At 36.8% G+C, this 57,671-nt stretch carries 47 protein-coding genes, 2 tRNA genes, 3 rRNA genes and 1 pseudogene (2 of these 53 only partly in view); 20 read left to right on the top strand and 33 right to left on the bottom strand.

What is annotated here, in order from left to right; translation table 11 throughout:
• The 4 genes from GFO_RS02955 to GFO_RS02940 all read left to right on the top strand — a co-directional run.
• On the top strand, nucleotides 1–489 hold the 3' portion of the coding sequence (locus tag GFO_RS02955) for a hypothetical protein (protein ID WP_148264585.1). The gene continues 111 nt to the left of window position 1, outside the view; 489 of the gene's 600 nt are visible here — the last part of the coding sequence; the start codon falls outside the window, past its left edge; its stop codon occupies nucleotides 487–489.
• Nucleotides 490–534: 45 nt separating this feature from the next.
• Nucleotides 535–1,215, top strand: a complete 681-nt coding sequence (gene trmD, locus GFO_RS02950; protein WP_011708535.1) for a tRNA (guanosine(37)-N1)-methyltransferase TrmD — start codon at nucleotides 535–537, stop codon at nucleotides 1,213–1,215.
• Between the two features lie 118 nt (nucleotides 1,216–1,333).
• Entirely contained in the window at nucleotides 1,334–1,687 is a 354-nt protein-coding gene (rplS, locus tag GFO_RS02945) for a 50S ribosomal protein L19 (protein ID WP_011708534.1), read from the top strand.
• Nucleotides 1,688–2,248: 561 nt separating this feature from the next.
• Nucleotides 2,249–4,477, top strand: a complete 2,229-nt coding sequence (locus tag GFO_RS02940; RefSeq protein WP_011708533.1) for an NADP-dependent isocitrate dehydrogenase — start codon at nucleotides 2,249–2,251, stop codon at nucleotides 4,475–4,477.
• Between the two features lie 51 nt (nucleotides 4,478–4,528).
• On the opposite strand, the gene GFO_RS02935 is transcribed toward GFO_RS02940, so the two are convergent.
• Nucleotides 4,529–5,146, bottom strand: coding sequence for a DEAD/DEAH box helicase (locus tag GFO_RS02935; protein WP_011708532.1), 618 nt, complete (start codon nucleotides 5,144–5,146; stop codon nucleotides 4,529–4,531).
• A gap of 151 nt (nucleotides 5,147–5,297) precedes the next feature.
• Between GFO_RS02935 and GFO_RS02930 the strand changes: the two genes are divergently transcribed.
• Genes GFO_RS02930 through GFO_RS02915 form a run of 4 tightly spaced genes read left to right on the top strand, consistent with a single transcriptional unit; the run spans nucleotide 5,298 to nucleotide 9,975 of the window.
• Entirely contained in the window at nucleotides 5,298–6,524 is a 1,227-nt protein-coding gene (locus GFO_RS02930; RefSeq protein ID WP_011708531.1) for a multidrug effflux MFS transporter, read from the top strand.
• Between the two features lie 42 nt (nucleotides 6,525–6,566).
• Nucleotides 6,567–8,942 (top strand): TonB-dependent receptor, encoded by a 2,376-nt coding sequence (locus GFO_RS02925; RefSeq protein ID WP_049792121.1) that lies wholly within the window; start codon nucleotides 6,567–6,569, stop codon nucleotides 8,940–8,942.
• The gene (locus GFO_RS02920) at nucleotides 8,943–9,752 is read left to right on the top strand and encodes a DUF4249 domain-containing protein (RefSeq protein ID WP_011708529.1); all 810 of its coding nucleotides are present in this window, start codon (nucleotides 8,943–8,945) and stop codon (nucleotides 9,750–9,752) included.
• Nucleotide 9,753: 1 nt separating this feature from the next.
• Nucleotides 9,754–9,975 carry a DUF6095 family protein gene (locus GFO_RS02915; RefSeq protein ID WP_011708528.1) on the top strand — a complete coding sequence of 74 codons (222 nt, stop codon included), beginning with the start codon at nucleotides 9,754–9,756 and terminating at the stop codon, nucleotides 9,973–9,975.
• A gap of 13 nt (nucleotides 9,976–9,988) precedes the next feature.
• On the opposite strand, the gene GFO_RS02910 is transcribed toward GFO_RS02915, so the two are convergent.
• The 6 genes from GFO_RS02910 to GFO_RS02885 all read right to left on the bottom strand — a co-directional run bounded on the left by GFO_RS02910 (nucleotide 9,989) and on the right by GFO_RS02885 (nucleotide 15,891).
• Entirely contained in the window at nucleotides 9,989–10,438 is a 450-nt protein-coding gene (locus GFO_RS02910) for a hypothetical protein (RefSeq protein ID WP_011708527.1), read from the bottom strand.
• Nucleotides 10,439–10,556: 118 nt separating this feature from the next.
• Nucleotides 10,557–10,666, bottom strand: a 5S ribosomal RNA gene (gene rrf, locus GFO_RS02905).
• Between the two features lie 155 nt (nucleotides 10,667–10,821).
• Nucleotides 10,822–13,657, bottom strand: a 23S ribosomal RNA gene (locus GFO_RS02900).
• Nucleotides 13,658–13,887: 230 nt separating this feature from the next.
• Nucleotides 13,888–13,961 (bottom strand) — tRNA-Ala (locus tag GFO_RS02895).
• 154 nt (nucleotides 13,962–14,115) lie between these two features.
• Nucleotides 14,116–14,189: transfer RNA gene (locus tag GFO_RS02890), tRNA-Ile, on the bottom strand.
• A gap of 174 nt (nucleotides 14,190–14,363) precedes the next feature.
• Nucleotides 14,364–15,891: ribosomal RNA gene (locus GFO_RS02885) — 16S ribosomal RNA — on the bottom strand.
• Together the 16S, 23S and 5S rRNA genes with 2 tRNA genes alongside form the textbook arrangement of a ribosomal RNA operon.
• Nucleotides 15,892–16,753: 862 nt before the next feature.
• Between GFO_RS02885 and thrS the strand changes: the two genes are divergently transcribed.
• The 4 genes from thrS (at nucleotide 16,754) to rplT (ending at nucleotide 19,994) form a co-directional block, all read left to right on the top strand.
• Nucleotides 16,754–18,706 carry a threonine--tRNA ligase gene (gene thrS / locus GFO_RS02880; RefSeq protein ID WP_041250223.1) on the top strand — a complete coding sequence of 651 codons (1,953 nt, stop codon included), beginning with the start codon at nucleotides 16,754–16,756 and terminating at the stop codon, nucleotides 18,704–18,706.
• 21 nt (nucleotides 18,707–18,727) lie between these two features.
• Complete coding sequence (gene infC / locus GFO_RS02875; protein ID WP_083830790.1) at nucleotides 18,728–19,279, top strand: translation initiation factor IF-3; 552 nt, start codon at nucleotides 18,728–18,730, stop codon at nucleotides 19,277–19,279.
• Between the two features lie 37 nt (nucleotides 19,280–19,316).
• Entirely contained in the window at nucleotides 19,317–19,514 is a 198-nt protein-coding gene (rpmI, locus tag GFO_RS02870; protein ID WP_011708523.1) for a 50S ribosomal protein L35, read from the top strand.
• A 135-nt stretch (nucleotides 19,515–19,649) separates the two neighbouring features.
• Complete coding sequence (gene rplT, locus GFO_RS02865; protein ID WP_011708522.1) at nucleotides 19,650–19,994, top strand: 50S ribosomal protein L20; 345 nt, start codon at nucleotides 19,650–19,652, stop codon at nucleotides 19,992–19,994.
• Between the two features lie 53 nt (nucleotides 19,995–20,047).
• Here the strand turns inward: rplT and GFO_RS02860 are convergent, their stop codons facing one another.
• The 6 genes from GFO_RS02860 to tgt all read right to left on the bottom strand — a co-directional run bounded on the left by GFO_RS02860 (nucleotide 20,048) and on the right by tgt (nucleotide 26,950).
• Nucleotides 20,048–20,470 (bottom strand): secondary thiamine-phosphate synthase enzyme YjbQ, encoded by a 423-nt coding sequence (locus GFO_RS02860; RefSeq protein WP_041250222.1) that lies wholly within the window; start codon nucleotides 20,468–20,470, stop codon nucleotides 20,048–20,050.
• Between the two features lie 166 nt (nucleotides 20,471–20,636).
• Entirely contained in the window at nucleotides 20,637–21,866 is a 1,230-nt protein-coding gene (locus GFO_RS02855) for a hypothetical protein (protein ID WP_041250221.1), read from the bottom strand.
• A gap of 94 nt (nucleotides 21,867–21,960) precedes the next feature.
• Nucleotides 21,961–23,514: a replicative DNA helicase gene (dnaB, locus tag GFO_RS02850; RefSeq protein WP_011708519.1), complete on the bottom strand. Its 1,554-nt coding sequence runs from the start codon at nucleotides 23,512–23,514 to the stop codon at nucleotides 21,961–21,963.
• A 168-nt stretch (nucleotides 23,515–23,682) separates the two neighbouring features.
• Complete coding sequence (locus GFO_RS02845) at nucleotides 23,683–24,636, bottom strand: acetyl-CoA carboxylase carboxyltransferase subunit alpha (RefSeq protein WP_011708518.1); 954 nt, start codon at nucleotides 24,634–24,636, stop codon at nucleotides 23,683–23,685.
• Nucleotides 24,637–24,733: 97 nt separating this feature from the next.
• Nucleotides 24,734–25,810, bottom strand: coding sequence for an LptF/LptG family permease (locus GFO_RS02840; RefSeq protein ID WP_041249983.1), 1,077 nt, complete (start codon nucleotides 25,808–25,810; stop codon nucleotides 24,734–24,736).
• A gap of 9 nt (nucleotides 25,811–25,819) precedes the next feature.
• Nucleotides 25,820–26,950 (bottom strand): tRNA guanosine(34) transglycosylase Tgt, encoded by a 1,131-nt coding sequence (gene tgt / locus GFO_RS02835; RefSeq protein WP_011708516.1) that lies wholly within the window; start codon nucleotides 26,948–26,950, stop codon nucleotides 25,820–25,822.
• A 162-nt stretch (nucleotides 26,951–27,112) separates the two neighbouring features.
• Here tgt and GFO_RS02830 point away from each other — a divergent pair.
• The 3 genes and pseudogenes from GFO_RS02830 to GFO_RS02820 all read left to right on the top strand — a co-directional run.
• Nucleotides 27,113–27,964: pseudogene (locus GFO_RS02830) on the top strand (transketolase); the annotation flags it as partial.
• 39 nt (nucleotides 27,965–28,003) lie between these two features.
• The gene (locus GFO_RS02825) at nucleotides 28,004–28,957 is read left to right on the top strand and encodes a transketolase family protein (RefSeq protein WP_011708514.1); all 954 of its coding nucleotides are present in this window, start codon (nucleotides 28,004–28,006) and stop codon (nucleotides 28,955–28,957) included.
• Between the two features lie 121 nt (nucleotides 28,958–29,078).
• On the top strand, nucleotides 29,079–29,681 hold the full coding sequence (locus GFO_RS02820; RefSeq protein WP_011708513.1) for an outer membrane beta-barrel protein: 603 nt from the start codon (nucleotides 29,079–29,081) through the stop codon (nucleotides 29,679–29,681).
• A 55-nt stretch (nucleotides 29,682–29,736) separates the two neighbouring features.
• On the opposite strand, the gene GFO_RS02815 is transcribed toward GFO_RS02820, so the two are convergent.
• Nucleotides 29,737–31,935 (bottom strand): ATP-dependent DNA helicase RecQ, encoded by a 2,199-nt coding sequence (locus tag GFO_RS02815; RefSeq protein WP_011708512.1) that lies wholly within the window; start codon nucleotides 31,933–31,935, stop codon nucleotides 29,737–29,739.
• An 84-nt stretch (nucleotides 31,936–32,019) separates the two neighbouring features.
• On the opposite strand from GFO_RS02815, the gene GFO_RS02810 reads away from it, so the two are divergent.
• The 4 genes from GFO_RS02810 to lptB are packed head-to-tail and all read left to right on the top strand — an operon-like array spanning nucleotide 32,020 to nucleotide 34,953.
• On the top strand, nucleotides 32,020–32,985 hold the full coding sequence (locus GFO_RS02810) for a KpsF/GutQ family sugar-phosphate isomerase (RefSeq protein ID WP_011708511.1): 966 nt from the start codon (nucleotides 32,020–32,022) through the stop codon (nucleotides 32,983–32,985).
• Nucleotides 32,985–33,818: a twin-arginine translocase subunit TatC gene (tatC, locus tag GFO_RS02805; RefSeq protein WP_011708510.1), complete on the top strand. Its 834-nt coding sequence runs from the start codon at nucleotides 32,985–32,987 to the stop codon at nucleotides 33,816–33,818. The genes GFO_RS02810 and tatC overlap by 1 nt, the downstream gene beginning before the upstream one ends.
• 3 nt (nucleotides 33,819–33,821) lie before the next feature.
• Complete coding sequence (locus GFO_RS02800; RefSeq protein WP_011708509.1) at nucleotides 33,822–34,169, top strand: carboxymuconolactone decarboxylase family protein; 348 nt, start codon at nucleotides 33,822–33,824, stop codon at nucleotides 34,167–34,169.
• A 43-nt stretch (nucleotides 34,170–34,212) separates the two neighbouring features.
• A complete protein-coding gene (gene lptB / locus GFO_RS02795; RefSeq protein ID WP_011708508.1) occupies nucleotides 34,213–34,953 on the top strand; it encodes an LPS export ABC transporter ATP-binding protein in 741 nt (246 codons plus the stop codon).
• On the opposite strand, the gene GFO_RS02790 is transcribed toward lptB, so the two are convergent.
• Nucleotides 34,950–35,699 carry a CDP-alcohol phosphatidyltransferase family protein gene (locus tag GFO_RS02790; RefSeq protein ID WP_011708507.1) on the bottom strand — a complete coding sequence of 250 codons (750 nt, stop codon included), beginning with the start codon at nucleotides 35,697–35,699 and terminating at the stop codon, nucleotides 34,950–34,952. The genes lptB and GFO_RS02790 overlap by 4 nt on opposite strands.
• Nucleotides 35,700–36,026: 327 nt before the next feature.
• Between GFO_RS02790 and lnt the strand changes: the two genes are divergently transcribed.
• Entirely contained in the window at nucleotides 36,027–37,622 is a 1,596-nt protein-coding gene (lnt, locus tag GFO_RS02785) for an apolipoprotein N-acyltransferase (protein WP_011708506.1), read from the top strand.
• A gap of 205 nt (nucleotides 37,623–37,827) precedes the next feature.
• Here lnt and GFO_RS02780 read toward each other — a convergent pair whose 3' ends face one another.
• The 18 genes in view from GFO_RS02780 to GFO_RS02695 are tightly spaced (at most 39 nt apart) and all read right to left on the bottom strand, a layout consistent with a single transcriptional unit that may run on beyond the window.
• Nucleotides 37,828–39,222 carry a sugar transferase gene (locus GFO_RS02780; RefSeq protein WP_011708505.1) on the bottom strand — a complete coding sequence of 465 codons (1,395 nt, stop codon included), beginning with the start codon at nucleotides 39,220–39,222 and terminating at the stop codon, nucleotides 37,828–37,830.
• Nucleotides 39,223–39,260: 38 nt separating this feature from the next.
• Complete coding sequence (locus GFO_RS02775) at nucleotides 39,261–40,268, bottom strand: glycosyltransferase family 4 protein (protein ID WP_011708504.1); 1,008 nt, start codon at nucleotides 40,266–40,268, stop codon at nucleotides 39,261–39,263.
• On the bottom strand, nucleotides 40,268–41,281 hold the full coding sequence (locus tag GFO_RS02770; protein WP_011708503.1) for a glycosyltransferase family 4 protein: 1,014 nt from the start codon (nucleotides 41,279–41,281) through the stop codon (nucleotides 40,268–40,270). Before GFO_RS02770 ends, GFO_RS02775 begins: the two co-directional genes overlap by 1 nt.
• Entirely contained in the window at nucleotides 41,235–42,602 is a 1,368-nt protein-coding gene (locus GFO_RS02765) for an O-antigen ligase family protein (RefSeq protein ID WP_011708502.1), read from the bottom strand. The genes GFO_RS02770 and GFO_RS02765 overlap by 47 nt, the downstream gene beginning before the upstream one ends.
• The gene (locus GFO_RS02760; protein WP_011708501.1) at nucleotides 42,596–43,657 is read right to left on the bottom strand and encodes a glycosyltransferase; all 1,062 of its coding nucleotides are present in this window, start codon (nucleotides 43,655–43,657) and stop codon (nucleotides 42,596–42,598) included. The genes GFO_RS02765 and GFO_RS02760 overlap by 7 nt, the downstream gene beginning before the upstream one ends.
• A complete protein-coding gene (locus tag GFO_RS02755; protein ID WP_011708500.1) occupies nucleotides 43,654–44,760 on the bottom strand; it encodes a glycosyltransferase in 1,107 nt (368 codons plus the stop codon). Before GFO_RS02755 ends, GFO_RS02760 begins: the two co-directional genes overlap by 4 nt.
• Complete coding sequence (locus GFO_RS02750) at nucleotides 44,760–45,563, bottom strand: class I SAM-dependent methyltransferase (RefSeq protein WP_011708499.1); 804 nt, start codon at nucleotides 45,561–45,563, stop codon at nucleotides 44,760–44,762. The genes GFO_RS02755 and GFO_RS02750 overlap by 1 nt, the downstream gene beginning before the upstream one ends.
• A 20-nt stretch (nucleotides 45,564–45,583) precedes the next feature.
• Entirely contained in the window at nucleotides 45,584–46,570 is a 987-nt protein-coding gene (locus GFO_RS02745) for a glucosamine inositolphosphorylceramide transferase family protein (RefSeq protein ID WP_011708498.1), read from the bottom strand.
• Between the two features lie 2 nt (nucleotides 46,571–46,572).
• Entirely contained in the window at nucleotides 46,573–47,592 is a 1,020-nt protein-coding gene (locus tag GFO_RS02740; RefSeq protein WP_011708497.1) for a glycosyltransferase family 2 protein, read from the bottom strand.
• Between the two features lie 22 nt (nucleotides 47,593–47,614).
• On the bottom strand, nucleotides 47,615–49,147 hold the full coding sequence (locus tag GFO_RS02735) for a glycosyltransferase family 2 protein (protein ID WP_011708496.1): 1,533 nt from the start codon (nucleotides 49,145–49,147) through the stop codon (nucleotides 47,615–47,617).
• Nucleotides 49,144–50,295, bottom strand: coding sequence for a glycosyltransferase family 4 protein (locus GFO_RS02730; RefSeq protein WP_011708495.1), 1,152 nt, complete (start codon nucleotides 50,293–50,295; stop codon nucleotides 49,144–49,146). Before GFO_RS02730 ends, GFO_RS02735 begins: the two co-directional genes overlap by 4 nt.
• A 1-nt stretch (nucleotide 50,296) precedes the next feature.
• Nucleotides 50,297–51,685, bottom strand: coding sequence for a glycosyltransferase family protein (locus tag GFO_RS02725; protein ID WP_041250220.1), 1,389 nt, complete (start codon nucleotides 51,683–51,685; stop codon nucleotides 50,297–50,299).
• 39 nt (nucleotides 51,686–51,724) lie between these two features.
• Nucleotides 51,725–53,446, bottom strand: a complete 1,722-nt coding sequence (gene asnB, locus GFO_RS02720; RefSeq protein ID WP_011708493.1) for an asparagine synthase (glutamine-hydrolyzing) — start codon at nucleotides 53,444–53,446, stop codon at nucleotides 51,725–51,727.
• The gene (locus GFO_RS02715) at nucleotides 53,446–54,138 is read right to left on the bottom strand and encodes an acylneuraminate cytidylyltransferase family protein (protein ID WP_011708492.1); all 693 of its coding nucleotides are present in this window, start codon (nucleotides 54,136–54,138) and stop codon (nucleotides 53,446–53,448) included. The genes asnB and GFO_RS02715 overlap by 1 nt, the downstream gene beginning before the upstream one ends.
• Nucleotides 54,138–55,298: a UDP-N-acetylglucosamine 2-epimerase gene (gene neuC / locus GFO_RS02710; protein ID WP_011708491.1), complete on the bottom strand. Its 1,161-nt coding sequence runs from the start codon at nucleotides 55,296–55,298 to the stop codon at nucleotides 54,138–54,140. The genes GFO_RS02715 and neuC overlap by 1 nt, the downstream gene beginning before the upstream one ends.
• Entirely contained in the window at nucleotides 55,298–55,936 is a 639-nt protein-coding gene (locus tag GFO_RS02705) for a class I SAM-dependent methyltransferase (protein ID WP_011708490.1), read from the bottom strand. Before GFO_RS02705 ends, neuC begins: the two co-directional genes overlap by 1 nt.
• Nucleotides 55,937–55,942: 6 nt before the next feature.
• Nucleotides 55,943–56,941, bottom strand: coding sequence for an N-acetylneuraminate synthase family protein (locus GFO_RS02700; protein ID WP_011708489.1), 999 nt, complete (start codon nucleotides 56,939–56,941; stop codon nucleotides 55,943–55,945).
• Nucleotides 56,942–56,944: 3 nt separating this feature from the next.
• Nucleotides 56,945–57,671: the 3' portion of a hypothetical protein gene (locus GFO_RS02695; protein WP_011708488.1), read on the bottom strand. The gene runs 149 nt beyond the window's last position; only the last 727 of its 876 coding nucleotides appear in the window; its start codon lies off the right edge, out of view; the stop codon is at nucleotides 56,945–56,947.

The raw sequence follows: 57,671 nt of genomic DNA, 5'->3' as shown, positions 1-57,671 counted from the left end.
GCATTAATTCAGGAATCAAATAATTATCAGGGCTACAAGGTAGTAGACTATGACAAGCTGATAGAATTGAGAAATACTACCAGAAGTTATATTACTGAATTAAAAGAAGAGATCGTTGTTCAGAAAAATACCGTAGATCAGCAAAACGATGAGATACAGAAATTAAAATCTGATCTTGCTGCTACACAGGAAGATTTCAATAGAGTTTCAGAAGAGAAAGATGCTTTGATGTTTCTTGGAATGCCTTTTTCTAAAGGCGGCTATAAAGCTATGATGTGGGGAATTGTTGGAGTTTTGATTGCACTTCTACTCATTATATTCTTCAGGTATAAGAGCTCCCATTCAGCAACCCGTGATGCTCAGCAAAAATTAGATGAAACCGAAAAAGAATTTGACGCTTATCGCACCAAAGCTCTTGAAAAAGAACAACGCCTTGGGAGAATGCTTCAGGATGAAAAAAACAAAGCTAGCGGTAGTGGTACACCATAATTAATCTTAGCTAATTCATTAGGTTTAATTTTTCAATTCTTAAAAATGCGTATTGATATAATCACGGTTGTTCCAGATATTCTAAAAAGTCCATTTGAAGCTTCAATTCTTCAAAGAGCCATAGAAAAAGGACTTGTAGAAATCCATCTTCATAATTTACGTGATTATACTACCGATAATTATAAGCAAATTGACGATTATCAATTTGGTGGTGGCGCCGGTATGGTCATGATGATCGAGCCAATTGATAAATGTATTTCAGAGCTAAAGTCTGAAAGGGAGTATAATGAAGTAATCTACATGACTCCAGACGGTGCGACTTTAAATCAAAAGACAGCCAATAGCCTAAGTCTTTCTGAAAATATCATTATTCTATGCGGGCATTATAAAGGAGTAGATCAAAGAGTACGAGATCAATTTATCACGAAAGAAATTTCTATAGGTGATTACGTACTTTCCGGAGGAGAACTGGGAGCCGCCGTTTTATGTGATTCAATTATAAGGTTAATCCCGGGAGTATTAGGAAATGAAACTTCTGCATTAACAGATTCATTTCAGGACAATTTACTTGCTCCACCTGTCTATACCAGACCTTCCGAATATAAAGGCTGGGAAGTACCATCCATACTAACTTCGGGGAATCTCCCTAAAATTGAAGAATGGCGTGAAAACCAGGCTTACGAAAGAACAAAGAAATTAAGACCGGACCTTTTAGACGACGAGTAATTTTTTCTCTAACAGGCTTGTACAATAATATAAATTGATTAATTTTGCACTCATTCTAAAATAACCTCTGGCGATCATCGTGAATGTTGTTTTGGATTTTTACTTTAAACTATCAAAAATGGAATCGTTAGTAAAATACGTTCAGGACGAATTTGTAGACAGAAAAGACCTACCTGAATTTTCTGCAGGAGACACAATTACTGTTTATTACGAAATTAAAGAGGGTCAGAAGACCAGAACTCAGTTCTTTAGAGGAGTTGTAATCCAAAAAAGAGGAACAGGTTCTTCGCAAACTTTTACAATTAGAAAGATGAGTGGTACTGTTGGAGTGGAAAGAATTTTCCCTATCAATCTTCCTGCGATCCAGAAAATTGAGATCAACAAAAAAGGTAGTGTAAGAAGAGCTAGAATTTTCTACTTTAGAGGTCTTACCGGTAAGAAAGCTCGTATTAAAGAAGCGATTAGAAAATAATTATTCTTTATCATACAATCTAAAAGCTCCAATTTATTGGGGCTTTTTTTATGGAATAAATCAAAGCTAACCAGGTTTTAAAACGTTAAAAGGTTTCTATAAAAAAAGTATTCTCACTATATTTAATATGAAATATCGTAGTAATTAAAATGACACAAGAATTTTAAGTTAAGTCGATATTCATGTAAAGCAAGTTCTTTACATTTTGGCTTTCATCTTCTATATAACACCTATGTTTTGAATTATCAAAATGAGTTTGAAAGATAAAAGCCAGTTGGATTCCGTTTTAAATCCTTTAGAATGGAATTATTTGAGGCAGTAAACACCAAAAAGCTTAAAATGCTTTTATCATCAGAGTGATAATTTACTGTTTTCTGAAGCCATTTCATTTTAGTAATTAAGATGAAATGGCTTTTTTATGTCAATTTTTATGATTTCTTAACAGGGGAGAAACCCTTTAAACTTAGGATAAAAGACGCAAATACTGTATATTGCGCATGAGATAACGCCCTGGTAAATCCGGGGTTTTCTTTGAATATATTGCAACCAAAAATTTAAAAAATGTCACAGAAAGAAAAAATAATTTATACAAAAACAGATGAAGCTCCAATGCTGGCAACTTATTCGTTCCTGCCAATTATTGAAGCTTTTACAAAAGCTGCAGGCGTAAGTCTTGAAACCCGTGATATTTCATTAGCCGGTAGAATCCTATCTCAATTCCCAGATTACCTAAATGAAGATCAAAAAGTTAAAGATGATCTAGCTGAATTAGGGGAGCTGGCAAAAAAACCAGAAGCTAATATTATAAAACTTCCAAATATCAGTGCTTCCGTTCCCCAGTTGAAAAATGCAATTTCTGAATTACAATCTAAAGGATTTCAGATTCCAGATTATCCGGATGAACCTTCTAATGATAAAGAAAAAGAAGTTCAGTCGCGCTATGATAAAATAAAGGGTAGTGCCGTAAACCCGGTGCTTAGAGAAGGGAATTCAGACAGGCGTGCCCCTAAAGCGGTTAAGAATTTTGCAAAGAAAAATCCGCATAGAATGGGTGAATGGAGTTCAGACTCTAAAACCCATGTCGCTACTATGAGTGAAGGTGATTTTAGAACTAACGAAAAATCTTTAACTCTTAGCAGCGATGATACTTTAAAAATCGAATTTACTTCAGAGAGTGGAGATAAAAAGGTTCTTAAAGACAATTTGAAAGTATTAAACAAAGAAGTTGTGGATGCTACGGTAATGAGCAAAAAGGCGCTTCTTAATTTTCTTCGTAAAGAAGTTAAAGATGCAAAAGAAAAGGATGTTCTTTTCTCTTTGCATATGAAAGCAACCATGATGAAGGTTTCAGATCCTATTATCTTTGGTCATGCGGTAGAAGTATTCTTTGAAGATGTTTTTCAAAAATATGGCGAAGAGCTTGAAAAAGCAGGAGCCGATCAGAACAGCGGACTAGGAGATGTGCTAAAAGCGATTGAAAGTTTACCGTCAGATAAAAAAGAAGAAATTAAAGCTGCGATTTCAAAAGATCTTAAAGATGGTCCAGATATCGCCATGGTAAATTCAGATGAAGGGACTACCAATCTTCATGTGCCTAGTGATGTTATTATTGATGCTTCCATGCCTGCAATGATTAGAACTTCAGGCCAAATGTGGAATGCTGAAGGTAAAACACAGGATACCAAAGCAGTAATTCCAGACAGTTCTTACGCCGGTCTTTACCAAGCTACTATAGATTTTTGTAAAGAACACGGTGCTTTTGATCCTACAACGATGGGAACTGTTCCTAACGTTGGATTAATGGCTCAAAAAGCTGAAGAATACGGTTCTCATGATAAAACCTTTGAAATTTCAGGAAACGGAACAGTAAAAGTGATCAATTCAAAAGGAGATACTATTCTTGAACATAATGTTGAAAAAGGTGATATCTGGAGAATGTGCCAGGTAAAAGATGCACCTGTTCAGGATTGGATCAAATTAGCAGTTTCTAGGGCTAGAGCTACGAAGATGCCAACAATTTTCTGGTTAGATAAAGAAAGAGCTCATGATGCTGAACTAATTAAAAAACTGGATCAATATCTTCCGGAACATGATACCGAAGGTTTAGAGATCAAGATCATGGCTCCTACTGAAGCAACAAAATATACTTTGGAAAGAGTAAAAGATGGTAAAGACACCATTTCTGTTACAGGAAATGTATTAAGGGATTATCTTACTGACCTCTTCCCTATTCTGGAATTAGGAACCAGTGCGAAAATGCTTTCTATCGTTCCATTGATGAATGGTGGTGGACTGTTTGAAACTGGTGCAGGTGGATCTGCCCCAAAACACGTTCAGCAATTTGTGAAAGAAGGCCACTTAAGATGGGATTCACTTGGTGAGTTTCTTGCTTTGGCAGTTTCACTGGAACATCTTGGAAATAAGTATGATAACGCTAAGGCAATCACGCTTTCAGAAGCTCTTGATGAAGCAACTGAAAGATTTCTGAATGAAGGTAGATCTCCATCCAGAAAAGTGAACGAGCTGGATAACAGAGGTAGTCATTTTTATCTTGCATTGTATTGGGCTGAAGCGCTTTCAACACAAACCAGTAGTAAAGACCTAAATATCTATTTTGGGAAAATTGCTAAAATGATGGAAGATAATCAGGAAAAAATCCTTCAGGACTTGTTAGATGCTCAGGGATCTCCTGTAGATATAGGAGGATACTACGAGCCGGAAGAGGAGCTTACGAAAAAAGCAATGCGTCCAAGCACAAAATTAAATGAGATTTTGGCTACAAACCCATAATCGAATTTAAAATATACAGTAGTAAAAAGCCCTGTTTTAACGGGGCTTTTTTTATTTAGCCATTTTTACAATTTGAGCTCTTTCCATAAACATATCCTGTAGCCTTTTCATTTTCGGTTCCATCTTTTCAGCAAACACGAGATACTGACATTTATTGATGCTCATCGGAATTCTAACAACATCATCAATAAGTCCTGGTTTAGAAAGAAATTCAGCATCTTCAAGTATAAAAAGTTGTAACTGCCCTAAATGAATCCCTGTCATGGAGAATAATTTACTTAACCTTTTTGGAGTAGCAATTACAATATCTACCCCATAATAGATATCATCTTTTTGATCGTCTATATTCTGCTCTTCATAAGCACAATAAATTCGCAAATCCATCTCTCTGGTAAACTCCTTAAATTTTTGCTCCAATTCTAAAGCGGCCTCCTTGTCTTTTACATAGATAAGTGCTCTAGGGGAATCTTCGAAGGCTTCAGAATTTAATTTCTGAATTACACTTATGATCATAGCAGTAGTTTTACCACTATCTTCTGGAGCCAGTAAATACAGGTCTGCACCACTTTTTATCTTAGGAAGAATTTTTTTCTGAAAAGCTGTAGGGCTTTCATAGCCTAAACGCTCAATAGCTTCTTTGAGAAGAGGGTTTAATTTTTTAAAGGACATAAGAGATCATTAGGATTTACGAAACAAAGGTCGCATTTTAAAATTTGACAAGCCTCAAACTTTTCGATAAAGCTAAATCGAAATAGTTTAATCTTTCGTTAAACAGCTCCGGAAATTAGACCAGAAACCCCTGTTTACTGAAATTTGCCAAATGCTGCCAAATACTTCAGAAAGAAACAAGAAACAGGAATATATTATCCTGTTAGTTTTAGGTACCATGATCGCTTTGGGACCGTTTTCTATAGACGCATATCTACCTGGTTTTGAAAATATCGCGAAAGATTTTAATACCAGCATAAGCCAGATTGGAATAACCTTAACCAGTTATTTTATTGGAATATCCATAGGTCAATTAGCTTATGGCCCAATCATGGATAAATATGGTCGAAAAAAGCCATTATTAATTGGTCTCTTATTGTATCTACTTTCAGCATTAAGCTGTATGTATTCACCAAATTTGGAATGGCTTATAATTTCAAGATTTTTTCTAGCCGTAGGTGCAGCCGCCGGAATGGTAGCTGCAAAAGCAATCGTACGCGATATTTTTCCCGTTAATGAGGTTGCAGGAGCTATTTCTGTTTTAATGCTAATTATGGGCGGAGCGCCTATCATTGCGCCAACAGTAGGAAGTTTTATTATCGATTCTTTTGGGTGGAAAACAATCTTTTTATTTCTGGCCGTTTTCTCGGCATTAATGATCATTAGTGTTTCCAGGTTCTTACCAGAAAGTATAATCCCTGATAGAAAAGTAGATCTAAAGCCAAAACAGGTAGCAATAAAGTATTTTGGAATACTTACACATCCAAAATTCATGAATTTTGCCTTCGCTGGTAGCTTTGCCATAGGAGCTATGTTTGCTTATATATCAGACGCACCTAAACTTTTTATGGGAAACTTTGGCCTGACTCAAAAGGAATTTGGAATTTTATTCGGGTTAAATGCCGCAGGCCTTATTCTGGGAAGCCAGATAAACCGACTGTTTCTAAGAAAATATTCTACATTCCAGATTACGCTTTTTAATAGTGTAATTCTGGTAGTACTATCATTGCTTTTCCTTGTAAATTCATTTTTTGAATTTGGTTTTATTACCACGGTAGTTCTCTTATTTCTCATGTTATTTTTACTGGGATTTCAAAATCCGAATACTACAGCCTTATCATTAGAACCATTTGAAAAAAAAGCGGGTCGTGCATCTGCCTTAATAGGCAGTCTAAAAATGATCTTAGGTGCACTAACATCATTTATAATTAGCTTATTTCATTCATCAAGTGCAATTCCGCTGGCAATCATTCTTTCAACCTGTCTATTTATAAGTTCCTTACTCCTATTTAGTTTTGCCCGGAAAGAGAAGCAAAGTCTGCATCTAAGTGAAGCTTAAACTTTTTTATTAGCCTACTTAATTCTATTTTTGAATAAAAAATTGAAAACCCGCTATTTAGCATTTCTGCTAATATCTATACTTTTCCACCTCCAGACGATTGGCCAGGAATTATACACTCTTAACGGCACCATTACCGATGTTTCCAGTAATGAGACTTTGATCGGTGTTAATTTAATCATTCCTGAAGCTGAGACCGGTGTGGTTACTAACGATTATGGTTATTATTCTATTAAATTGCCAAAAGGGGAATATCAAATTCAAATTTCATACATCGGCTATCAGAGCGTACAACAAACAATCCTTTTGGATGAAAATAAGAAATTGAATTTCCAGCTTTCGGAAGCTTCAGAAAGTTTGGACGAAGTACTCATTACAAGTGATTTTGAAGGTTTGAATATTAGAAAACCTGAAATGAGTGTAAATAAGCTTTCGATAAACACTATTCAGAATTTACCCGTGGTTTTTGGAGAAGTAGACGTGGTAAGATCACTCCTACTATTACCAGGAGTTTCCAATGCCGGCGAAGGTTCTTCTGGTTTTAATGTTCGTGGTGGCGCGGTAGATCAAAATCTCATTCTTCTGGATGAAGCTACAATTTTCAATTCTTCCCATTTATTCGGATTATTTTCAGTCTTCAATCCTGATGCCATAAAAGATCTAAAATTATATAAAGGAGGCATTCCTGCAGAATACGGCGGAAGGGTTTCTTCTGTGCTGGACATTTATCAAAGGGACGGAAATAGTAAAGAGTTTAAAATGCAAGGTGGAATTGGAGCAATTTCTAGCCGACTTCTGGCCGAAGGCCCTATTGTAAAAGATAAAGGTTCGTTCCTTGTAGGCGCAAGAAGCTCTTATGCCCATTTATTTTTGAAATTAACCGATAATGACAATTCTGCTTATTTCTATGATCTTAATACAAAATTAAGTTACAAACTGGATGACAGTAATAAGTTGTTGCTTTCAGGATATTTTGGAAGGGATGTTTTCAATATTAGTCAGAATTTTGAAAATACTTATGGAAATACGGTTGTCAATCTGCGTTGGAATCATATATTTTCAGATAATATTTTCAGTAATCTTTCAGCCATTTATAGTGATTATTATTATGGTTTGAATCTGAATTTTGTAGGTTTTAATTGGGATAGCGGTATTAAAAATTTCAATTTAAAATATGATTTTAACCATTACATCAATGAAAAATTTCAGTTGAAGTATGGAATTCAAAATACGTATTATGAGTTCAATCCCGGAGAAATTGAGCCTATTGATGAAAATTCCGGGATTAACTATTTCAAACTATCCAATAAATATGCTTTTGAAAATGCAGTATATATTTCTGCGGAACATCAACTGAGCGATAAATTTTCTGCGGAATATGGTTTGCGATTAAGTAATTTTTTTCGACTAGGTCAGGATGAAGTCAATTCCTATGAAAATAATGATCCTGTAGCTTATAATCCTGAAAGAGGTATCTATAGTGAAGCAGAAATAATCGAAACCAATACTGTTTCTAAAAGCGAAGTTTTAAAAGCCTATAATAATTTTGAACCTCGTATTGCAGTTGCTTATGCGCTGAATGATGACCAATCTATTAAAGCTAGCTATAATAGGATGTCACAATATCTCCACCTTATTTCAAATACCAGTTCTCCCACTCCATTAGATGTTTGGGCTCCAAGCGGCCAGTATATAAAACCGCAAATATTGGATCAATATGCAATTGGATATTTCAGGAATTTTAAAGAAAAAATTTATTCCCTTGAAGTAGAAAGCTTCTATAAACATATAGATAATAGAATAGACTATATAGATGGCGCTAATTTAATCGCCAACACTGCTATTGAGAGAGTAGTTCTTAATGGGGAATCAAGAGCTTATGGAATAGAATTCCTACTTCGAAAAAATACAGGGAAATTAACCGGCTGGCTGGGTTATACATTATCCAGATCTGAGCAACGTACCCCTGGAAGAACACCTTTGGAATCTGGAATAAATAATGGAGAATGGTATCTTACCAATTATGATAAAACCCATGACCTAAGTATTACCGGGAGTTATAAATTAAATAAGAAATGGCAATTTAATGCCAACTTCATATTTCAAACCGGTCTAGCTACCACCTATCCTACTGCCCAATATGAACACCAGGGGGTCACGGTCCCTGTTTATGGTGCGAGAAATGCCAACCGGTTACCTGAATATCATCGTTTAGATCTATCGGCAACCTTAACCCCTAAATCTAATAAAAACACTAAGCTTAGCTCTTCCTGGAATTTTGGAATCTACAATGTATATAACAGGCAAAATGCCTATTCCATTAGTTTTAGAGAAAATTCAGACACCAATCAAAACGAAGCCGTGAGGTTATCGCTTTTTGGAATAATACCCTCTATAACCTATAATTTCAAATTTTAGATGAAAACATATCTTAAATTTATAGTTCTTCTTTCTTCTTTGATTTTAATATCCTGCGAAGAAGTTGTGAGCATTCCTTTAGAAGAAAGCGAGCCACGCCTGGTAATTGATGCCTCTATAGAATGGTTTAAAGGAACAGAGGGAAATAATCAAATAATTAAAATTTCGAGAACCTCTTCTTTCTATGAGGAAAACACCGAGAGTATTGAAGATGCACAGGTACGTATTTTTTCTGAAAACGGGACGGAGTTTAAATTCCTGCATCAACAGGATGGCATCTATATCAATAATAATTTTCAACCCGTACTGAACGGGACCTATGAATTAGAGGTGAATCTGGATGGTGAACTCTATACTGCGACAGAAACTCTAATTCCGGTAACCAGCTTGGATTATATTGAACAATTAGAAAATGGTGGTTTCGCAGGTGATGAAATCGAAATAAAGGCTTTTTATACAGATCCTGTGAGTACAGAGGACTATTATTTATTTGAATTTATTGATGAAGATATAAGCCTTGAAATCTATGAAGATGAATTTACGAATGGAAATCAAATTTTTGGTTATTATTCTACGGAAGACATTGAACCAGATGATGAAATTGAAATTCAGATACAGGGGATATCAAAAAGCTACTATGAATTTCTATTTATATTACGCTCTCAACTGGGCACCGAAGGAGGTGGTCCTTTTGAAACGATGCCGGCAACAGTAAAAGGAAATATTATAAATAAAACAAATCCAGATAACTATCCGTTTGGATACTTCAGGCTATCTGAAGTAGATTCCACCTTATATATTGTAGAATAAGATGAAACATACAAACAAGAAAGTATTATCAAAAGGTATCAAATATCTGGCGGCAGCACTTCCGCTAGTTATGATTGGTCCTTCTGTTCTTTATAGCGCTTTTAATAATCAGGATAAAGATTTATATATCCTCATATTAATTTTGGGTATTATCGCCACGTTTGCAGCAATCTTTCTAATGTTTAAAGGAATAATTACCATTGTAAAATCAATGTTTGACTAAGCTCAGTAGATTTTCATTTGATATTTTCCTGGCTGTAAAATAATCCCGGACCGTCACAAGCCCACCAACTACTCAGAAGTATTTTCCCGTCATCAGAAATATAAAGGTTTTCCTCTAAGTTACCGGTGCAGTTTCCAATGATACTGCTCTCAGTATTATGTTGAAGTAAATAATTCTGTATATCATCAATCTCTCTGGTTTCATAAGTTCCTTTTGCTATCAACGTTTCTCCATCCTGCACTCTAGTTTTTATGAAAGTATTATCGCTTCTGAAGATATAATATTCCTGCCATTGCATATCCTCCCCCGTAGCTTCAGAACCAGCGAGCATTCCTGTCATTTTAAATAAGTTCCATTTTGGAGGATAATTACTAATTGAAAGATCTTCCGTTTCCAATGGAATAGAATCATCTGAACAAGAAATCAAAAAGAGACTAATAATAAGGAATAAGTAAACCTTCATAAGAATTGTATTTTAGTATTCATGAATATAGATGCTAAAAACTCTAAATGGTTGCGCTATGATTTCATTTTAAGGCATAAAAAAACCCTTTATCATTTAAGATAAAGGGTTTTCAAGAAGAAGGCGGCGACATACTCTCCCACAATACAGCAGTACCATCTGCGCTAACGGGCTTAACTACTCTGTTCGGGATGGGAAGAGGTGAGCCCCGTTGCTATAGCCACCTTAAAAGGTAAGTTATAAGCGTCGAGCTTAAAACTGTTCTAATTGCTTAGAACAAATATCGTTAACATATATAAGAAACAAAAAATAAGAAGAATTCGTAATACACTTATAAAATAAGCATTTGGCGGCTCTGAGGTTTTGCGGCCTCAGAGCCATCGCGCATCAAGCTTTACGGATTATTAGTACTACTCGGCTATGACATTACTGCCTTTACACCTATAGCCTATCAACGTGGTAGTCTCCCACGGTCCTTTAAAGAAATCTCATCTTGTGGTGGGTTTCGCGCTTATATGCTTTCAGCGCTTATCCCTTCCGAACGTAGCTACTCTGCAGTGCTCCTGGCGGAACAACAGATACACCAGAGGTTCGTCCAATCCGGTCCTCTCGTACTAGGATCAGGTCCACTCAAATTTCTAACGCCCACTGTAGATAGAGACCGAACTGTCTCACGACGTTCTGAACCCAGCTCGCGTGCCACTTTAATGGGCGAACAGCCCAACCCTTGGGACCTTCTCCAGCCCCAGGATGTGACGAGCCGACATCGAGGTGCCAAACCCCCCCGTCGATGTGAGCTCTTGGGGGAGATCAGCCTGTTATCCCCGGCGTACCTTTTATCCTTTGAGCGATGACCCTTCCATGCGGTGTCACCGGATCACTATGCTCTACTTTCGTACCTGATCGACCTGTATGTCTCTCAGTCAAGCTCCCTTTTGCCATTGCACTCTACGCACGGTTACCAAGCGTGCTGAGGGAACCTTTAGAAGCCTCCGTTACTCTTTTGGAGGCGACCACCCCAGTCAAACTACCCACCAAGCACTGTCCTTCCATTGGAAGTTAGGCTCTAAACAAGTAAAGGGTAGTATTTCAACAACGACTCCACCACACCTGGCGATGCAGCTTCAAAGTCTCCTACCTATCCTACACATCACTTGTTCAAAGTCAATACTAAGCTATAGTAAAGGTGCACGGGGTCTTTTCGTCCCACAGCGGGTAATCGGCATCTTCACCGATACTACAATTTCACCGAGCTCATGGCTGAGACAGTATCCAGATCGTTGCACCATTCGTGCAGGTCGGAACTTACCCGACAAGGAATTTCGCTACCTTAGGACCGTTATAGTTACGGCCGCCGTTTACTGGGGCTTCAGTTCAATGCTTCGCCGAAGCTAACATCTCCCCTTAACCTTCCAGCACCGGGCAGGTGTCAGGCCCTATACGTCATCTTTCGATTTAGCAGAGCCCTGTGTTTTTGATAAACAGTCGCCTGGATCTTTTCACTGCGGCCCCCCCATAAGGGGGGCGACCCTTCTCCCGAAGTTACGGGCCAATTTTGCCTAGTTCCTTAGCCATGAATCTCTCGAGCACCTTAGAATTCTCATCCCAACTACCTGTGTCGGTTTAGGGTACGGGTTGCCTCCACTCGCTTTTCTTGGAAGTCGCTCCTCTGGATTATCACGCCGGCCGTAGCTTTTGTGTACTATCGGGGTGTTACCACTCCCTTCAACGTACTATTCCGTCAGTACGCACCAAATTTACGCCTCCGTCCGCTTTAACGTGGGGCAAGTAGCAGAATATTAACTGCTTGTCCATCGACTACCCCTTTCGGGTTCGCCTTAGGTCCCGACTAACCCTCAGCTGATTAGCATAGCTGAGGAAACCTTAGTCTTTCGGTGTGCGGGTTTCTCGCCCGCATTATCGTTACTTATGCCTACATTTTCTTTTGTAACCAATCCAGCAAGCCTCGCGACTCACCTTCATCTCTGTTACAATGCTCCCCTACCACTCTCAGTAAACTGAAAGTCCATAGCTTCGGTAATATGTTTATGCCCGATTATTATCCATGCCGAACCGCTCGACTAGTGAGCTGTTACGCACTCTTTAAATGAATGGCTGCTTCCAAGCCAACATCCTAGCTGTCTGGGCAGTTCAACCGCGTTTCTTCAACTTAACATATATTTTGGGACCTTAGCTGATGGTCTGGGTTCTTTCCCTCTCGGACATGGACCTTAGCACCCATGCCCTCACTGATATGAATCATTTTATAGCATTCGGAGTTTGTCAGGAATTGGTAGGCGGTGAAGCCCCCGCATCCAATCAGTAGCTCTACCTCTATAAAACTATCTATATCGCTGCACCTAAATGCATTTCGGGGAGTACGAGCTATTTCCGAGTTTGATTGGCCTTTCACCCCTACCCTCAGGTCATCCCAAGACTTTTCAACGTCAACGGGTTCGGTCCTCCACTATGTGTTACCACAGCTTCAACCTGCCCAAGGGTAGATCACACGGTTTCGCGTCTACCACTACCAACTAAAACGCCCTATTCAGACTCGCTTTCGCTACGGCTCCACAGCTGAACTGCTTAACCTTGCTGGCAACGGTAACTCGTAGGCTCATTATGCAAAAGGCACGCCGTCACCCCACGAAGGGGCTCCGACCGCTTGTAAGCGTATGGTTTCAGGATCTATTTCACTCCCTTATTCAGGGTTCTTTTCACCTTTCCCTCACGGTACTGGTTCACTATCGGTCTCTCAGGAGTATTTAGCCTTGGCGGATGGTCCCGCCGGATTCATACAGGGTTTCACGTGCCCCGCACTACTCAGGATACTGCTATGCTTTATACGAAGTTTTCTATACCGGGCTGTCACCGTCTATGGCCAAGCTTTCCAACTTGTTCTAATTCCTTGTACAAACAATGTTACAGTCCTACAACCCCAATAAGTCCGTAAACTCATTGGTTTGGGCTACTGCGCGTTCGCTCGCCGCTACTAGCGCAATCACTATTGTTTTCTCTTCCTCCGGGTACTTAGATGTTTCAGTTCTCCGGGTTTGCCTCCTTGCGGATACTATACCTTCAGTATAGTGGGTTGCCCCATTCGGATATTCGCGGATCAATTTGTATGTGCCAATCCCCACGACTTTTCGCAGCTTATCACGTCCTTCTTCGCCTCTGAGAGCCTAGGCATTCCCCATACGCCCTTATCTAGCTTGTATGCGCTTTGCTTAATGCTCTAATCTATTTTGATTGCTCAAAACAGAAGTATTATAATGTATTACTTAATATTAAATATTTCTATCTAATAGTGTTCTCGTATTCTTTGTTTCTCAATATGTCAATGAACTTTTTTCCTGTCTAACGATAAAACCTCGATGATCTTACAAACTAAAAAGCTTTCGCTCCCTGGTTGTTTGTAAAAACTATGCCCGTTCTATCTCTAGGAATCGTGGAGAATATCGGAGTCGAACCGATGACCTCCTGCGTGCAAGGCAGGCGCTCTAGCCAGCTGAGCTAATCCCCCATTTTTGAATTCCGAGTTTAGAATTCAGAATTTAGAATTAGAATTCCTTAGCTTCTAGAATTTCCTTTTAATTTATTTCAAATGAACTTCAGTCTCTCAAGCTTAACTTTAAACTTTTCAACCTGTAACTTTAAACTCGCGCTTTGCGCGGTCGTAGTCTCAGGCAGACTCGAACTGCCGACCTCTACATTATCAGTGTAGCGCTCTAACCAGCTGAGCTATGAGACTGTCCATAAAACAGTTCCAAGTTCAAAGTTTTAAAGTTCAAAGTTTTTCAACTCTTCACTTTTCACTTTTCGCTCTTCACTATTTTTAATCGAATTGACGATAAGAATCAAGACCAAATTGGCCTCTGAACTTCCCTTACTAATTGTCGCTTGTCACTAGGTGACAAAGCTCTAGAAAGGAGGTGTTCCAGCCGCACCTTCCGGTACGGCTACCTTGTTACGACTTAGCCCCAGTTACCAGTTTTACCCTAGGCCGCTCCTTACGGTGACGGACTTCAGGTACCCCCAGCTTCCATGGCTTGACGGGCGGTGTGTACAAGGCCCGGGAACGTATTCACCGCATCATGGCTGATATGCGATTACTAGCGATTCCAGCTTCACGCAGTCGAGTTGCAGACTGCGATCCGAACTGTGATAGGGTTTGAAGATTCGCATCCCCTCGCGGGGTAGCTGCCCTCTGTCCCTACCATTGTAGCACGTGTGTGGCCCAGGACGTAAGGGCCGTGATGATTTGACGTCATCCCCACCTTCCTCGCGGTTTGCACCGGCAGTCTGGCTAGAGTTCCCGACATTACTCGCTGGCAACTAACCACAGGGGTTGCGCTCGTTATAGGACTTAACCTGACACCTCACGGCACGAGCTGACGACAACCATGCAGCACCTTGCAATCTGTCCGAAGAAAAGTCTGTTTCCAGACCTGTCAGACTGCATTTAAGCCCTGGTAAGGTTCCTCGCGTATCATCGAATTAAACCACATGCTCCACCGCTTGTGCGGGCCCCCGTCAATTCCTTTGAGTTTCATTCTTGCGAACGTACTCCCCAGGTGGGTTACTTATCACTTTCGCTTAACCACCCAGCCCTCAATTAGGCCGGACAGCTAGTAACCATCGTTTACGGCGTAGACTACCAGGGTATCTAATCCTGTTCGCTACCTACGCTTTCGTCCCTCAGCGTCAATATATTATTAGTGATCTGCCTTCGCAATAGGTGTTCTAAGTAATATCTATGCATTTCACCGCTACACTACTTATTCCAACCACTTCATAATAATTCAAGAACAACAGTATCAATGGCAATTCTACAGTTGAGCTGCAGACTTTCACCACTGACTTATTATTCCGCCTACGGACCCTTTAAACCCAATGATTCCGGATAACGCTTGGACCCTCCGTATTACCGCGGCTGCTGGCACGGAGTTAGCCGGTCCTTATTCATACGGTACCGTCAAGCATCTACACGTAGATGTGGTTCTTCCCGTATAAAAGCAGTTTACAACCCATAGGGCCGTCTTCCTGCACGCGGCATGGCTGGATCAGAGTTGCCTCCATTGTCCAATATTCCTCACTGCTGCCTCCCGTAGGAGTCTGGTCCGTGTCTCAGTACCAGTGTGGGGGATCTCCCTCTCAGGACCCCTACCTATCGCTGTCTTGGTAAGCCGTTACCTTACCAACTAACTAATAGGACGCATACTCATCTTTAAGCCATAAATGTTTAATTATAATCCCAGGTGAAATCATAATACTATGGGGTATTAATCCACGTTTCCATGGGCTATTCCCCGCTTAAAGGCAGATTGTATACGCGTTACGCACCCGTGCGCCACTCGTCAGCGGATTGCAAGCAATCCCTGTTACCGTTCGACTTGCATGTGTTAGGCCTGCCGCTAGCGTTCATCCTGAGCCAGGATCAAACTCTTCATCGTTAAATCTTATATATATTCAACAACTACTAAAGAAATTGCTCAGTATGACTTTTTCTAGTCTTAATTCTTATACACTTGATTATAAAATATAAATACTCTATAATCCTTGTCAATTCAATATATCAATGAACTTCGATCAATTATCAATGAGCAGTTATCAATTAACAATCCTAAAATTGCCTGATGATCATTGCTTATTGTTTATTGATCATTGTCTAGTTAAAACCCAAGGATTCGAACCTCTACTCTCGCCCCGTTCGGCGGTCTCTTTTAATCTCAATCTGTAATTTTTGAACGTGTGCTCTCTCTCAAAGCGGGTGCAAATATACAATGCTTTTTCTTTACCAACCAAAACTTTTTTGATAAAAATTTTAGTTTCTTTTTAAAGACTTCAGCAGCAATTCCCTAACCCCCCTTTCTCTGAATGAACATCACTTCGTTTCCAAAGCGGGTGCAAATATAAAACGACTTCTGCTCTCCAACCAAATAAAAAACAATCTTTTTTTTAGTTAATTTTTGAAGTCCTTTCCTATCGTATACCCCATTCTCATTACTGTCAGTGAACATCTCGCTCGTTTTGTAAGCGGCTGCAAATATACACCAACTTCTTTCTTCCTGCCAAATAAATAATTAGATTTTTTTAAGAAAAAATCATCTTCAAAGCTAACAGCCTGCTCATCATATATTTCAGCTTCAAAAAAAATCTAAAAATTAATTAGGTGATGATTCAAAAAAACAAGATTTGAAACACCATATACTATAAGGTATTCTATAATTATACAATAAAGTCACCTATATACATATATGTATTGTGCAACCAAACTCAACACCTTATCTTTGTGACTTCGTAAAAATGAATAAAATGATCAAGATTACTCTCCCAGATGGAAGTATTAAAGAGTTTGAAAAAGGAACCACTCCCATGGACGTGGCTAAAAGTATAAGTGAAGGTTTAGCCCGAAACGTAATTTCGGCTAAATTCAATAATGAAACGGTTGAAGTTTCTACGCCCTTAAATACAGATGGTGATCTTGTTTTATTTACATGGAGCAATGACGAAGGCAAGAAAGCATTCTGGCATTCTACTTCTCACGTGATGGCGCAGGCTATTCAGGATCTTTTTCCTGGAGCAAAACTTACCATTGGACCTGCCATTGAACGAGGTTTCTATTATGATGTAGATTTTGGTGAGCAAAAGATCTCAGATAATGACTTCAAAAGAATTGAAGATCGAATGCTGGAGATAGCCCGCGGAAAACATGATTTTCAATTAAGAGAAGCATCCAAAGACGATGCACTTAATTTTTACAAGAAAGAAAATAATCAATTTAAGGTTGAACTTATAGAGAACCTTCAGGATGGTGAGATCACTTTTTGTGATCACGACACTTTTACTGATTTATGTCGTGGAGGACATATTCCGAATACCGGTATTATAAAAGCGGTAAAATTAATGAGCGTTGCTGGTGCCTACTGGCGAGGTGATGAAAAAAATCCACAACTTACAAGAGTTTACGGAATTTCTTTTCCGAAGCAAAAAGAATTAAAAGAATATCTTGAGCTATTAGAAGAAGCAAAAAAGAGAGATCATAGAAAATTAGGAAAAGAATTAGAACTTTTTACTTTTTCACAAAAAGTTGGGCAGGGATTACCATTATGGCTACCTAAAGGAGCTGCTTTAAGAGAACGACTCGAGAACTTCCTCAAAAAGGCGCAGAAAAAAGCTGGATACGAGATGGTAGTAAGTCCGCATATTGGTAGTAAAGAACTATATGTAACTTCAGGCCACTATGCTAAATATGGAGAAGATAGTTTTCAACCAATAAGCACCCCTAATGAAGGTGAGGAATTTATGCTTAAACCCATGAACTGTCCACATCATTGTGAAATGTACAATGCATCTTCATGGAGCTACAGGGATTTACCTAAGAGATTTGCTGAATTTGGTACCGTTTACAGATATGAACAAAGTGGTGAACTTCATGGTTTAACAAGGGTACGTGGATTTACTCAGGATGACGCACACATATTCTGTATGCCTGAACAATTGGATGAGGAATTCAAAAAAGTAATTGATCTTACCTTATATGTATTCTCTTCTTTAGGATTTGAAGATTTTACCGCACAGGTTTCTTTAAGAGATCCTGATAATAAGGAAAAATATATAGGTTCTGATGATGCTTGGGAGAAAGCAGAATCTGCCATTATCAATGCAGCAGATGAAAAGGGACTCAACTATGTAGTTGAAACAGGTGAAGCAGCATTCTACGGTCCAAAATTAGACTTCATGGTAAAAGATGCTTTGGGTAGAAGCTGGCAATTAGGAACTATTCAGGTAGATTACAATTTACCGGAACGTTTTGACCTGACATATAAAGGAAGTGACAATGAGTCACATCGCCCTGTAATGATTCACAGAGCACCTTTTGGTAGTATGGAGCGCTTTATAGCAATTCTTCTGGAGCATACCGGTGGGAATTTCCCCCTATGGCTAATGCCTGAGCAGGCTATTATTCTATCACTCAGTGAGAAATATGAAAAATACTCACAAAAAGTTTTAACTTTGCTTGAAAATAACGAAATTCGCGCCCTTGCTGACAATAGAAATGAAACCATAGGCAAGAAGATTAGAGAAGCAGAAGTTAACAAATACCCTTATATGCTTATAGTTGGGGAACAGGAAGCCAAAGATGGTACGATTTCTGTTCGTAAACATAGCGAAGGTGATTTAGGTACCATGAAAATAGAAGATTTCGCTAATTTGATTAATACAGAAATCGATAGTACCTTAAAGCCTTTTAAAACGGAAGTTTAATTTAAATTTTGAGCCATAGCAATACGTAGAAGAAAACCGAACAGATTCGGCCGACAAAAAGAAGCAGAACACAGGATCAACGAAAAAATTAGATCTGAAGAAGTACGTCTGGTTGGTGATAATGTAGAAATGGATGTATATCCAACCAAGAAAGCCCTGTCTATTGCACAGGAATTAGGTTTGGATCTTGTTGAAATTTCTCCAAATGCAAAGCCTCCAGTTGTGAAGGCCATGGATTACAAAAAGTTTCTTTATGAACAAAAGAAACGAGAAAAAGCCATGAAAGCCAAAGCCAGTAAAGTGGTGGTAAAGGAAATTCGATTTGGTCCCAATACAGATGACCATGATTACGAGTTTAAAAAACGTAATGCTGAAAAATTCCTTAAAGATGGCGCTAAGCTAAAAGCCTTTGTGTTCTTTAAAGGACGTTCTATCGTATTTAAAGATAAAGGAGAAATTCTGCTTTTAAGACTTGCCCAGGATTTAGAGGAGCATGGAAAAGTAGAACAAATGCCTAAGTTGGAAGGAAAACGTATGACTATGTTTTTATCTCCAACTAAGAAATCGAAATAAAGAGAATAAGAGAGTTAATTATAAAAAGAGGACAGCAATGCCTAAGATGAAAACGAAATCCAGTGCCAAGAAGCGTTTTAAGCTAACAGGTACAGGTAAGATTAAAAGAAAGCACGCGTTTAAGAGTCATATCTTAACAAAGAAGTCTAAGAAACGTAAGCTTGCCTTAACTCATAGTACATTAGTACACGATGCAGATAAGGACAATGTCAAACTTCAATTACGTTTAAAGTAAATTGGAGCTCTTGAGGTTTTAATAAATTATTTAACCATGGAGTCGGGCAACACTTCGACTGCGCTCAGTGCGAAAGTTAGAAATTCAAGTTAAAAGTGTCGATAATCGACCGCCTGCTACAAAAAAATGTAACATATGCCAAGATCAGTAAACTCAGTTGCCAAAAGGGCACGTAGAAAAAAAGTTTTAAAGCAAGCAAAAGGATATTTCGGGCGTCGTAAAAACGTTTGGACTGTCGCTAAAAATGCGGTTGATAAAGCGATGCTTTATGCATACAGAGACCGTAAAGCTAAGAAACGTAACTTCCGTTCTTTATGGATTATGCGTATTAACGCTGCAGCCAGACAGGAAGGATTATCTTATTCTCAATTTATGGGGAAACTCAAAACCAGTGATATTGGATTGAACCGTAAGGTTCTTGCCGATTTGGCGATGAATAGCCCGGAAGCTTTTAAAGCAATTGTAGAAAAAGTAAAATAAACAATTATACTCTCTTATATAAAAATCCTGCCTTTTGGCGGGATTTTTTGTTTTTATTCCCCAAATGCTGTGAGCACCAGTTTTCTAGAACTACCATGATCCCTATGCTCACATAGATAAATTCCCTGCCAGGTGCCAAGATTTAATTTGCCATGAGTAATTGGAATCTGGATTGAAGTTCCCGTTAAAGACGATTTGATATGCGCTGGCATATCATCGGGTCCTTCAGTAGTATGTTTATAGTAAGATTGATTTTCGGGAACCATATTATCAAAATGACTTCTGAAATCCTCCCGAACTGTAGGATCTGCATTTTCATTGATCGCAAGACCAGCAGAAGTATGTTTAATAAACACCTGAAGCATCCCTATATCGATATCTTCGATTTCTGAAAATTGATCAACAATCTCTTCTGTTATCAGATGAAAACCCCTGGGACGGGGTCTAAGTCTTATTTCGGTTTGATAAAATTCCATTTCCATTTCTTATTTTGTAAAATGAGCTATTTTAAAAGCTAAATATGAATATCATAATATTGCCATGGAGATATCCTAGAAAATTGAATTTCGCAAAGGCTTTTAAAACATATAGTATAACGAGTTTTTCAAAAAATAGTGTAAGCAGTGCTGATTTCTTTTCGAATCAGGTCTTTTGTTCTTTTTTCTTAGCTGCCGGAAAAAGTATATTATTCAGAATAAGCCTATAGCCTGGAGAATTCGGATGTAATTCCAATTCAGTTTTTGGATCTCCTACTCTATGCTGATAGTCCTCAGGATCGTGACCTCCATAAAATGTAAAAAACCCCTTTCCTTTAATTCCATGAATATATCGTGCTTCCCCATTCAGCTTACTTTCTCCCATAGTTAGCACTCCTGCTTTTACTGTACTGGGATCGTAACTGGTTGTCTGACCCATAAAACCTTTTACTAATCTCGTGTGATTTTGAGTTAGCATCGTAGGCACGACATCCCATTTTGCTGAATAATCCATTAGCGTAAAATAATCACTCTCTTTTTGAATTTGCCTTTTAGCCGTCATATCTATACTTGAAAATTCATAGACCATCGGACTTCTTTCTAGCTCAAAATTGGTAAAAGCAAAGGTTTTATTAAAATCAATTTTAGCCTGATATCCTGGCTCACTAGGATCCCCGTCAAACATAGCTTCAGCAATATCAACACCTTCCGCAGCCAAAGCAATATCAAAACTATCTGTGGCACTACACATTGCAAACATAAATCCCCCTCCAACTACATAATTCCTTATCTTTAAAGCTACAGCCAATTTTTCTTCTGAAACTTTAGAATAACCCAGTTGTTGAGCTAATTGTTCTGCTTCCCGTTTTTCTTCAATATACCAGGGAGTCGTTCTAAACGTTCTATAAAATTTTCCGTATTGACCCGTGAAATCCTCATGATGTAAATGCAGCCAATCGTAAAGCACTAAAGCATCATTAAGTACTTCTTTATCGTAGATTGTTTGATACGGGATCTCGGCATATTTAAGAACCATCGTAACCGCATCATCCCAGGGTTTATTTCCAGTAGGACTATAAACTGCAATTTTAGGAGCTTTTTCAAGTGCCACAGATTCCATATTTTTAGAAGGACTGCTTATCTCTTCCAGAATATTTGCAGCCATATTATCACTTATAACTTCAAAATCTACTCCTCGAATCTGGCATTCCTTCCGAAGTTTATCTGAATCTGTAATAAGAAATGACCCCCCTCGGTAATTCAAAAGCCAGTTAACTGAAAGCTGATTTTCCAGGGAATAATAGACTATTCCATAAGCTTTTAAGTGATTTCCCTGAGTATCTTCATCCATTGGAATTAGAATCTTCGCAGCAAAAATCTGAGAACTAAGTAGCATAAAAAAAGAAAGCAGCAAAGTACCTTTATATACTTTACTGCTTTTAATATTGGTAGATATAACCTCTTTTTTAGCTGAAATCAGCTGCTTAAATTTAGAACGGAACGTCGTTATCATCATCATCACTATTCATTGAGCTCCCAAAAGCCTCATCGGCGCTTGGATTGGGTAAATTAAAGTTTCCAAAATCATTATCTCCATCACCGCTATTCATGCTCGATGGAATTTCAGAAGGGAAATTAAAGTCTTCTAAATTATCAAATTTACCGAGTTCCCCAATGAATTTTAGCCTGATATTTTCCAAACCACCGTTACGGTGTTTCGCTACAATAAATTCTCCCTGTCCCTGAGTTGGTGTTCTTTCTTCATCATCCCACTCTTCAATTTTATAATATTCAGGACGGTAAATAAACGAAACAATATCTGCATCCTGCTCAATCGCCCCGGATTCCCTAAGATCAGAAAGTAAAGGTCGCTTACTCCCTCCACGGGTTTCTACGGCACGCGAAAGCTGGGAAAGTGCAATTACCGGAATTCCAAGTTCCTTGGCCAGAGCTTTCAGGTTTCGCGAAATTGTTGAAATTTCCTGTTCCCTGTTTCCTCCCCCTTTTTGACTTCCTCCAGCCGTCATCAACTGCAAATAATCAACAACAATCATTTTAATACCGTGTTGTGAAGCAAGTCGACGAGCTTTTGCACGTAAATCGAATATAGAGAGTGAAGGAGTATCATCAATAAATAAAGGAGCTTTTTCAAGATCTTTTACTTTCACATTCAGTTGTTCCCACTCATGTTGCTCTAATTTACCAGTCCTAAGTTTTTCAGAAGAAAGACCTGTTTCAGAAGAAATCAATCGGGTGATCAACTGTACAGAGGACATCTCCAGAGAGAAAAACGCAACCGGAATTCCCTGATCTACAGCAATATTTCGTGCCATAGATAGCGTAAGGGCTGTTTTACCCATACCAGGACGAGCTGCCACAATAATTAAATCTGAAGGCTGCCAGCCCGAAGTTAGTTCGTCCAGTTTATCAAAACCGGATGGCACTCCACTAAGTCCTTCTTTATTGGAAATCTCCTGAATTTTCTTTTTCGCCTGAATCACCAAACTCTGGGCAGTCTCAGTGGAACGTTTGATATTTCCCTGGGTTACCTCATAAAGTTTTGATTCAGCCGAATCCAATAGATCAAAAACATCGGTTCCTTCATCAAAAGCTTCTTCAATAATTTCATTTGAAATTTTGATTAAGCTCCGTTGAATATATTTCTGTAAGATAATACGCGCATGAAACTCAATATGCGCCGAACTTGATACCTTTTGTGTAAGTTGAATAAGGTAATAGTCCCCTCCAACTTTATCAAAAACCTTTTCTTTCTTAAGTTGGTTAGAAACGGTTAATAAGTCAATTGCCTCAGATGCATCGAATAATTTTTTAATAGCATCATAGATAAGCTTGTGGCTGTTTTTATAAAATGCTTCAGGAATAAGAATATCAATAATTTCATCTACCCCTTTTTTATCAATCATCATGGCTCCAAGCACAACCTCTTCTAAATCAACTGCTTGAGGCGGAACTTTTCCTTTTTCAAGACTTACTACATTTGATTTTTTGTAGGTGATATTTTGGGGCGAGGTGATTTTTTCCATAAAACGAAAATAATTAATTTGTTAAGATAACCTTAATAAAATCGACCTAAGTTACTTAACAGGTAATGAACAATCTACCTGTTAATAAGTAAGTTTTTCTGTTAATAAGATAAAAAAATCCGGATTTTAATGCCCGGATTTTATAACGATGTCGTATAAATAAAGAGTTTAGCCTTTAAACACTCCCATGTCTAAATATTTACCCATTCTCTTTTCGACTAATTCGGCTTGTGATAAGTTTTTGAATTCAGAATAAGCATTGGAAATTGAAGATTTTACCGTATTAAAAATCTCTTCTCTATTCGTATGTGCCCCTCCTAGAGGTTCTTTAACAATCTCATCTATCAACTTCTGCTTTTTCATATCTGTCGCAGTTAATTTGAGGGCTTCCGCAGCTCTTTCTTTGTATTCCCAACTTCTCCATAAAATGGAAGAACAGGATTCAGGAGAGATCACCGAGTACCAGGTATTTTCCAGCATCATCACTTTATCTCCTACACCAATTCCCAGAGCACCTCCACTGGCACCTTCACCAATTATAACTACAAAAATTGGCACTTTAAGGCGTGTCATTTCAAGAATATTTCGAGCGATTGCTTCTCCCTGTCCTCGTTCTTCAGCTTCAAGACCGGGATAAGCTCCTGGTGTATCTACAAAACAAACTACAGGAACTCCAAACTTTTCAGCAGATTTCATCAATCTAAGCGCTTTTCTATAGCCTTCAGGATTTGCCATCCCAAAGTTTCTATACTGTCTTGTCTTTGTATTATATCCTTTTTGCTGACCAACGAACATAAAACTCTGATCATCGATCTTACCAAGACCTCCAATCATCGCTTTATCGTCTTTAACATTCCTATCACCGTGAAGCTCCAGAAATGTGTCTCCACAAATCGCGTTAATATAATCTAAGGTATATGGTCTGTTAGGATGTCTAGAAAGCTGAACTCTTTGCCACGGCGTAAGGTTCTTGTAGATCTCCTTCTTCTTTTCTTTTAATTTCTTCTCGATCTGCTTACAGGTGGCAGTTACGTCAACCTCGCTCTCTTCTCCAATATTACATGCTTTAGAGTACTGTTCTTCAAGCTCTTTAATAGGTTCTTCAAAATCTAAATATTCCATACTGCTTATGGTAATTATTTTTTATAGCTTACAAATATAACAACTTTGAAAGGATAGCTTTCCCCGTTGAAGTTTAAATTTTCAAGGAATTTGAGACTTAGCGTTTGGCGCGGAACAACAAGACAACTGCAAGAACACCGAAAACAATATTCGGGAACCAAACGGCGATCAATGGTGAAAAAGTAGATTGCTCCGCCATAGTACCAAATACTTTATCAAAGAATATAAATATGAACGCCAAAGTAATTCCTACTGCCAGATTCACTCCCATCCCTCCCCTTCTTTTAAAGGAAGCAACGGCAACCGCAATAATTGTTAAGATAAATGCTGAAATTGGAATACTCCAACGTTTATAAGCAACTACTAAATATCTATTAATATTCCCAGAACCTCTGCGTCGCTCTTTTTCAATAAACTCGTTGAGCTCAGTGTAATTAAGAGTTTCTGCAATGTATGATTCAGGAGTAAGTTCATCAAATTCAAAAGGTAAAATAGTATCCAGCGACCTCATAAACATAATGCTGTCTTCCTCTTTCCCTATAATTCGTTTATCTACCCTGGAAAGTTTATAAAGACTGTCTTCTTCACTATATCTCAAATTGGAAGCACTTATCTTAAATTTTAGCTCATTGCCTTCAAAATGCTCCAAAGTAAAATTCCTGGCAGATTTCGATTTCGGCTGAAAATGACTTGCATAGATATATTCATTATCATTAATCTGCCTGTAAACATCACTGGTTTCCTGGGTTTGTTCTCCCCGCTTCAGGTATTGATATTTGAATTCATTAAAACCTTTGCTCGCCTGAGGAGCCAGGTACATAGCTAAGACTAGAGCACTTATACAAACAATAGTTGCCCCAATAAGATAAGGCCTTAAAAAGCGATAGAAGGAAACTCCACTACTTAGAAATGCAACAATTTCGGTATTCATCGCTAACTTGGAAGTAAACCAAATCACAGATAAGAATAAGAAAATTGGAAAAAGTAGATTCGCAAAATAGATAGTAAAATCCAGGTAATAATAAGCCACTTCAATGAACGGAACTTCATTCTCCAGTATTTTATCGATCTTTTCAGCAAGATTAACGGTAATACCAATAGGAATGAATAGCACCAACATCATCGTGAAGGTTCCTAAATATCTTTTAAGTATGTACCAATCGAGAATCTTCAAATTCTAGAATTAAAGTCGTTTATCCATTTGTTTCACCATTTTATCTTTCCAAGGGGTAAAATCTCCAGCTAAGATATGTTTTCTAGCCTCTCTTACCAACCAAAGATAAAAGCTCAGGTTATGGATACTAGCAATTTGCCTGCCAAGCATTTCATTAACGCTAAACAAATGTCTCACGTATGCTTTGGAATATTCTGAATCTACAAAACTAACGCCTTCCGGATCTATTGGAGAAAAATCGTCTTCCCACTTCTTATTTTTGATATTGATGGTTCCATGCGCCGTAAACAACATTCCATTTCTACCATTTCTGGTAGGCATCACGCAATCAAACATATCGATTCCCAGGGCAATATTTTCTAATATATTAATCGGTGTTCCAACTCCCATTAGATAACGAGGTTTGTCTTCCGGTAGAATTTCAGTAACAACTTCAGTCATCGCATACATTTCTTCAGCAGGTTCACCTACTGAAAGTCCGCCGATGGCATTTCCTTCAGCTCCGGCATTTGCAATATACTCTGCCGATTGTTTTCTAAGATCTTTATAGGTGCTTCCCTGGACTATCGGAAAAAATGTTTGTTTATAATCATAAATTTCCGGTGTTTTCTCCAAATGATTGATACATCTATCCAGCCAACGATGCGTCATATGCATCGACCTTTTTGCATAATTATAATCGCATGGATAAGGAGTACATTCGTCAAAGGCCATGATAATATCAGCACCAATAGTTCTTTGGATTTCCATCACATTTTCAGGAGTGAACGTGTGATAAGAACCATCTATATGAGATTTAAACTTTACCCCTTCTTCTTTTATCTTTCTTCTTGCTGAAAGCGAATACACCTGGTAACCACCGCTATCGGTAAGAATATTACGATCCCAGTTCATGAACTTATGAAGTCCTCCCGCTTTTCTCAAAATATCGGTTTGCGGTCTTAAATAAAGGTGATAGGTGTTTCCAAGAATAATATCAGGATTAATATCTTCCTTCAGTTCTCTTTGATGAATTCCTTTAACGGAAGCCACTGTACCCACCGGCATAAAAATAGGAGTTTCAATTACTCCGTGATCTGTAGTTATTTTTCCTGCGCGTGCTTTACTACCGGCATCGGTAGATAAAAGTTCAAAATCCATAGTTCAATTTAATCGGTGCAAAGATACTCAAGTAAATATCAAATAGAAGTGCAATTATAAGTTAAGGCTGTTAGTATTTTCAATAAAAAGTTAATAACTGGGCATTAGTTACTTTGCCAAAGCTTTTTAAAAAGTTATTTTTGCGCCAATAAAACAACACAATTTAAAATGCCAGACATCAACGAATTACAAGATTTTGCTACCCAGGTTCGAAGGGATATTTTAAGGCAGGTTCATAAAGTAAATTCCGGACATCCGGGAGGTTCTTTAGGCTGTACGGAGTTTTTTACTGCGCTGTATCAGGAAGTTATGGATCACAACACCAACTTTGATATGGACGGAAAAGAGGAAGATTTATTCTTTCTTTCTAACGGACATATCTCTCCTGTTTTTTATAGCGTACTCGCCCGTAGTGGATACTTTCCTGTGGAAGAATTGAATACTTTTCGTTTAATTGATTCCAGGTTACAAGGTCATCCAACTACCCATGAAGGCTTACCGGGAATAAGAATCGCATCGGGATCTTTAGGACAGGGAATGAGTGTTGCTCTCGGGGCTGCTCAAACCAAAAAGCTGAATAAAGACAAGCATATTGTTTATACCCTACACGGGGATGGCGAGCTACAGGAAGGTCAGAACTGGGAAGCAATTATGTATGCTGCCGGTAATAAAATAGACAATATTATTTCAACGGTAGATTTGAACGGTCAGCAGATTGATGGAAGTACCGAGAATGTTCTTCCATTAGGAAATCTTAAGGCTAAATTTGAAGCTTTTGGATGGGATGTAATGGAAGTTGAAGATGGCAACGATTTACAACAAGTTATTGATGGTTTAAAAGAGGCAAAAAGCAGAACCGGTAAAGGAAAACCGGTTTGTATTTTAATGAATACGGTAATGGGTAATGGAGTAGATTTTATGATGCACACACACGCATGGCATGGTAAAGCTCCTAACGATGAACAATTGGAAAAAGGACTCTCTCAAAATCCTGAAACCCTGGGAGATTATTAATCAGCCGCACTATTCATTATTATCAAAATTTAGAAGACCATGAAAGAATATAAAAATACAGGAAGTAAAGATACACGTTCAGGTTTTGGAGCTGGTTTAACCGAGTTAGGTAAAACCAACGAAAATGTAGTGGCACTTTGTGCCGACCTTACCGGATCTCTAAAAATGGATGAATTTAAAGCAAATCATCCAGAAAGATTTTTCCAGGTAGGTATAGCTGAAGCAAATATGATTGGGATGGCTGCCGGAATGACCATTGGCGGAAAAATTCCTTTTACCGGAACTTTTGCGAACTTTTCTACCGGAAGAGTTTATGATCAAATTCGCCAGAGTGTGGCATATTCAGGAAAGAATGTGAAAATTTGTGCAAGTCACGCCGGAGTTACCTTGGGAGAAGACGGAGCGACGCACCAAATTCTTGAAGATCTAGGCTTGATGAAAATGTTACCAGGAATGACGGTTATCAATACTTGTGATTTCAATCAGACAAAAGCAGCTACACTGGCCATCGCAGAACATGATGGGCCGGTTTACCTTAGATTTGGAAGACCAAAAGTAGCTAATTTCACTCCTGAAGATCAGAAGTTTGAAATAGGTAAAGCAGTGAAACTTTATGAAGGTAGCGATGTAACTATTATTGCTACAGGTCACTTAGTATGGGAGGCTATCCAGGCTGCTGTTGAATTGAATGAAAAAGGAATTAGTGCAGAAGTAATAAATATACATACGATCAAGCCACTTGATGAAGAAGCGATTATTGCTTCAGCAGAGAAAACTGGTTGCGTGGTGACTGCTGAGGAGCATAATTTTCTTGGTGGATTAGGAGAAAGTGTTTCCAGAACTCTGGCCGAAAATCATCCTACTCCCCAGGAGTTTGTTGCTACTCAGGATACTTTTGGTGAAAGCGGAACTCCGGCTCAATTGATGGATAAATACGGTTTGAATGCAGCAGCGATAATAAAAGCAACTGAAAAAGTTTTAAAACGCAAATAACATTCTAAGAACCAATATTATAAAGGCCTTTCAGAACATTTACTGAAAGGCTTTTTTAATTTAATGAAAATAAACATCAGTTAAACAACGTTATATTTGCTGAACAATAAATCAGAATGACATGAAAAAATTAATGATACTGGCGTTTATTTTTACAGGATTAGGCGTATCTGCCCAAAACACCAGTTTTGGTTTAAAAGGTGGATTGAACTATGGCGCAACCGGAGAATACCAGTCTGTAGGTGATTTAACCAGTGACGTGGCCTCATCTTTTGAGGATGGTGAAAACAAGACCGGTTTCCATGCCGGATTATTTGCACAGTTTGAGCTATTAGGTATTTTTATTCAGCCGGAAATATTATATACAGAACTTAATACAGAATATTCTGCCTTCGATTATAAGCTAAGTAAAATTGATGCTCCGGTATTAGTTGGGCTTAATGTTCTTGGTCCGTTAAACATTAAAGCAGGTCCATCTTTTCAGTATATTCTGAAAAATGAACTTGAAAACACGCAGTTAACAATTGGCGATGTAGAAAAAGATATCACTGTGGGTTATCAGCTTGGCGCAGGATTAGATTTGGGTAAATTAGGTTTTGATGTTAGATATGAAGGAGCTTTTTCAGAAAACACTGCTTTTGGTTTAGGAGAAACTGCCGAAGAAAACTTTAGTGTAGATTCCAGACCTTCACAATGGATATTTAGTGTTTCTTATGCACTATAAATAAGCAAAAAGCTTTTAAAATACAAAACCCGGAAATTCCGGGTTTTTTTATATTCTAATTTGCGACCTGACTAATAAATTTGATTCGGTAGAGCCTCAATTCCTCATCATCATAATCCCCATCAAATTCCTCCATCGCTTCATCGATCTTATCGGTTTCTGCTTCCAGAAAGTAATCGTGAATTTCTTCCTGCTGATCTTCATCCAGAATATCATCCAGCCAATAATCTATATTCAGTTTTGTTCCACTATAAACAATCGCTTCCATCTCCTTGACAAAATCTGGCATAGACATGCCTTTAGCAGAGGCAATATCTGTTAATGGTAATTTTCTGTCTACATTCTGAATAATATAAAGTTTCAGAGAACTATTAGCTCCTGTTGATTTTACGACAAAATCATCTGGTCTTACAATATCATTATCCTCTACGTATCGCGCAATAAGTTCAACGAATTCATTTCCATATTTCTTAGCTTTCCCTTCTCCTACTCCATGAATATTACTTAACTCATCAATATTAACAGGATATTTTAAGGCCATATCCTCTAAAGAAGGATCTTGAAATATGACAAATGGAGGCAAATCCTTTTTCTTTGCAACCTTCTTTCTTAACTCCTTCAGCATTTTCACCAATTGGGCATCTACAGAAGCTCCTCCCTTATCGGCTTTAGTCACTGCCTCTTCTGTAGCAGCGTTATATATATGATCTTCCGTCATCATATAGGAAACAGGATTCTGAAGATAGTTTCTCCCCTTTTCTGTGATCTTTACAACACCGTAAGTTTCAATATCTTTTTTAAGAAAACCGCTTACCAGTGCCTGACGTGTAAGGGCCATCCAGTAATTTGACTCTTGATGAGACCCTTTACCAAATAAGGGATGTTCATCTGTTTTATGAGAAAGAATGAGAGCATTAGATTTACCTATCAAGGTTTTTACTACCTCCTTAGATTTATAAAGCTCATTGGTTTCTTTAACCATTCTTAATAAAAGTTCAAGATCCTCTTTCGCTTCAACCTGTTTTTTAGGGTAACGAACATTATCATCCATATCGGCCCCATCTCCAGTTTCAGAACTAAATTCCTCTCCAAAATAATGAAGGATAAATTTTCTCCTGGAAACCGAAGTTTCAGCATAGGCAACCACTTCCTGAAGTAAGGCATGACCAATTTCCTGTTCAGCAACAGGTTTACCGCTCATGAATTTCTCCAGTTTCTCTATATCCTTGTAAGAATAAAAAGCGAGGCAATGTCCTTCTCCTCCATCTCTACCGGCACGACCAGTTTCCTGATAATAACTTTCAATACTTTTCGGGATATCATGATGAATCACGAAACGAACATCGGGTTTATCTATCCCCATCCCAAAAGCGATGGTTGCCACAACCACATCTATATCTTCCATCAAGAACATATCTTGATGTTTTGATCTTTTTTTCGCATCCAAACCGGCGTGATATGGAACTGCTTTTATCCCATTCACCTGAAGAGTTTGTGCTAATTCCTCCACTTTTTTCCGGCTCAAACAATAAATAATTCCAGATTTTCCATCATTCTGCTTTACAAAACGAGTAATATCTGCTTCAATATTTTTTGTTTTCGGCCTTACTTCATAATAAAGATTAGGTCGATTAAAACTTGCTTTAAAAGTTTTGGCATCGGTAATACCTAAATTCTTCAGAATATCTTCCTGCACCTTAGGAGTTGCAGTAGCCGTTAAACCAATAACAGGAATATTATCGCCAATCCTTTTCAGAATATTACGAAGGTTTCGGTATTCAGGTCTAAAGTCATGCCCCCATTCACTGATACAGTGAGCCTCATCTACGGCAAGAAAAGCAATAGTCTGATTTTTAAGAAAATCGACATAATCTTCCTTGGTAAGTGATTCCGGAGCTACATAAAGCAATTTACAGATACCATTACTGATATCATCCTTTACCTGTTTAACTTCAGTTTTATTTAAAGAGGAGTTGAGAACATGAGCCACGCCATGTTCTGAGGAAATACTACGTATAGCATCTACCTGATTCTTCATTAAAGCTATAAGGGGCGATACTACAATAGCAGTACCGTCTGATATAAGCGCAGGGAGTTGGTAACATAGTGATTTACCTCCGCCAGTTGGCATTACCACAAACGTGTCTTTTCCATTCACGATACTGGTAATCACTTCTTCCTGAAGCCCCTTAAACTGACTAAATCCAAAGTACCTCTTAAGTTCTTTGTGTAAATCAATTTCGGTCAAACCCATTCAATTGTGTTACAATTTTACATACATTTGCATTACTAAATATACATATTTCTTTAGTACCTGCAATTCTTAATTTAATCTAATTTGAAACTTAGCGATCAAATCATTTCTACTGCAAAAGAAACCATTTCCAACGAAGCAGATGCAATTGCCAACCTCGAAAATTTCATTGATGAAGAGTTTACCAAAGCTGTTGAAATCATCTATAAATCTGAAGGTCGTGTTGTCGTAACCGGAATTGGAAAAAGTGCCATTATTGCCAATAAAATAGTTGCTACTTTAAATTCTACAGGAACACCTTCCATATTCATGCATGCTGCAGATGCCATTCATGGAGATTTGGGAATCGTTCAAAATGATGATATTGTTATTTGTATTTCCAAAAGTGGGACTAGTCCTGAAATTCAGGTTTTGGTTCCTTTAATTAAAAATTTCAATAATACTTTAATTGCTCTTACGGGGAATAGAGAGTCTTTTCTTGGTAAAGAAGCAGATTTTGTACTGAATTGTTATGTAGAAAAGGAAGCCTGCCCTAATAATCTGGCTCCTACTACTAGTACTACTGCTCAAATGGTGATTGGTGATGCGCTTGCCGTATGCTTATTGAATCTACGAGGATTTAGTAGTAAAGATTTTGCAAAATATCATCCCGGAGGATCACTAGGTAAAAAACTTTATTTACGCGTGAGTGATATAACTTCACAAAATATGATTCCTCAGGTTTCTCCAGATACAGACGTGGCAAATGCAATCATTGAGATTTCTGAAAAAATGCTTGGGGTTACTGCAGTTCTGGAGAATGATGAAATTGTAGGTATCATTACAGACGGAGATATTCGTAGGATGCTGAAAGATCATCAGGAAATTAAAGGTCTTAAGGCTAAAGATATTATGAGTGAAAATCCAAAGACCATAGAACAGGATACCCTGGCGGTGGAAGCTTTAGATGTTTTAGAAAAACATCAGATCTCGCAATTGCTGGCAGTGGAGAATGGAAAATATGCGGGTGTGGTTCATATACATAATTTAATAAGAGAAGGAATTTTATAATGGAAAAAATAGCCCCCCAGGAAGAACCTGGTAATGAGATGTCTTTTTTAGACCATCTGGAAGATTTAAGATGGCACTTAATTAGAGCTGTTCTTGCAGTAGTTATCGCCGGTGGAATAGCATTTATATTAAAAGGATTTATTTTTGATGTACTGCTTTTCGGACCCTCTAAAGGCGATTTTTTTTCTTATAAAGTACTATGCCGGCTTTCTGGAATGTTTGGAATAGATGGTGGATTTTGTGATCCTGAAATGCCTTTTGGAATACAAAGTAGAACTATGGGTGGGCAATTCTCTGCCCATATCTGGACCTCTGTTACCGCCGGATTTATTATTGCGTTCCCTTATGTAATTTATGAGTTCTGGAAATTTGTGGCCCCCGCCATGCATAGTAATGAACGTAAACATGCCAAAGGATTTATTTTTGTAACGTCATTTTTATTCTTTCTAGGGGTGCTATTTGGTTACTATGTAGTTACTCCATTATCCATAAACTTCCTGGGAAAATACCAGGTAAGTGATGTGGTCCTCAACGAATTTGATTTGGGTAGTTACATAAGCTTGGTAAGAGCATCTGTTCTTGCGAGCGGATTAATATTTGAACTACCAATTGTAATTTACTTCCTTACCAAAGTTGGAGTGGTGACACCTCAATTTCTTAGAACTTATAGAAAATATGCTTTAGTAATTGTCTTGATTCTTTCAGCTATAATTACTCCGCCAGATATTGTAAGTCAAATTATTGTTGCAATCCCAGTATTGATCCTTTATGAAGTTAGCATCGTTATTTCCAGGATCATGTATAAAAAAGAAGAAGAAAAATTAAAAAATTAAGCTATGATTAATGAGGTTGACGAATTTAATTCGTACCGGGCTAAAATGAACGATAAAATTTTATCTGAGAACAATAAAGTTCTTAAAAGGATATTTAATCTTGACACCAATGCTTTTGCTGAAGGGGCATTAGACAAAAAAACCAAAGAATTACTAGGTCTCGTGGCCTCTACGGTGCTTAGATGTGACGATTGTGTAAAATATCATCTTGAGGCCAGTCACAAAGAAGGTATTAGTAGAGAAGAAGTAATGGAAACTTTAAGCATAGGAACTCTTATTGGAGGAACTATTGTAATACCGCATCTAAGAAGGGCTTTTGAATACTGGGAAGCTTTGGAAGATGCCAAATAATTACGGTATAGTTTCTGTGCTATCAGAAATGTAAATTGAGAATATGAAATTACGTGCTGAAAAACTTGTTAAGACCTATAAAGGAAGGGATGTTGTAAAAGGCATTTCTGTAGAAGTGAATCAGGGAGAGATCGTGGGACTTTTAGGACCCAATGGTGCCGGAAAAACCACTTCTTTCTACATGATTGTAGGTCTTATCAAACCAAATAAAGGTGATATCATTCTGGATAAACAGAATATCACGAAATACCCGATGTATAAAAGAGCTCAGCACGGAATTGGATACCTCGCCCAGGAAGCTTCTGTCTTCAGAAAATTGAGTATTGAGGATAATATTATGAGTGTTCTGGAACTTACCAGCCTTTCCAAAAAGGAAAGAGTCATGAAAATGGAATCTCTTATTGAGGAATTTGGATTAAATCACATTCGAAAAAATCGTGGGGATCTTTTGAGTGGTGGTGAACGAAGAAGAACAGAAATTGCGAGAGCTTTAGCTACAGATCCTAATTTTATTCTGCTGGATGAACCCTTTGCCGGAGTAGACCCGGTAGCCGTTGAGGATATTCAGCGTATTGTCGCCCAGTTAAAAGATAAAAATATCGGGATTCTAATTACCGACCATAATGTACAGGAGACCCTGGCAATTACAGATAGAACTTACCTGATGTTTGAAGGAAGCATCCTTAAACATGGTATGCCTGAAGAACTCGCCGAAGACGAAATGGTACGTAAGGTTTACCTTGGGCAGAATTTTGAGCTTAGAAAGAAGAAGTTATTCACTTAGGTAGCTGTACTTCTATTCGAAATAATCGATAGCAATACGTATAGCAAAAGAATTACCGGAATTGCTATAAACTTCAGGAATATTATTAATAGTACACAGCTGATAATAAAGAAATATCTCAGTTTATTTTCCTTGAAACCCCAATCTGAAAATTTTAATGCGAATAATGGAAGTTCTGCATTCAGCAAATAACAGCTCACCAAAGTTAAACCTACTAGAAACCATTCATTTAACAAGAGACCGGAAATAAACGGCCCCGGTTGATAGGTTAAAATTAAAGGTAAACTTAGAATTAACAAGGCATTGGCCGGAGTAGGCAGTCCAATAAAAGAATCTGTTTGTCTTTCATCAACATTGAATTTTGCTAACCTGTAGGCCGAAGCTAGTATGATAAGCAAACCTATAAGGGCGAAAGGCTTTAATTGAATATCGAATACAGACGAATTCCAATCAGATCCCAATCCTCCAGCTGCCGGTAGTGCTTTAGTCAATAATTGATACATCACTATTCCGGGAACTACTCCACTCGTTACAACATCGGCAAGTGAATCCAACTGAAGCCCCACTTCACTCTTTACATCGAGCAGTCGTGCAGCAAGTCCGTCGAAAAAATCAAAAAATATGCCAGCAGCTACAAATATCGCCGCAAGCACTAAGTTTCCTTTTACGGCAAAGATGACGGCTAAACTGCCGCTAAATAAATTCAAAAGAGTTATTAAATTGGGGATATGTCTTTTAAGGCCCATTGATTGGTTTTTGTTAGAATTTACTAAACTACTATTTTGAATTTAAAAATTTCTAAAAATTTCTTTAATCTAGATTCAATTAGAATTTCGAGTGATAGATTTCTTCCTTTGGTTGAAAAGACCGAAGCATGATTCTTTTATCATTTCGACGAAGCGTAGCGCAGGAGAAATCTCTAATTATATAGGAGTAAAAAACAGGTCTCTCCCTTTGGTAGAGATGACAACTGCAAAATAAAGTAGTATGTCCTATTAAATGTTAAACCATGAATTTTAAATCTTGAATTATATTCTCCAGAAGTTTGCTATTTTTGAACAGACCTGAATGCTATGAAAAATATTATATATGGACTCATAAGTGGAATTTTACTCGCTATATCCTGGCCCACCTATGGATTTCCGCTTTTCATATTTTTTGCTTTTATCCCCCTACTCATTGCAGAGTTCAACATTAGAAATCATTCTAAAAGCTGGATAAAACTAAAAGTTTTTGGTGTTTCCTACCTCAGCTTCTTTATTTGGAATTTAATAACAACCTATTGGATATATTTTTCAACTCCCTTTGGAGGAGTCTTTGCCATTCTTGCAAACTCCTTATTGATGTCTGTAGTTTTCTTAATATATCACATAGTAGCCAAAAGAACCGGCTTTAGTGCAGCTTCGGCGTTTCTTATAAGTCTATGGATGATATTCGAAAGAGTGCATCTAAACTGGGATTTTTCCTGGCCCTGGTTAAATTTAGGAAATGTTTTTTCTGAATATATAAGCTGGGTACAATGGTATGAATTTACCGGAACATTTGGCGGCACTCTTTGGGTGTGGCTGGTTAATATTGCGGTTTTCAAGGCTATACTTCAATTTAGGGAGTTTCGTGAAAAAGCTATTATTTATCGTTCAGTTGTAAAAATCTCTTTGCTTATATTACTGCCTATAGGTTTATCATTGTTTCTGTATTATAATTACGAAGAACCAGGAGAGAAACTGAACGTAGTGATTTTACAACCAAATATTAATCCTTATACTGAAAAATACAATACTACAGATACACGTATTGGAGATCTATTAATAGAATTAAGTAAAGAATCGGTTACAGATTCTACAGATATTGTAATAGCTCCGGAAACTGTTTTTGCTGATGGCACACAGCTTTCAAATTTTGAAAATTCAGAAGCAGTCTATTTTGGAAACCAAATTAGCAGAATTCACGCAAATCTCAGTTTTTTGGGAGGTCTGAGTATGTTTGACCGTTTTAGTGATCCCGATAAAGTTAGAAGTCAATCAAATAAGATTGCCCCTAATGACTGGTATGACGATTACAATTCAGCTTTTCTGGTTCAGAATTCTTCAGATAGCACCCAATTATATCATAAATCAAAGCTCGTGGTAGGAGTAGAAAACTTTCCTTATCAGGATATTTTAAAGCCTATTCTAGGGGATATCATGATAGATCTTGGCGGTACTGTAGCGATGAAAACCACCCAGGAAAATCGGGAAGTACTATGGCTAAGTGATAATACTGGAGCAGCTCCCATTATTTGTTATGAATCTGTATACGGGGAATATGTTACCGGATATGTAGAAAATGGTGCAGGCTTCCTAAGTATTATAACGAATGATGCCTGGTGGAAAGATACAGAAGGTCATAGACAACATCTAAGCTATGCGCGACTACGTGCAGTTGAAAATAGAAGGTTTGTTGCCAGAAGTGCTAATACGGGAATTTCGGCTATTATTAATTCCAGAGGAGATATTGAAAAAAGTCTGGGATATGAAAAGAAAGGAACCATTGTAGGACAGGTGGGAATCCAGCATGAGAAAACCTTCTATGTAAAATATGGCGATTATCTTCCAAGAATTGCCCAGTTTCTAGCCTTGTTTATCTTTCTCTTTTCTGTAGTGAAATTCAAGAGAAAAAGACCAGCGTGAGAAGTGAGATAAGCTGTTCATTTATGAATCGTTTCTCAAACTTTTTAAAGCATCTTTCCAACTTAATTTTCAAAAAGGTGCACAGAGGAAGGTTGAATTGGAAATTTTTGTACAATCTTTTTTGAAAGTCACTGCCCGTTAATGAATTGACCTACGCAATCTCAATTTCCCACTGATTACTGTTAACTAAATACTGTCCACTGAACTATTGTCCTCTAAAAAATATAACCGTACTAAGTGTCTTTAGAAGAATACTCAAGTCCAGGAATATTCCCCGATGTTTTATGTAGTAAAGATCGTATTGCAACTTTTCCAAACTGTCTTCATAGCAATCTCCATAATTAGCCATCACCTGGGCCCAGCCGGTTAAACCAGGTTTAATGATATGCCTGGTCTCATAAAATGGAATAAGCTTGGAAAGATCCTTTACAAAAACCGGCCTTTCGGGACGTGGACCAATCAAGCTCATTTCGCCTTTTAAAACATTATAAAACTGCGGAATTTCGTCAATTCTGGATCTCCTTAGAAACATCCCGAATTTAGTAATCCTATAATCGTTTTTTTGAGCGTATTGTGGACCTAAAGCTTCAGCATCTTTGGTCATAGTTCTCAACTTCAAAATATTGAAGACAACTCCATTTTTCCCAATCCTTTCCTGAGTGAAGAAAAATCGACCCCGGTTCGCAAAAAGATTTCCTATAATGATAAATGGACTAATAAGTATTCCGAAGAGAATTCCTATCACTGCAACGATGATATCAAAAACTCTAAAAGCCAGTATGTAAAATTTATTTTGATTGCTTCGGCTAAAAGGAAAATATCTATAAAAATCTTTATCTACATTCTGAACCGGAATTCTTCTGGTAATTTCTTCATAAACCTGAGTATAATCCCGAATGGGAAAGCCTTGTTTCAGCAATTCATTTAACTGATTGTATAAATTAAACATCAAACCTTTTTGATAGGCACTGGCTACAACAATTTCATTAATGTGGTTTTCCTTGATAGCAGCTTGTAATTCTTCCACTTCAAAATGTAAAAGATCGCTCCTGTCGAAGTCTGTTTTTAATTTATGATCGGTATTTATATAGCCAACAACAAAATAGTTAGGATCGGATTTTTGGAGTGCTTCTGCGATTAATTTAATGTCAAACGAATCTCCAACTACCAGAACTCTCTTATAAAACCTGGGAGAGGATATAAGATTGATATAAAGAAACCTCCAAATTAGCAATGATCCTGCTACCGATAGAAAAAAGAATAATATTTGTAAACGATTTTCAGGTAGACTTGGAGTGAAAAATGGAGTAAGCATGTAAAAAAGCACTGTCAAGCTCGTAGTTAACAATACATTTTTTAGTACACTGTCAAAGCGATCTGCCTTTTGAAGATCATAGAGTTCAAAAACACTGGCAAATAAATTTAAATAGGCCAAAAATAATAGAGTCCAACTCCAATTATCAGCATCTATTCTAAAGTAATCAAATTTAAAAATGATTCCTACAACTGCTAAAGTCAGCAGAACACCAAGCATATCAAAAAGACGTAAAAGAATTTTACGTTCCGAAATTTCGAAATGAAATAGGGGTTTCTGAGACATTACAGGTTAGGTTTTCGCTCGGGTTAAATATATAATTTTTAACCTAGTAATTCTATCCAAGCTTGCTTTACATCTGTCCAGTCAAATTTTTCGGCAGTTAACCTACCCTTATAACTAAGCTTTTCGGCAAGTTTTGGATGCTCCAGTAGTTTTTTTATAGCGTTTACCATTTCCCGGGAATCCTGTGGCTTCACTAAAAGTCCATTTTCTTCATCAGAAATTAAATAAGGGATTCCTCCTACATTGGTAGATACAACAGGTAATCCTAATGCCATTGCTTCAATAACACTAACTGGGGTATTATCTATTAAGGTCGTATTGATAAAAATATCATACTCCTTAGACAATTTCGTCCATTCAGGTTTAGTTAACTTTCCTTTAAATCTAATATTCAGATTTCTATCCTCAGAAATTTGTTTTATTTTTTCTAAACTTCCGTCCTTTTCAGGCCCAACCATACAGACCTCAGCATCAGGGTAAAATTTCAAAAGCTCGTCAAATATCTCCAGGACGATCTGGGGATTATAAATTTTATTAAATGCTCGCACCCATAGTATTCCGGGCTTCAGAGATCGTCTTTCTTTGAAATTATAAAAAGAAAGGTCAATTGAATTTGGTATAAAAACCATATTTCTAAACTGGAACTTTTGAAGTTTATCCTTCAGAAAATTTGATGGAACCACATTTGCTTTGGCATTTCTAAATACATTCAGAATTCCTTCCGAAGAATTATTAAAACGTTCTTCTAAATTCCCACCATGAAGTATAAAAATATATGGGGTTCTAAAAAGCCGACACAATTTAGCACTCAAAACAGCATACCAGAAATTGGAGGTACTATACGTATCAATCAAAACCAGATCAAAATTCCTCTTTAGAATGACCTGGCTTAACATATGTAATAGCCTTAACGGTTTATTTTTTACAGACGATACTGATTCAACGGTATATCCTTCGGCTGCAAGTAAAGGTAAAAGTGTATCTATGCTGGTAGGGGAGAAACCATGCTTCTCTAATTTATTTCCTAAATAGAGAATTTTTTTCATTAATTAAGCACTTCGTTCCACTGTTCTTTTATATTATTCCAGTCGAAAGATTCCACTTTATTTCTGGCATTTGCACATAATACTTCTCCTTTTTCAGGATTTTCAATGATTTTTGAAATTTCCTTTACCATAGCCTCTTCATCTTCTTCGGGAACCAGAAGGCCATCATACTCATTTTTAATCAGTATTGGCATCCCTCCCACATCGGTACTGATGATAGTCAGTCCCAGGCTCATTGCTTCAATTACACTTATGGGAGTGTTATCTACTGAAGTGGTATTAATAAAAAAATCATAATTGGTAGAAAGCTGTGCCCAGTGCTTCTTTTTGAGTTTTCCTGTAAATCTTACATCAAGATTATATTTTCTGGCCAGTTTTTTACAGGATGCCATCGTACCATCTTTTTCAGGACCTACCATACATAAACTTGCATCGGGATATACTTTTTGTAATTTACCTAAAACATTCAAAGCCATTAATGGATTATAACGTTCTTGAAAACGTCTAACCCACAATAATTTTGGTCTGAATTCCTTCCGTTGCTTAAAGGGATATTTATCAGTTCTAATGGCATTAGGGATAATCTGCGTATTTTCAAATCCATAAGACTGAAAAATGTCATAGAGAAATTTAGAGGGCGCTATATTTACTTTCGCTTTTCCAAATAAACTCTGACTGAACTTTCTGGAATTTTCCAATCTGTCCGGTAAATTTCCCCCATGAAGTATTGGAATATATTCCAGGTTAAACATTTCACAGGTCTTTCCTACGAGGTAAGCGTAATAGAAGTTCATTGCACCGTAGGTATCTATTAGAACGATATCAGTCGAATCTTTATACTTAGCGATTAATCCAAGCATCTCTGCCAGTCTCAAAGCTTTATTACTCCTGGTAGAGGCAGTTTTCACTTTATATCCCTCCTTCCGCAACATTTTACTGAAAAAAGAAATATAAGTTACTGTAAAACTATTGACCTGCAAGTCGTTTCCTATGTACAGGATTCTTTTTTTCATCTACTATATATAATAATGCAAGTCCGTATACAAAAGCTGGTAAAGCAATACGCATTGCAGAATGGTTTATAGTCATAAACCAGAAAACAACAAATGCTAAAAAATAATAGTTATTTTTAAACTTAAACCAGAATGTTATCGGTACAAATATAAGAATACATAAGGCAAATACACCTAAAATTCCATGTTCCGCTAACAACCTGCTCAACTCATTATGGCTGGCTATCCCTATTCCTAACTGTTCTTCCCTATATTCTTTTCCTTTACCAACGCCTATGCCGGTAATTGGATGATGATAAAAAGCAGTTAATTCTGTTTCTATAAGTTCTGCTCTTCCAGTAGTAATATCCTCTTCCATCTGCCCCATGGCATTTCGATTTGTGTAGCGATTTCCAATTAACCCTCCTGTTTCTAATGAACTAAACATCCAAACAGAGGTAAATATTAGAATCACCCCAATAATTTTAAAATTTAAACTCCTTATCATTTTACCATTTTGTTTGAAATAGTAAAACATTAGAAAAGCCATAACAGATAAAATGGCTGTAACAATTCCACCCCGAGAGAAGCTAACAACACCTCTATATCCTACCATTAACAATAAAACGGCATCAATTATATTTATTTTTAGATTTTTGATAGTAAATAACCTGGTACTTAAAAGAAATACTGCAAGTCCCATGATGGTTGAAATTTGATTAGGTCCAAATCCTCCAGTAGCGGCATAATTCCCAGAAAAACTTATCATCGCTTCATCAAGACTAGGAGTATAGAATAAGAGGTAAACAGCTTGAGATATAACTGGCATCAATAACATTAACAATACCCGCTGAAAATCCTCTTTCTTTATCTTCTTGTAATAACAGTATAAAGCGGAAACTCCCAGGCAAACGGGACCAGCAAGATTAAATGCCACTTGTTTTCTAAATTCAAAATCATAACTCATGGTAAAGGTAACCATAACGACACCTGGAAAAAGGATAAGCAAATAGATCCAAAAAGGTACAGTTTTAGAACTGGCTCCTTTAAAAAACATTCCAATTACAAGAAAAATTATTACCGCATATTTACCAGTCTCATAAAAAATTACTGCGCTGGTCTGTCTAAAGAAAACTTCTCCTCCTGCAAGATAAGCAGCTGCCATCAAGGCCTCATTACCTTTATTTTTTCTGTCTACAATGATAAAAAGAAAAGAAACTATAATCCCAATCAAAATAATCTTGGCCAGAAATGGGAATAAATAAATAAGAAATCCATATCCAAAATGCAGTAGTAGCATCCTGATATAAAAATGATTATTTATATAATTACTATTTAACATAGCTGTTCTAAAAATTTGAAGTAGCAGGGAATAATGCTTTTTTCTGAATGAAACTGATTTATACGGATATTCAAACTATTGGAATCCATTATCCTTTTTTTGTCATCATCAAGATATAGCCTCAAAGCATGAGCTAGTTCCTTTGGCTTCTTGGGAGAAACTAATATCCCATGATTCCCTATAACTTGCCGGCATTCACCCACATCTGTACAAACTACTGCCAATCCTGCATCTCCATATTCCAGCAATGCTAAAGGTAGACCTTCAGACAAAGATGACAGTACTCCTATATCTCCTTGAGCCAACCAGTGAGAGATATTTTCTTTCTCTCCATAATAATATATAAAAGCTGTAGAATTAAATTTCTTTATAAGTTCAAAGGAATATTGATCTCCATATTCTTTTCCAAACAAATGAAGAGAAACATTATGTGTCTGAACAACTAATCCAAAAGCTTCAAGTAAGGAATAATGATCTTTTTGTTGACGAAGATTAGCAACACATATAATTTTTAATTCAGAGCTTCCCTTAAGTTGAGTATAAGATAAATTTTTATTGTTATTTTCTTTTATATAATTATTAAGAAATATAACATTTTTACAATAGAGCTTCCCCTTGGCCCAATCCCTTAATCTTTTATTTACCGAAATAACACCATCGAATTTTCCCGAAAAGTACTTTAAAGGAAAAAGATCTCTTTTATTCAAAAACTCGCTCTCACCGTAATGATCGTGCCAGATAAGTTTAACATTATTTCTCAGTAACTTATAAACTACAGCAATAAACCAAGAGGTGCCATGTGCATGTATTATTTCAATTCTGTTTCTCTTAATGTATTCGTCAAATCTTAGAAATGCATTCCAATCAATAGTCCTTTTTTTTCTCAGATAATAATAATCAACTTTCTTATTCAATAAAGTTTTGAAGGCTCCTTCCTGTCTAGTAACAATTAAATAGGAATCATGTCCTAGTTCGGATAATGAATTGGCATAATTAACTGCCATTCTCTCCGCTCCACCAGGATTTAGAGTATCTATTAGCTGCAAGATCTTCATAGTAGTTTTTTGATTTCAGCCCTGAATTTTTCCAAAGTATAAAATTGAGACCATTCCTGAGCATTGATTGAAATTTTATGAAGTGCTGACTTATCGGAAATAACCTGAATAAGTTCTTTCACAGCTATATCAATATCAGGATCAATTAAGATTCCCCTGTTACCTTCCCCTAGCATCCACGGAATACATGAGACTGAACAGGCAACTGGAATACACCCAAAGAACATCGCTTCTGCCAATGCTTTAGGCCAACCTTCGCTCTTTGAAGGTAAGATGGAAAAATGTGAATTTTTATAAGCGTCCATAATCGCCTGAGCATTTTGATTCCCGTGCAATATTATTATTCTTTCCAATTTATGTTCTATAATGTAATTTTGAACAGTATCTTTCATCGTTCCCGTTCCGAATATATCCAACGAGACTTTGCATCCACTTTGAATTAGAGCATGGATTATCTTAACTGCCAACAAAGGCCTTTTGCCTTCAGAAAGTACTCCTATAAAGACAAATCTATGCGGAGTTGAAAAATCTTTCAAATATGCTTCTCTATAAGATTCTAAATAACTTGCAGTGAAAAAGGGAATTATATTATGGCCCTGGTTTGCCCATTCTCCATATACCAAAACTTTTGCTTTTTGCGTTAAAAATTGATTTTTTAAAATCCATCTTTGAAATCGATATGTCCAGGGTTGTTCACTATTCGGATCCCAATTTCCCGCATATTTTATGGTCTTAGGCTTTCCAGGAAAGAGTATCTGAACCAATGCTGCCAACAAACCTATATTACCAGGACATCTAATGTGTATATGATCTGTTTTATGCATCGCCCGGTAAATTGCTAAGAAAATAACAGGAATTCTAGTAATGGAGCGAGTTGTATTTTTTAAAGAAGTAAAATTAATTGCTTTAATAGACTTGAATTTCAAATCTTTTCTGTCATATTCAGCATCTATGGTATCATTTCTCTTTTTTAGTGGAGCAACAATCAATATTTCATCTACAAACTCAAACCAAATATTCATTTCTTTTACATACGGAGCATAGGAAAAATAAATTTTCCCTTTCTGAAAATGTTCGGCATGGGTAAATACGGCAAAATGCATTAGTTCGATTTAAGTTGCATAAGCATTGTTAAGTGCATACATTTAAACATATGGCTATCACTCTGTCTGGACTTTTCCCAATCTATTGTATGCCACTTCTTGCCAATTGTTTCTTTTTTATGCTTACCAATAGGTAGAAGGTTGATTAAAAACAACCACTTAGTTTTACCTAATATCGCACGCCTCTCCACTATTTCAAATTCATTAGAATATTTATGGTAAACTTTTCTGGAAAAAGGCCACTCCCAATCCTTGTCAGTTTGGAAGGGCCTATACAATGTTCTTACCAACTTAATTGGTAAACTTGTAGTAAGGGGATCATAGCTTATTATTCTCCCTCCAGGTTTTAATTTCTGTTTTAGCTTCTGGATTAATTCCTCTGTATTTCTAAAATGATGCAGTACACCATAAGCATATATTAGATCAAAATCTTTTTCATTAAATTCGGAAGAAAGAAAATCAACAGAAAATACTTCAGCATTGGGTATTGAGTTTAATCGCCGGCGCAGCATTATTATAGCTTTTTCACTAAGATCTATACCTACGTATTTTTTTGAATTTTTCGCCATATAGTAAGACAATGAATTCCCCTCATAGCAACCAAGGTCTAAAACTTTCTTTTCTGTTAGATCCCCTAGCCAACTCAAATGCAAATCATATATCTCCTTTTCAAGACCTATATTTTTCCTAAACGCGTTTAAAGTTTTATTCCTAAAGTAATACCAAACTTTGGTGACAAAATTTTTTTCTTTATTATCGTAGAAAGCTTTTTGCTTACTATTAATATCCTTCATTTCATCCATACAATAGCTTTCGGTTGAATTTATCTGAACACAAAGTTATGAAGGTCGTACAAGTTATATTTAATAGATGATATCCAGGTTAGGTTTTTTTTACCAGGTTTAATTTCATCGCCATCATAGACTAAATAATACTCTTCGTTTAAGTTATTAACATTCAGATGGTGCATACCTCTACCAAACCATTCAATTGATTCAGATTTATATAATTGTCTGGAAATTATCTTTTCAAACTTATTTTTCTTTAATTTATACAAGGAAACACCAGTACCATAACCTTCCTGATTATTCTGAAAAGGTAAATACCACTCCTTCCCAACTGAAAAAAAACTTCCTCCAGGTCTAATTTCATTTCCCTTCTTTGATCTAAAAGCCTTGTCTCTTCTCCAATTTCCAAAAAGTGAGTCTGCTTTAAAAACCTGCTGGTTCCAGTTGTCATCAATACCTGTAATTAAATTTAAAGTATCACTTAAAAGGATAGCAGGATCCTTTAATTTGACATTTTTTATTAAGGTGTCAGAAACCTTCCATTCGAAAGGAAAATTAACCGCCTTATACAGAATTACCTGATTAATTGCTGCGGATTCTGGAAGAATATAATAATTCTTCCCATATTTAAATATTTGTGGAAAGGATAAATGAAAATTTTCATCAATCACATTCCCCTTGTAAATATAGTTCAAACCATCATTCGATTGAAGAAGACCAATTTTTGCCGGCCCCTGCTCCAATTGATGCTCAAAAAATATATAATAAATACCATTCTCATAAATGAGAAAAGGATCGGCTAAAAATCTCGTCTGAAATTTTGTGATCCTATTAAGGGAATCATGGCTAATCAAATTATTTTGTGAGGGAGTTATTTTTTGAAGAGGATCATCAATAGCTCTAAAACCAATAGACCAACCGTTGCTTGCTGGTACAATAAAAGGGTATCTATAATTGAAAATAACCAGGATTATGAGAAAGATCCCCATTAAAAAAAGAAATGATTGGATCCACTTTCTCATTCTTATATTTCTCTTGGTTTATTAATAGCCAAACTTATCCAGCCTATGAATCTACCGAGGGAGTCCATCAGTGATTTTTCCTTTTCGTTCGTATTTAAAATATTACTCAGTCTTATTAAAATCAAAAGTAGGGTAATTGCATTCCATTTTAGAACACTTTTGAAATTCGGGTTAGGATTTTTAATCTTCCACACATAAAATCCATTTCGCACTACCATTTTGCCATATTTAAAATAATCTGGCCTTCCCCCTTCCTCATGCAGATGCTCTACCCTCGCTGCTGTATTTACAAACATTTCTCCTATACTGGAAGCTCGAAGGCAAAAATCCATATCTTCATATAAACCGTAGCCCTCAAAATAATTTGAAAAACTTAATTCTTCAAAAATTTCCTTTTTATAAGATGATACACCTCCCATAAAAAATTCCACCGGATAAATATTACCCGTGGGTGGAAGGAAACTTATAGAAAGACCATGAGAAAAAGAAGGCATAAAACCTGGTGGTTTATCTGATAATAAATTTAGCTTCTTACGAACAAGATTTCTAAGGCCAAGTTTTCTCACAAAACCATCTTTTGAGAATTCATCAAATGTAACTTTATGTTTGTTATCAAGTTTAGTCCAATTGGTTTCATTTACAATCATACCTCCCACGGCGATGGCTTTAGGACGGAGATGATACGTATTTATTAGATTTTCAAAGTAACCTTTGTCCAGAACTATATCATCATCAAGGAAACAGACTATCTCAGCCTCGGAAGCCAGTTTACTGATCCCATAATTTCTTTGCCTTGTTAATCCTCTATCATTTTCTTTAACTCTGAAATAAGTAAGATTTCTATACTTTCTCGCCTGAATTAATTTTTTGGTATTATCCTCTAAAGAGCCATCAACAATTAAAATCTCGTTAGGATAAAGACTTTGTTCCGCTACCGAATCCATTAATCTTTCTAGCGACTCAGATCTTTGATAAGTACAAACAACAAGACTAAAATTAAATGATTTAATATGTTCTAGCATTTGATAATTTTAATTAATTGCCTTAAGACCGAGGTAATTTATCACTTAACTGCTCACTCAAATCCCACCTTCTTTTCATCAGTTGAATATATTTCAATGGGTTTCTGAGCTTTTGTTTTTTATAGAATTTCAGAAAAAGGCTCACCTTATATCCCCTGATCATTTCCGAAGAATAGTATTTTTTCACCAACCACATCATTGTTGGTGAAGGCTTAGGCTCTAAACTGGAATTAGCCCATTTCGCTTTTAGAGTATCCCTAAAACCACCACTACCTGCCTTCAAATGTATAATTTTAACCTCTGGTTGATAGATAATATCACAACCATGGGATCTTAATTGTAATCCAAAATCAATGTCCTCACCAAAACCGAATTCAAGAGCCTCTGAAAACTGACATTTTAAAGCATGTGAAGATCTTACAATAGAAGTACCTGAACCAAAAGCTGCCCATTGTTTAATCTTTTCAAAATAGATTTCTTCGCCCGGCTGGATACAATTTAGATTAAGAGCACAAATATTTAGTCGATGTAACTCTTCTAAAGCTTTTTCTATAACATTTTCAGTAAGGCGTATATCATCATCTGCAAAAAAAACCCAGTCGCTGGTTACTTGTTGCATGGCCAGATTTCTTGCATTACACGCCCCTGTATGATGAATCAAACGATGAACTATTTCAAATGGCCAATCTTCTTTATATAGAAAATCTAATTGTGTTTTGGAATTGAGATCGGGTTCTTGTTCAATTATTATCAGTTTTGAAGGTAGATGTGTTTGTGCTTTTAGATCAAGTACTACCTGTCTCAAATACTCAGGCCTGCCTATAGTTGGAATTAATATATCTATGGTATCTCTTAAACTTTCGGTTTTTTCAAATGCTAGAGTTAAATCTGAAAGGTCAATTGTCTTACGAAACCAGGATCTCTTAAAGTGACTTTTAAAAAATGACCAAAATGGCAATTGTCTTTCATATTTAATAAAGCAGAATAATAAAACAAATAACCATTCATTTTTATAATGTTGGGATACAAAATTAAATAGCAAGGATATGGATGCCCGGCTTTCTAAAGTAGTTTGATAATTTTCTTTAATTAAATCAGGTTCGTTATAACAGAAAAGCGAATTCTGCTGTCCAACTTTGGCGATAGAATTAAGGAGGTATCCAAAATTTTTAATATCCTGAAATATCGATTTAAATTTGAGCGCTGTTTGAGTTTTGATACCCCCAACGTCTGTACTCATTCGCCAGGTTGGATATCTAACAGTATGATCCGGATTTACAAAAGGAAACTGATCTATATAACCTATGGAATCTGGAAAGAATTTGGACTCAATAGGATAAGAAGCCATTATGAGATCATGATGAAAAATAGTATGCAAATCATCGCTTAGCACCATATCTATTTTTTCATCTATCCAAATGACCAACTCATCAGGGAATCTTTCGCAAATTTCCCAAAAACAAAGAATCAAATTTGTATTCAGAACCTGGATTTGCTCTCCATCCTTGACAACAGAACTTACAGTTTTAGTATTTATATGTTTTAAATAGATCAATTATTCAGGTATTTATCCAAAACTGAATTATAATATGCAATATTCCTTTCTGCGACCACATCAGAGGAGAAATCATCTAAAACTTTTATTCTTGCATTAGCTCCCATCTCTTTACTTAGGTCTGGATTTCCAAGAAGTTCAATGATCCTTTCAGCATACAGCTGGTGATTCTCAGGTGACACAGTAAATCCAGTTTTGCCATCAATCATTACTTCCTTTGCCCATCCAATATTGGAGGTCACTAGAGCCTTTTCCATCGCCATCGCCTCCAGCCAGGTCATAGGAAGGGCTTCTGCAAAACTAGGTAACACTACAACTACAGCTTCTTTTATATATGTTTTAACCTCATCATAAGAAACTGCACCTATATATTTCACTTTTTGCTTAGCATTCTCTATTAGTTTCTCCTGAAAAATTTCCAAAGTAGATCTTTTTTCAAAAATATCAGGCACATCTTTTCCAATAAGAATTAATTCAGCATCTGGAAGAACAGAGTTTACATGGTTAAAAATATGGGCAAGTTCTAAAACCCCTTTTTTTCGAATAAGCGTACCAAAATATAATATTCGATTAGGAACAGGTTTTTCTACTGAAGGTCCAAATTCGTCAATTCTAATACTATTGGGAATGATTTTAATATGCCTTTTCAAACCAAGAATTTCATTGGTCTTCCTGGCAGTAAATGCACTAACAGATACCAGTGAGTCAGCAGATTTTAAAGCTTTTTTCTCAAAAAAGCGATTCTTTGGCTTTTGTTGTCTTCCATCCAGTTCGCAAAAATATGCATCACTACCATTCATACGTATTACCACCGGGCAGCTTATATTCATTAATGCTGTGATCCCCGTCCAGTCTGGGGCCTCAATTATCTGGATGTTTTTGTCACTAATAAGTTTATTTATAAATCTTTGGATATATTTTCTATAAAAGAACCAACCTCCCCAAAAATAGCTTTTCTGTTTTATAAGATAAAAATGAATCCCGCTTTCTTCAAAATTCGATTCCTCCTTTTGGCCGTATATTATCAAGCTTACCTCTTCTCCTTTTCTTACAAGGGATTCTGCGAGATTCTTAATACTTGTACCCAAACCTCCTGAAGCATTACAAAGCTGGTGTGGATATTCTGGAGTTAAGAAAGCTACGTGCATATTATAATAAGCTATCTAATTGATCAACTATTTGTTTTGATGCATTCTTTTCAGCATGCATATTATTGATTCTATAGAACCAGTCTTGAGCATTGGATACAACAACTTCTGGATTTTCCAGTGCATTTTTAATAATTAAAGGTATATCAGATTTATCATTTATCCAGTAAACGGAATTTCTATCGGGCATAGACTTAAAATGAGTATATAAATAAACCTCCCTGATGTCTTTTTTCAATTCCGTGAGAGAAGGTAGATAATTCAGGTAAGCACAAGGCTTTCCCTTGGCAACATAATCAAAGACCATAGAGGAACCTACGTTTATCACCATAAAACTGTACTCTATAATGTTAGTTTGTAAATTAAGGTCATCTATTGTAGGGATAGCATGATTCCAGGAACCACCTCCGTTAGTCCAAACCGGATTAATAGAGACAATAAGATCTGTATATTTTTGTAATATCTTATTGTAACGATCAGAAAAATCTACCGGACATCTTCTAAATATTATTCCCAGATTATATCCCTTTTGATTTAATTTTTTTACTTCTTCAGCTATATCCTTCAAAAAATATTCATCGTGGGGAGATGTGGTAATGTCATCCCCGGAAAAACATAGATATTGTTTTTCTTTATCCAATCCATACATATCAAAAAACTCGTCCTTTTCCAGAATAACCGATCTGTCCTTATGAATCTCGAATTGAGGGCTACCCGTGATTTTAATTTGATCGGATTTTATATCTGGATAATATTGAAGCAATTCTTTCTTCATATATTCACTCCAGACAAAATAATAATCAGTATCAAGTACCTTAGTTGCCTTAGGAAGATTATCCCAGGAAAAAATAAAACAGGAAGTAGATATACCAAGATCCTGAGCTGCAGTCACAGGTGATATCGCATGTACCGGCCTTTGATTTGTACAAAATACTACATCAGGTTTCTCTTGTTTCAATATTTCCATACAGGATTTATAATAGCCTGTTTTTCTTTCAGAATCGTTCATCTTCCGCCTTAATTTCACCAAACCAGTTTCTGAATTATATCTTCTGATCAGGATACTAAGAATAAAGTTCTTCACCTTATTTTTAAAGCCTTTACTCGAGACTGGAAATTTATATTTTTCATATACCGGATCATTAAATTTACTTTTAAATAGATCCAACTCTATAAGAATTTTAGCGCGTTTTAAAAGATCTGTGCATGCTGATGGCTTAGGAACTAGTTTTATCTCACTATGCCCTATCCCTTTTAGATCAAAAGGGGTCATATTTAAAAACATTAATTGCCATCCTGCTTTTTTCGCTTCCTCCGGAAATTTTGTATGTACAAAATTCCTTATACCTACTCCATCAGGGATTATTACTAAAAGTTTTTTTGATCTCAAATTCAGGTTTGGTTTGTCCAACTCTTCAAATATAGAAAACTAAGTAGTTTTCTGAATATCGGAAGCTATAAGACTTGTGTTTATCCATTGCCAGATAAAAAAACTATTGGCTTTTGATCCATTTTTATATTGTTCCCATTCTTTTTGGATCATATCATGATCAAACCAGCTTTGAAAAACCGAGCTCTCCAGGTTTGCAAAACTTTCATTTACAAAAGCAACCAGATCCTTCCCTAACCATTCCCTTTGTGGAGTTTGTAGTGCTCTTTTGGGAGCTTCTGAAATTTTATTCGGCACAAATTCCTTAATAATTTCACGTAATAAATACTTATGTGTTTTTCCATTAATCTTCATATTGTCCGGAATAGAAAATGCCAGTTCTACCAATCTATAATCAAGAAAAGGCTCTCTTAGCTCTGTACTATAAGACATAGAAATACGATCGTTGAATCTCAATGCCCTTGGCAGTTTGGTATAAAACAGATCACGATATTGCGAATTTTGTAAACGAGAGTTAAAAGGTGTTGGATACTCTGATTTTTTGGCAAGATTCGCAAAATCACTTTTAAGGACATTTGGTTTAAAGGAGCTGGAATTTCCGGTACCCTGCACTACCGAATCATGTTGAGAATTATAATAATCATATCCCGCCCATTGTTCATCCATTCCCTGACCATCCATTAAAACCTTAAGTCTTGCCTGGTTTGCCATTTTAAAAATTTTTGAATAGGCTATGGTGGGGATACCGCCAAAAGGCTCCTCCTGACCATCACTCAATAATTTTGCATATTCGGGTACTTCAACAGCACTGAATTTCACCTTTTCTAAAGGATTTCCGGTTTGTCTTATCATACTTTCTACCCACGGCAATTCATCATAACGTTCAGCACCCGTATAGAATGTAAAAGCTCTTGTTCTTTTACTACTGTTATAATCATTAACCAGGGCAAGCAACAAAGAACTGTCTATACCTCCACTAATATTGAATCCAACCTCAACATCTGCCCGAAACCTTAACTTAATTGAATCAATAAGCAATTCCCGGTATTTCTCTTTAATTTGGGCTGTTGAGAAATTATTTGGAATATTCCCGATCTGCTCAGCAAAATCATACCATTTATCAATAGACAGGGTGGAATTCTCATATTCAATAAAATGGCCACCAGGTAATTGATTTATATCTTTATAAAAAGTTTCTGAAGGAGAGCCATAAGAACCAAAACAAAAATAATTAGCCCATACACTTTCATTGGGGCCTACAGATTTTACGTAGCGAATAGCTTTTATTTCGCTCGCAAAAAGAAATTTGTTACTGATATTGCTATAATAAAAAGGTTTCACCCCGAAACGATCACGAGCCGCAAAAAGTTTTTTCTCCTTACTGTCCCAGATGGCAAAAGCAAACATACCATTCAGTCTTTTCAGGCAACTTTTCCCGTAGAGAATATAAGATGCCAGTAAAACTTCGGTGTCTGAACTGGTTCTGAAAGTATATCTTGCGCCTATTTCTCTTCTTAATTCTTGATAGTTGTATATCTCTCCATTAAAACTTAGGTGGTAACGGCCTGTGGGATCCGTCAAAGGCTGATCCGCTTCATGCGAAAGATCAATGATTGAAAGACGATTATGTCCTAAAACAGCAAATCCCTTATCTTTATATATTCCCCTGGCATCAGGACCACGATGCGCTATGGAGAGAAGCATTTCTTCAACCTCAGACTCCTGAATTCCATTTCCGATAATTCCGGCGATCCCACACATTAATTTCTTTTTTTCAATATTTCTTCGGCTTTCTTCCAGTCTTCCATGGTATCCAAATTCACATAATCCTGAGCGCTTACATCGATAAAACCTATATTATCACCAAGAAGAGAATTAGAATTTAAAATAACCTCAGTCTTTGTAATATAAATAGCGCCATCACGATGATAGGTCTTAGGAAGATCCTGCCTTCTAGTAATAGGAGTAGATTCTCCGGTGGCTATCTTTAGGACCCCATCATGAGCTTCAAAAGCCCAGTGGGGGTTAAATTCTGCAGGTATTTCTCGAACACTTATTACAGAATCATAATCGCCATCAATAAATTTTTCGATAGCTTCATCAATTAAAGTATCTCTTCTAAAAGGTGTTGTAGTTTGCAAGAGGCAAACCGCTTCAAAGTTTTCATCCTGATCAGCATAAAATTTTAAAGCATGTTTTAAAACATCCAGGCTGGGAGTGGCATCCCTTGATAGATCGCCAGGCCGAACAAATGGAACTTCAAGTCCTAAACTCTTTGCAACTTCTATGATGCCTGAATCTTCTGAACTGAGAATTAATTTGGATAAATATCTAGATCTCTTCCCAGAATCAATAGTATACTTTAATAGGGGCTGCCCACCCAATTTCTTAATATTTTTTCGGGGAATGCCTTTGCTTCCTCCCCTAGCTGGAATTAAACCGAGTATTCTCATTAATAGGTGATGGTTTTTGATGAACACAGATCTACAGAAGCGAGTATATTAGCTATCTTCTTTCCGGATTCTCCATTTCCATAAATCGAAGATATTTCAAAATGGTCAATTTTTGAGATCTCTTCTATCGCAGCAAGTATTTTCATTCGGTCATAATCAAGATCAGTAACATTATTTGCACGTAGTCTTCTATTCTGCCGGTTTCCAATATTGATCACCGGCAGACCAAGATAACTGGATTCTCTAATTCCCACACTGGAGTTACCAATAAGAAGCTTTGAAAATTTAAGTAAGCGTAAAAAATCCAGAGGTTCCATATTTTTAAAAAAATGGATGTTTTCCGGATCATTCTGCTCCCGGTAAGTACGAATACCATTGGAAGTCCCATCAGATCCGGCATCAACATTAGGCCAAAACCAGAATGTTGGCAAACCACTTTTATGTACAGCTTTTAAAGTTTCTTCTATATGCGCTCTTGAACTTTCATATTCAGTTGTAACCGGATGTTGCATCACCACCAGGTAACCTTTTTTCCAGTCAATATTTTTACCTACTCCACCGTATTTCTGAAGAGGATCAAAATTTAGCTCTATTTCGCTTTCAATCTGTTTAACCAGGTCAATTGATGGGCATCCGGTGTTAATCACTTTAGCCGGTTCCTCTCCCAACTTAATAACCCGATCCCTGGCATCTTCACTGGAAACAAAATGCAAATCGGCTAATTTGGTATTGGCATGCCTTACTTTTTCATCAATATTTCCGGTTACCTCTCCCCCCTGAATATGAATTAAAGGTATATTTTGGTAAGCTGCCGCAATAGAGGTGGCAATAGTTTCAAAACGATCAGCAATGGTAATCACTGCATCCGGTTTTAAATTATAAAATACATTTGTAAGCTCCATTAGGCCTATCCCAGTAGTTTTAGCCATCGTAGTTGGATTTTCTCCTTCAAGCACCATATATACCTTCGCAGAAGCCTCAAATCCGTCTTTCTGGATAAAATCTGCGGCATTGCCATAGCGATCCAGCAAGGCTGAACCTGCTATCACTAGCTGTAACTCCAGATCTGGATGCCCTTTTATGGCCTGCAAGGCAGATTTGATCCTACTATAGGATGGGCGTGCGGTAACAACTACACAGATCTTTCTTTTATTTTGCATTAAACCAATTTTCGAAATTGAAAGTGAATTTTCGCCGAAATTTTTAATATCACCCAATAGAGATTTTGTTTTAAATTGGGATTTACAAAAATTATTTTTAATCCTCCCTGAAAATGATCTGACGATCTATTGGAATAAGAATTGTTTTTCTTACTTGTTATCGAATGTACAAATTTTGAACCAGAGAAAATATTTTTAAGAAGCTGAGTCTGGTCTTTTCTATCCCCTTCAATAATTATAATGGCATTATTTTTTAGGTTTTTTTGTAAAGATTTGAGATCTGATTCTTTACCGTCAATAATGATCAGATCAAAACATATATCTTCCGGTATTTCCTGCATTGAATGGTAAACTTTTAATTTTTTGAAATCCTTCCCTATATTTTTTGGAAGCTGATTTAAACAAAAATCATTTCTCTCCGTTCCATAAACTTCCGGATAATAATTATTTGAAAACGCTTTTAGGATAGAATCTGAAATTGTTCCTATCCCAAGTCCTACCTCCAAAATTCTTTCAGGTCTAAATATTTTAATGATCTTTAATACTCTGCTTAAAGCATATTCACTACATATATACTGGCTGCCTTCAGCAGAAGAAAATTTTCGATATTGCTTACTGGCAATTTTATTTATTATCATGGCAAATTATTCGGCCAAATGGGACCAGGTTAGAAAGTCAAATCTATTTATATCATTAGCAATTTTTTTTCCTATCACTTGGTCAAATTGTGAAGCATCAATTCCATATTCTTTAGGTTTTTTAGCCTCAAGATGCTCGAATTTTATGATCTCTCCTTTACGCAAATCTTTATTTACGGCAAGTGATTTTTCAAAAATTTGCTTTAAGCCTGAATATTTCGAATTATCGGCCTTACTTACAGGTTCATTCAAGGCCGTAGATATATTTCTAATTGCAGCCACCAGCATTCTAATTTCACTTAATTCAAGTGAAGAAGAAACATCCGGCCCAAAACTTTTACGACTAAAAACAGCATGAAATTCAAGAATTTCAGCACCCATGGCAGTAGCGGCGATACAAGTTTCTATTTTTGATGAATGGTCTGAATATCCTACTTTTACCTTATAGCGCTGCTTTAATTCCTGAATTACATTAAGACCATAGTTTGCAGGTGTTGTTGGGTAGGAGGTGGTACATTGTAAAAGAGAAAAGCTTATTTTTCTTTCCCTTAAAAAGCTCACCGTAGCATCAAGCTCATCAAAAGAGCTCATTCCTGAAGAAATAATAACTTGTTTACCGGTTTTAGCTATTTTTTCCAGAAGAAGAAAATTATTCACTTCCCCTGAACCAATTTTATAACGCTTAACCCCAACTTCCTCCAATAGATCTACCGCAGCATTGCTAAAAGGCGAAGCCAGAAACTCCACATTGTTATCTTCACAGGTCTTTTTTATTAATTTCCATTCATCAGTACTAAACTCCATTCGTTTCCAGTAGTCAAACCTGGTTTTATCCTGTTCAGAAAATTTAATTCGGAAAGGTTCAAGAATACTGCTTTCCGCCTCGGCAATATGTACCTGGAATTTAACTGCATCAACCCCTGCCTCAGCAAGTGCACCTATATAAGATAGAGCCATACCAAGACTACCTTCATGTGCCTGACCAACCTCAGCGATTACTAACATACGTTATACTTTTAAAATAATATTGATTGCACCCGCCATTAACTCCTCATCTGTAAAGCCTTTGAAATCCTGATGTAAACTCAGAGCTTTAAATTTGTGATAATAATTAGAATCCTTATCAGGCACCTCATAGGTATGATGAACAATTTCAAAACCCAAGTTATTAAATATCTCTAAATATTGAGGTAATCTCAGTCTATTGTGATAGTCGAATCTGGTGTGTTTCTTTTGCCATTCCACATTTGAATACTGTAAAAAATCCTGAAGAGAAAGTTTTTTGTCAACATAGGCACGGTGATCACCCGGAGAAATAAGGTGTACAATGTGTGCTCCTGATCTTAATTCCCTTTTAAACTTTAAGTGCATGGATTTAATAGTTTCCGGTTTCACATGCTCCAATACAAAGCGGGAGAAAATCAAATCACTATCTGTGAGTTTATGATCTAAAATATCTGAATCAGGAAAATAATTAATTGCTTCGGGAAGTGAGTAAGCCGACTCTTTCACCTTCCTGATCTCTAATTCATATTCTTCCGAAAAAGCCTCATTTAACTTTTCGATATTTTTCCTTTGGTAATGACTGTTAAGGTCAAAAGTTTCAACTTTTTTTGCTTTTCCGAAATACCGGAAAAAATAAGGCATCAACGGTAACCAACCAGATCCTATTTCTGTTAGAACCTTATCCTTAATTTTTATTTCGTGTTCCTGGGTAATAAACTGAAATGTTCGG

The sequence above is a fragment of the Christiangramia forsetii KT0803 genome (assembly GCF_000060345.1).
GTDB lineage: Bacteria > Bacteroidota > Bacteroidia > Flavobacteriales > Flavobacteriaceae > Christiangramia > Christiangramia forsetii.
The sequence above is the reverse complement of the archived record's forward strand: the minus strand, read 5'-3'. Positions and strand labels throughout refer to the sequence as shown.

Coding starts and splice junctions, on each gene's coding strand:
- trmD (WP_011708535.1), top strand. CDS start 535: ATGCGTATTGATATAATCACGGTTGTTCCAGATATTCTAAAAAGTCCA.
- rplS (WP_011708534.1), top strand. CDS start 1,334: ATGGAATCGTTAGTAAAATACGTTCAGGACGAATTTGTAGACAGAAAA.
- GFO_RS02940 (WP_011708533.1), top strand. CDS start 2,249: ATGTCACAGAAAGAAAAAATAATTTATACAAAAACAGATGAAGCTCCA.
- GFO_RS02935 (WP_011708532.1), bottom strand. CDS start 5,146: ATGTCCTTTAAAAAATTAAACCCTCTTCTCAAAGAAGCTATTGAGCGT.
- GFO_RS02930 (WP_011708531.1), top strand. CDS start 5,298: ATGCTGCCAAATACTTCAGAAAGAAACAAGAAACAGGAATATATTATC.
- GFO_RS02920 (WP_011708529.1), top strand. CDS start 8,943: ATGAAAACATATCTTAAATTTATAGTTCTTCTTTCTTCTTTGATTTTA.
- GFO_RS02915 (WP_011708528.1), top strand. CDS start 9,754: ATGAAACATACAAACAAGAAAGTATTATCAAAAGGTATCAAATATCTG.
- GFO_RS02910 (WP_011708527.1), bottom strand. CDS start 10,438: ATGAAGGTTTACTTATTCCTTATTATTAGTCTCTTTTTGATTTCTTGT.
- thrS (WP_041250223.1), top strand. CDS start 16,754: ATGATCAAGATTACTCTCCCAGATGGAAGTATTAAAGAGTTTGAAAAA.
- rpmI (WP_011708523.1), top strand. CDS start 19,317: ATGCCTAAGATGAAAACGAAATCCAGTGCCAAGAAGCGTTTTAAGCTA.
- rplT (WP_011708522.1), top strand. CDS start 19,650: ATGCCAAGATCAGTAAACTCAGTTGCCAAAAGGGCACGTAGAAAAAAA.
- GFO_RS02860 (WP_041250222.1), bottom strand. CDS start 20,470: ATGGAATTTTATCAAACCGAAATAAGACTTAGACCCCGTCCCAGGGGT.
- GFO_RS02855 (WP_041250221.1), bottom strand. CDS start 21,866: ATGCTACTTAGTTCTCAGATTTTTGCTGCGAAGATTCTAATTCCAATG.
- dnaB (WP_011708519.1), bottom strand. CDS start 23,514: ATGGAAAAAATCACCTCGCCCCAAAATATCACCTACAAAAAATCAAAT.
- GFO_RS02845 (WP_011708518.1), bottom strand. CDS start 24,636: ATGGAATATTTAGATTTTGAAGAACCTATTAAAGAGCTTGAAGAACAG.
- tgt (WP_011708516.1), bottom strand. CDS start 26,950: ATGGATTTTGAACTTTTATCTACCGATGCCGGTAGTAAAGCACGCGCA.
- GFO_RS02825 (WP_011708514.1), top strand. CDS start 28,004: ATGAAAGAATATAAAAATACAGGAAGTAAAGATACACGTTCAGGTTTT.
- GFO_RS02820 (WP_011708513.1), top strand. CDS start 29,079: ATGAAAAAATTAATGATACTGGCGTTTATTTTTACAGGATTAGGCGTA.
- GFO_RS02815 (WP_011708512.1), bottom strand. CDS start 31,935: ATGGGTTTGACCGAAATTGATTTACACAAAGAACTTAAGAGGTACTTT.
- tatC (WP_011708510.1), top strand. CDS start 32,985: ATGGAAAAAATAGCCCCCCAGGAAGAACCTGGTAATGAGATGTCTTTT.
- GFO_RS02800 (WP_011708509.1), top strand. CDS start 33,822: ATGATTAATGAGGTTGACGAATTTAATTCGTACCGGGCTAAAATGAAC.
- lptB (WP_011708508.1), top strand. CDS start 34,213: ATGAAATTACGTGCTGAAAAACTTGTTAAGACCTATAAAGGAAGGGAT.
- GFO_RS02790 (WP_011708507.1), bottom strand. CDS start 35,699: ATGGGCCTTAAAAGACATATCCCCAATTTAATAACTCTTTTGAATTTA.
- lnt (WP_011708506.1), top strand. CDS start 36,027: ATGAAAAATATTATATATGGACTCATAAGTGGAATTTTACTCGCTATA.
- GFO_RS02780 (WP_011708505.1), bottom strand. CDS start 39,222: ATGTCTCAGAAACCCCTATTTCATTTCGAAATTTCGGAACGTAAAATT.
- GFO_RS02775 (WP_011708504.1), bottom strand. CDS start 40,268: ATGAAAAAAATTCTCTATTTAGGAAATAAATTAGAGAAGCATGGTTTC.
- GFO_RS02770 (WP_011708503.1), bottom strand. CDS start 41,281: ATGAAAAAAAGAATCCTGTACATAGGAAACGACTTGCAGGTCAATAGT.
- GFO_RS02765 (WP_011708502.1), bottom strand. CDS start 42,602: ATGTTAAATAGTAATTATATAAATAATCATTTTTATATCAGGATGCTA.
- GFO_RS02760 (WP_011708501.1), bottom strand. CDS start 43,657: ATGAAGATCTTGCAGCTAATAGATACTCTAAATCCTGGTGGAGCGGAG.
- GFO_RS02755 (WP_011708500.1), bottom strand. CDS start 44,760: ATGCATTTTGCCGTATTTACCCATGCCGAACATTTTCAGAAAGGGAAA.
- GFO_RS02750 (WP_011708499.1), bottom strand. CDS start 45,563: ATGGATGAAATGAAGGATATTAATAGTAAGCAAAAAGCTTTCTACGAT.
- GFO_RS02745 (WP_011708498.1), bottom strand. CDS start 46,570: ATGAGAAAGTGGATCCAATCATTTCTTTTTTTAATGGGGATCTTTCTC.
- GFO_RS02740 (WP_011708497.1), bottom strand. CDS start 47,592: ATGCTAGAACATATTAAATCATTTAATTTTAGTCTTGTTGTTTGTACT.
- GFO_RS02730 (WP_011708495.1), bottom strand. CDS start 50,295: ATGCACGTAGCTTTCTTAACTCCAGAATATCCACACCAGCTTTGTAAT.
- asnB (WP_011708493.1), bottom strand. CDS start 53,446: ATGTGTGGGATCGCCGGAATTATCGGAAATGGAATTCAGGAGTCTGAG.
- GFO_RS02715 (WP_011708492.1), bottom strand. CDS start 54,138: ATGAGAATACTCGGTTTAATTCCAGCTAGGGGAGGAAGCAAAGGCATT.
- neuC (WP_011708491.1), bottom strand. CDS start 55,298: ATGCAAAATAAAAGAAAGATCTGTGTAGTTGTTACCGCACGCCCATCC.
- GFO_RS02705 (WP_011708490.1), bottom strand. CDS start 55,936: ATGATAATAAATAAAATTGCCAGTAAGCAATATCGAAAATTTTCTTCT.
- GFO_RS02700 (WP_011708489.1), bottom strand. CDS start 56,941: ATGTTAGTAATCGCTGAGGTTGGTCAGGCACATGAAGGTAGTCTTGGT.